A 57671-nucleotide genomic window follows, 5' to 3' on the forward strand; every position below is an offset into this window, starting at 1 on the left:
TCGGAGGAATTTGCTCAGCTGCAACAAGCTTCTGAAGCGATAAATCATTCGCCGGAAGCCTATGCCATGATGAATTTCATTACAGCTTGCGGCACGAAGCCATTGACATAGCTGGGTTGAAACTAATTAGGGACGGAGAATGGGGATGAATATCGTTCATTCTTTTCAGGAATTAGTAGTTCGAGGCGATCATCAGGGTATGATTGAGTTACTGAAAAACTACGAACAATCCAGGAAATTGTCTGTCCATGAACGAGGCTGGGTCTACTGGAATGTTTCAGATGGTTATGCCTTGTTAAGAGAGCCGGAACCGCTTTATGCCAATCACCGGGAATTCTTCGAATGGGGGAAAGAAAACCTCGCTCCGGAGCAGTTACACTGGATTGTTTCGGATTCGACACAAGCGTTGTCGTTATCTCTGGGGAACTACTTTGATCATTGGATGGACTGGTACCAATATGCTTGCGATAATGCTCCGAAGTTGGATACCAACCGAGGTGTTCGATTCGAGAGCCATCGGGCTTTGGGTGGTTCGCTTTGGGTTTTGGAGAGATACAGTGAAATGGACAGTGTGCTTGAAAATATGAACCAGCTTATACAAGAAGATGAGACATGGTCCAATATTCTTTTTGCCCGGATTACATATAACAAACAGCGTCTGGCCTATCTGTATCATGTTGGGGAGGTTAGAGAAGTAAATCTGCTTCTGGATGAAACGCTGAATTTGATAAACAAGATCGACTGGTCAGCATTAGATCAAATAAAAAATCAGGAAGTTGTAGGTAGCTGGAGACAATTGAATTCATCCAGTAACTCACAGAGAGATGTTCACATCGCGATGAACAATCTGGCATGTATTTTGACAGATATTGAAAAGGTAGAGGAAAGTGTGGGGTTATTGAGACGGCTACAGGACAATGGATATGCTTTGAATGGGTATGCTTTTTCTAAATATGTCTGTTCGGTCTGGAAGTCAGAGGGGGTTGAAGCTGTTAGGGAAGTGTTAGGTGCCAATAAATCTTTTGAAATCGCTGAACTGATTAAACATAGCCCTATGCTTTCAGAGATCGAAGATTAGGTTTGAGGTTGTCTAAAAGAGGACTGAACTTCAAGGACTAAGAAAGAAGGAATGCATGAAGTGAACCATGACATCTTGTTAAACAGATTTCCGAATGTGAACATTGTTAAACTAACAGGTGGTTATACCAATACGACCCTTTTACTTGAGGGAACTGATCCGCAGATGATTGCTAAAATCTATCATGTAGAAAATACAGATGCAAGGACAGAAATAAGCGCGCTAAGGTTGTTAAATCATTCTGGCGTGACTCCGCGAGTGCATGATTGCTTTGAAAAAGAAAACTGGCTGTTTGTTATGATGGATTATGCTCCAGGAATAAATGCACAGAGGCTGCTGGATCAAGATGGACGTGACCAAGGCAGGAAAATTTATGAGCAACTTGGTATATATCTCGCCAGAGACGTGCACACAATCAAACGAGGTGACTGCGAAGCAGAGCTGCCAGTCATAACGAAGTCCGCTAATGATGTGGAGGAACTTAAGTTTGTACCCTCCGGAATCAAAAGCATGGTAAAAGAAGTGTTGGACATTTCCGATCATGGGGAGCAAACTCTGATTCACGGAGATTACGGACCACATAATGTCATGTTATCCAACGATTCAATGTTCATTTTGGACTGGGAGTGGGCAGGATGGGGCAATCCGTTGTTTGATATCGCATGGGTGGTCTGGTTTGTGCATCTTCATTACCCTCACATGGCAAAGGATCTGTCAGAAGTCTTCTTAAATGCATATACAGAACGTACAAATATTGATGTAACAAATGATCTAATTCGGGCATATTCCACATCCAAAGTAATACAGATCATGCACCGAATCAAGAATGCTCATCCAGATGTACATAGGGAATGGCTCCGCAGATTAGAATGGACACTGCAAGCGAGCTTTAACAAGTCTTAATCGTGAAATTTCGTTGAAACGCTGAGATATACGTGAGAGGAGTGATGTGATATGAGAAACAATACGAATCCGAGTAGAAGAAATGAAGTTGCAAGAGGTGTTTTTGTCTAGCGCAGGGACCCAAGGAAGAGTTCCGGGGGATTCCTCTGTGTAATTTTCACAAGGAGGAATTTCAAATAATGATTCATTTAAAACGTGTATCGGTGGATAATTGGTATGCATGTACTCAACTGAATGTAACGGAAGAACAGAAAAAAAGTTTTCCCGCGCCGGTTGTATATTGGATTGCTGAATCCAAGGTTGTGACCGATTTTCGACCCATGGCCATCTATTTTGATTCGGATCTGGTTGGTTTTGCCGTGTACTCAGATAAGGCGGATCATGAGGATAACTACTGGCTTCTTGCTCTAATGATAGATACAAAATATCAGGGCAGAGATTATGGAAGAGAAGCATTGAGGAAGTTAATTGATCTAATGAAAGAATCGCAGAATTGCAAACGCATCATGATTGGACACAGGCCGGAAAATGGTATCGCCGAAAATCTGTATGAATCACTTGGTTTTCACAGCGTAAGTGAAGGGCTGATTGATGGCGAAGTCGTTCGGCTTCTAAGATGCAAGTAGTGCCAAATCACAAGCGATTTGGATTGTAAAGGAGGTAATTTGTCTTTGAAGCGTGTACACATTATTTTCTCATTACTCTTTATCATGTTAGGAATTGTGATTATTACAATCTCGAAAATGATTGAAGAGGTAATTCCCAAGCTAGGGTATACAGCATTCCAGTCAGCAGCAGCTGGCAGTTATGATTCGAGTGCTTATCAAGTGAATTTTGCACTGAATTATTGGATAGGCGCGATATGTATTTTGGGTGGAGTTATCTGTTTAATTAGTACAATGAATGTTGTCAGAAACTACATTCGTGAAATGAATATAAGAAACAGAGCGTTTGATGAAACTCATAATCATGACGACACAAGAGAACTGAAATAGGATATGATATGACATAAAAAAGAAGGGGCGGATACACATGATTACATTCCAATACTTTGAACCGGAAGATTTTGATCAACTGATCGAATGGAGTGGGGATGAAGCATTTTTGCTCCAGTGGGCCGGCCCTCAGTTCCATTATCCACTTTCCAGAGAGCAGCTATCGGATTATTTGCATGGTGCCAATGATAAGAACACTTCAAATAAGTTCATTTATAAAGTGATGGATGAATCAACTCAGGAGATTGTAGGTCATATTGCTCTTGGTGGTATCGATCGATATAATCGTTCAGGGCGTATCGGTAAGGTGCTTCTTGGCAAGCCATATCAGGGTAAAGGTTATGGGAAGCAAATGATCGATGAGGCACTTCGAATTGGATTTGAAGAGGAGAAGTTACACCGGATCAGTCTGGGCGTATTTGATTTTAATGTCTCAGCCATCCGATGTTATGAAAAAGCGGGCTTTGTACAAGAAGGACTTATTCGTGATGCGAGAAGATACGAAGATACCTTCTGGAATCTAATCGAGATGAGCATATTAGAAAACGAATGGAAAAAATGACTTTTTAAAAAGGATCATCATACTTGAGAGTCATCTTTCTTGAGAAACACTTCGATGAACGGATGTAATAACTACGTGTACGAAAATTTAAATGGGGATGTCCTCCTGTCATCAGAATGACAGGAGGACATCCCTTTAATTAATTGCTTCCTTGTTTATTTCAATGATCCCCGTATCAATAAATTCCTCCACAGGCACACCGTCGCTAGAGAGTAACAGGGTCTCCATCATTTTGGCACCCCAGACTCCTTCATTCTGCGAAATAACGGCAGACAATTGACCGTTGAGCAACCCGTTTTCACTAGTCGGGCTATCACCGAACGCGATTAAATGCCGGTTAAGGCCTTTTGCTTTCCAGATCAGGGTAGAGGCAGAGACAGAAACAAAATCGAGCCCGATAATTGCATTGAAGTGAGGGTGAGCCTGAATCATGTTCTCCATATCGGACATGGCTTGATCTTCATTCCCTTGATGATAACGAACTTCCAAGATCTCGATGTCTGTTTCACTGCGGATGTAATCAATGAATCCATTAAGCCGCTGCTGCAAACCTTGCATCTCCTCCAAACCATTCTCGACAAGAATCATGCCTTGATTATGCAGAAGTCTTGTAGTCGTCATCGCGAACTGCTGGCCAGTGCGATAGTTATCGGCGCCCACATAAGCGATTCGATGACTGGATGGGACATCTGACTCAAATGTAATGACAGGAATACCCGCGGCTTGGGCTGCATCAATAACGGGTGTAAGTGCAGTAGCATCCACAGGAGATATAGCTATCCCGTCCACATGCTGTTTGATCATATTCTCCATGATACGGATCTGTTGTTCGGTATTGGCTTCATCAGGGGCGTTTACAATTAACGTGATATTGTGTTTCCCTGCATACTCCGTTGCATCCTTCGTGATCATCTCATATGTTGGATACGTCATTGGATAGATAATACCGAAAGTTTTGCTCGCTGCAGATTTCTCTACATGTGAAGTCGCAGGAAGTGCTGCAGCCATCTGTTGTGGGTGAATGTGTGCCGAACCGGATGAAATGATCATCGGGAACAGAAGTATTAGTGTAAGTAAAAGTGCAAATCTGGCTTTATTCATACATTGGCTCTTTTCTCATATCTGATGGTCTGGCCTGCGATGCCTCGGTTCCTTGAGTGCGGTATTCTCTTGGCGTAAAACCTGTTGTTTTCTTGAATATATTAGAAAAATAGTGAGAGTCATTGTAACCAACTTTGTAAGCAATCTCAAAGGTTTTGTTGTTGGTTGTTTTCAGCAGCTCCTTGGCTTTGCCGATTCGAATCTGGGTTAAATACTCCGTTATCGTTTGACCAGTTTCCTGACTGAAAATCTTGCTTAGATGACTTGGACTGATTCTGACGTGTGCAGAAATCATCTTCAACGAGACCTGTTCGTTATTGTATTCACGGGATACATAGGCTTTCACCTGATCAATGACATCACTGTATTTTCCAGAGCACGCTGCTCTTCTCTGCCATAACAGGTTAAGCAGGGAACACAGATATTGGGTACAATCCTCCCAGCACGTAATCTTCCGAATCGTCTGTTGCAGGGAAGTAATGTTCTCATCCGAATGGTCACTCATGCGGAACAACTGATTCGCGAGCCGGAACGACTCCAGCGTAAGATCATTCAACAGATAGAAGCCATACGAGGAGGACTTCCAGTCGAAGGACTGTAATGGAGCAGCAAACTCTTGCACAAAATGGTCACGCAGATTGGGGCTGCCGATTTTGAGAAATTCAAGAAACGAATTCCTGTCGAGAAAAAGAGTCGTTTGCTCATCCAGGTTAATTTCATGTAGAGAAGCTCTGTTCTGAAGGGTGAGTCGATTAATATATTTATCCTCCTCCGCTTCCAGATACGAGACATGAATTCCTTGCAGCCGCTCCTGTTGACTGCCAATGCCCAGAATAATATTACATTTGAACGTATGCTCAAGTTCCATACGAACCCGCCCGCGAAGCTGCTCCAGATATACGGATATGCTGTCATCGGAGTGATACTTGAGCAGAAGCACCAACTCGGTCCGGCTTCGAATATAAGGAAGAAGTTCAACGTGGGGATCACGAGTTTCCTCCAGTATGGGAAGCAGCTTCTTCATCAGGGATTCCGGGTCCCGGGAGTCATCTGTTAATCGAACGTCGATAATGACAATTGTATAATACCGGGCCGAGAGTGGAAGTGAGAGTTGTTTGGCTGATTCAATCGCATCGGTTGTACCGATGAGTCCTCCGCACAGATCGGCCAGCAGTTTTTCTTTGGTGATCGTTCGGTTTGTCATGCGTTGATGTTCTTCATCCATTTGTTTGCTGACCTTATGAAGCATTTGGATTAGCTCTGCTGCACTAATGGGCTTTAGACAGTACTCGGTCACACCAAGTCGGATAGCCTCCTGGGCATAGCTGAATTCATCATGACCGCTCATGATAATGATTTTGATATCAGGTTGTTGAGTACGAACGATGGAGGTCAGTTCCAATCCGTTCATAAATGGCATTTTAATATCCGTAATCAGAATATCCGGAGCCCATTCATGAATTAAAGGTAACGCAAGCTCGCCGTCGGGTGCATCCCCGCAATAGTGAAAACCTTCCTTTTCCCAATCAATGCAGCTCCGTATATTCTCCCGAATTCCAATTTCGTCATCCACAATCATCACCTTTTTCAACGGTTAACCTCCTTGCTTTTGGGGATACGAATCATAAATGTGCTGCCTTCCATATACGTACTTTCCATTTCAACGCCATAAGCTGGTCCGAAATAGAGTCGAATCCGGTGATGTACATTGAGCAGACCAAATCCGCCTTCCTGCTCGTCATCTTGGAGTGAACGGGAACCGGCCGGCTTCTCCAGCTCTTCACGTAATTGTGCCAATCGATCAGCAGACATGCCAATTCCGTTGTCCTGTACGGTGAGAATGATGCTATTGTCCTCTACATATCCGTGTATGGATATCAGCCCTTGACCGCGCTTGTTCTTGATCCCATGGTAGAGCGCGTTTTCAATCAGGGGCTGCAGCGTCATCTTCAAAATGGGATAATCCTGAAGCTCACGATCAACGCTGATCTCGTAGGTGAGAATATCGTGGTACCTCATCTGTTGAATAACCAAGTAACTTCGCGCATGTTCAAGCTCGGTTTGAATGGATACCCAGTCGAATCCTTTGTTCAGACTCAAACGAAAGAACTTCGAGAGGGCCTGCACAAGTTTGATTACATTTTCTTTTTTCTCTGCTTCAGCCATCCATAGGATGGATTCCAACGTGTTATACAGGAAATGAGGGTTGATCTGAGCTTGCAGCGTACGTAGTTCAGCTATTCTCACCTGTTCATTCTCTCGAATGCTCTTTTCGATTAGCATTTTGAGCTTATCCAGCATCACATTGAAACTTTTGCCCAGATCAGCAATTTCGTCCGAGCCGTGTGGTGTGACTTTGGCTTCCAAGTAACCGTTTGCAGCTTTACGCATCTTGTTCATCAGAATCCGGATGGGAAGAATCAGTCGGTTATTCAGGAAAAAATATAACGATATCGCAAAGAAAGCACTTAACAAAACCGTAATGATGATCAATTGGCGAATGCTATTGGCCTCTGCAATGATTTCCTGATAAGGAGCTACCCCGATCATTTTCCATCCGGTCTGTTTTGAGGTGCTGTATACAACAAACTGGGGTTTGGATCCTGCAGACAGGATAAAGCTGTCGTGCTGTAGATGTAAAGGGACCGATCGGATCTGATCCATCATGGTTATGGATGCCGGGGTGACATCCGGCCTGAAGAGTGTATTTCCGTATTGATCACTAATATAGAAAAAACCGGAATCCTTAATGGGGGTATTCGTCAAAAAATCATCAATGAACGAATCATTCAAATCAATTACTATGAACCCGATGACCTCATGCGTAATCCGCTCTTTGACCGTGGTTATAATTGAAAGCGCATTCTGTTTGGGGTAAGCAAACCCATCCAGCCTGTTATATTCGGCATAGGCTGCAGAATGAGGGATGCGCAGAATGGCATCCGGATACTGTATTAGATACTTGAAGTACGGGTTACGCAGCGGATTTCGTTCCAGCTTGAACACGCCTTTTCGTTCACTTATGCCTTTTCCATAGAAATTCACGAACGAGATATTAAGTACCTTGTCATACTTGTAGGTTTCCCGATAAAGATTGTATGTCTGAAGGATGGCTTTGGCTTCCGGGTAGGACTCCGATTGAGAATACAAGTATTGAAGCACTTGCGGGTTCTTGCCCAGTTCGAGCAGCCGTTCCGTATCCTCAAACAAGATGTCAATGTTCCTGGCAAGCTGGTCGGCAACCAGCTGTGTCGAGGCCTTGTTATGATTGGATACGACCGTATAGGATTTGTGGTAAGAAATCAATCCAACCACGATCAATGGCACTAAACTGAGGATAATAAACATGCTGAGTAATTTAAGCCTGAGGCTTGAAGCAATCCATTGAATGAGTTTCAACGTATTCCACTCCATCTGAAGGGATCAAAAATGTATCATTAGTATAACATGATTTTCTAATATGTAAGAGAATCGCTAAATACTACACAATTAAACAAAGAAATTACACTTTTTAAACTCCATTTTTTGAAATTACTAAATTATTACATAAATAAAGTATGAGACTCCATATAAGCTTGGAATGAAAGCGTTCTATAATGTGGTCACACCACAAGGTGAAACGAAAAAAGGGAGGATCACAACATGCGAACCAAAAAAAAGTGGGGACTTGCCATAACATTGGCTATGGTGATGCTGGTCAGCACGGCATGTAGCAGTACGAATGGAGGAGCAGGCTCCGATAATGAAACTTCAACGAGTGGGAATGGCAGTACACCTGCCAGCGCCAAAACAATTACGCTTGGTTTTTCGCAGGTTGGTGCGGAGAGTGGCTGGCGTTCGGCGAATACCAAGTCGATTCAGGATTCAGCCAAAGAAGCGGGTTATGATTTGAAATTCTCCGATGCGCAGCAGAAGCAGGAAAATCAAATTAAAGCTTTGCGATCCTTCATACAGCAGAAGGTGACGGTGATTGCTTTTTCCCCTGTTGTAGAATCCGGTTGGGATACCGTATTGAAGGAAGCGAAGGATGCAGGAATTCCCGTGATTTTGACGGACCGTGCTGTGGATTCCCCGGATAAAACCCTCTACAAAACCTTTATTGGTTCCGACTTTGTAGAAGAAGGACGCAAAGCAGGTCAGTGGCTTAGTGACCAATACAAGGACACACAAGACGAAATCAACATTGTTGAGCTGCAGGGTACAACAGGCTCCGCGCCAGCGAATGACCGTCAAGAGGGCTTTATGGAATTGATTGCTTCCAATTCGAAGCTTAAAGTGATTGCTTCACAATCGGGTGACTTTACACGTGCCAAAGGCAAAGAAGTCATGCAAGCTTTCCTCAAAGCACATAAAAAAATAGATGTTCTCTATGCACATAATGACGATATGGCACTTGGGGCAATCCAGGCCATTGAAGCGGCAGGATTGAAACCAGGCGTAGATATTACCATTATCTCTGTGGATGCCGTGAAGGATGGTATGCAGGCTGCTGCTGATGGCAAAATCAACTTTATCGTTGAATGTAATCCGTTGTTAGGACCTCAATTAATGGAAGCGGTTCAATCGGTAGTGGACGGGAAAGACATCGAACCCCGAATCGTTACGGATGAGACGACCTTCACATCGGAGCAAGCCAAAGAAGCATTGCCAACACGTGAATATTAAAAGCAGATTCGTATAACACCGAAAAGTCATTTTTCGACCAGGCTGTCGCTAAATGACTTTTTTCCATAACAAAGGAGAGGGTTATATGGCCGAGCAAGCACCCATTTTGCAAATGACAGGCATCACCAAACAATTTCCCGGGGTTAAAGCGCTATCCAGCGTCAGCTTTCGCTTGTTTCCGGGCGAGATTCATGCCTTGATGGGTGAGAATGGAGCGGGGAAGTCGACGCTTATTAAAGTTCTGACTGGCGTTTATTCCATTGATGAAGGAACGGTAACCATGGATAACCGGCATCTTTCGATCTCCGGTCCGCTTGAAGCGCAAAAGGCGGGAATCAGTACCGTTTATCAAGAGGTCAATCTTTGTCCGAACTTAACGGTCGCTGAGAATATTTTCATCGGGCGGGAGCCGATGCGATTTGGCAAAATCAATTGGAAGCAAATGAACAAAGATGCGGAGAACATTCTGCGAGACAGATTACATCTGTCCATAGACGTTAAGGCTCCTTTACAGACTTACTCGGTCGCGATGCAACAACTGATTGCAATTGCAAGAGCACTCAGCATCTCGGCAAAAGTGCTCATATTGGATGAACCCACATCCAGTCTGGACAAAAACGAGGTTCAGCAACTGTTTCGTATTATGCACAAATTAAAGAGTGAAGGTCTCGCAATTCTTTTTGTTACTCATTTTCTTGATCAGGTATACGAAATGTCGGATCGTCTAACGGTGCTCCGTAACGGGGAATTGGAAGGAGAGTACATAGCCGCAGAACTTCCACGCATGGAACTGGTTCTCAAGATGATCGGCAAGGAACTCGAGGTGCTTGAGGAGCTTCCGAAGGAAGCGGATGCTGCCCAGGCGGAGTCGGGAGAACTGTTAATTACCGCTAAGGCACTTGGACGCAAAGGAGCAATTGAGCCATTTGATCTGGACATTCGCAAAGGAGAAGTCGTGGGCTTGGCTGGGTTATTGGGGTCTGGTCGTACCGAGATCGCTCGCCTTTTCTTTGGTGCAGATCGTTCAGATGTAGGCAAGCTGCTCGTTGTAGATACAGGAAGTACGGTCAAGTCGCCGCGTCATGCAATTGATCAGAATATTGCTTTTTGCTCCGAGAACCGTAAAACCGAAGGCATAATCGATGATTTGACCATTCGGGAGAACATTATTCTGGCTTTACAAGCGACACGAGGCTGGTCCAAACCCATCTCACGCAAGAAACAGGATGAGATCGCCGAAAAGTACATCAACCTGTTAAATATCCATCCGAAAAACCCGGAGCATTTAATTAAAAATCTGAGCGGCGGTAATCAGCAAAAGGTGTTGCTTGCACGGTGGTTGCTGATGAACCCCGATCTGTTGATTCTCGATGAACCTACGCGTGGAATTGATATCGGTGCAAAGACTGAGATACAGAAGCTGGTGCTCTCTCTGTCGAAGCAGGGAATGGCCGTGCTGTTCATTTCGTCCGAGCTGGAAGAAGTGATTCGTGTCAGCCACCGGATTGCCGTAATCCGGGACCGCAAAAAAGTGCAAGAACTTAGCGGGGATCAGATCCATCAACAGCAAATCATGAAAGCAATGGCAGGAGGTTAAAGAGATGGCGGGCAAGATGCGTAAACATCATTTGTTTTGGCCGTTATGTATGCTTGGTTTACTTTTAATCTTTAATTTGCTGTACTCTCCGGATTTCTTCTCCCTCGTCATGCGTGAAGGGAATCTGTATGGCAGCTTGATTGATATTCTCAATTTTGGAGCGCCCTTAATTCTGGTATCGATCGGCATGACACTGGTGATTGCAACCGGAGGTATCGATTTGTCCGTGGGCTCTATTGTAGCGATCTCCGGTGCCGTGGCTTGTATGAGCATCAGCAGAGGAGTGGATCAGAGTTCGCTCTGGCTTGTGTTGGGTGCACTTGGATTATCTATAGGTCTCTCACTGATCTTGGGCATATGGAATGGGGCGCTGGTTTCGGTTGCCCGAATCCAGCCCATCATTGCAACGCTTATACTGATGGTAGCCGGACGTGGGATTGCGCAATTGATTACGAGTGGACAGATTATTACTGTATCCAACGCGAACTACGCCTATATCGGGGCAGGTTCGCTTGCAGCATTGCCTTTTTCCATCTTCATCGTATTAACTGTGCTGCTAGTTGCCTCATTGTTGACGAGAAAAACGGCACTGGGACTGTTTATCGAATCGGTTGGAAGTAACGCAAACGCGAGCCAACTGGCAGGCATTCGTTCAAAAACGGTTATTCTTACGGTATATGTCTTCTGTGGTCTGTGTGCCGGCATTGCCGGGCTTATTCTCAGCTCGAATGTATCCAGTGCGGATGGCAATAACGCAGGTCTGTGGTATGAACTTGATGCCATTCTTGCTGTAGTCATCGGGGGTACTTCGCTCAATGGTGGTCGTTTCTATCTAATGGGTACCGTCGTTGGAGCACTCATTATCCAAACCTTAACAACGACGATCTATATGATTGGAGTCCCGCCAGAAGTTACGCTGGTTGTCAAAGCCTTTGTTGTACTGGCCGTTTGTTTGATTCAATCCGATTCATTCCGCAATTCCATGGTGATCCGTTGGAAAAAACGGAAGTTTCCAGCCGAACAGGGGGTTAACCGCCATGTTTCTTAATCGTAAGTATCTCCCGGTCTTTGTCACCTTCGGTTTGCTGGCCGTGATGTTTGCCATAGGCTCTTTCCGGTATACGGGGTTCTTCTCCACTCAGGTACTGCTTAATCTTCTCATTGATAACGCATTTCTGATTATCACGGCAATTGGCATGACTTTTGTGATTGTATCGGGAGGAATCGACCTGTCGGTAGGATCTGTCATTGCGCTGACGACCATCATTAGCGCAAGTCTGGTCGAGAAGCAAGGATGGTCGCCTGCGATCGTTATACCTATGGTGCTTGTCATGGGTGCGTTGTTTGGCACAGTCATGGGGGCGATCATCCACTATTTTAAAATTCAGCCTTTCATCGTGACACTGGCAGGCATGTTTTTGGCGCGGGGGCTGTGTTATGTCATCAGTCTCGACACCATTACCATTACGAATCCATTTTACACACAGGTTGCGCAGGCGAAGATTTCCCTGCCAGGGGGCAGCTTTGTCTCCATTAATGTGATAATTGCTCTGGTCATTGTACTACTCGCGATCTACCTGGCACATTACACCCGGTTTGGGCGCAACGTTTACGCCATCGGCGGAAGCGAGCAATCCGCGTTGCTCATGGGACTGCCGGTTGCACGTACCAAAATCCTGGTGTACACGTTCAGCGGTTTGTGCTCCGCGCTTGCCGGTGTTGTCTTTACCTTCTATATGTTATCCGGTTATGGATTACACGCCATGGGTCTTGAACTCGATACCATCGCGGCTGTTGTGATAGGAGGCACCTTGTTAACCGGTGGTGTGGGGTATGTAGCGGGAACCTTTATTGGTGTATTGATCCAGGGGGCTATCCAAACTATAATTAGCTTCGAAGGTACGCTCAGCTCATGGTGGACCAAGATTGTGATTGGCCTGATGCTGTTTGTTTTTATTTTGTTCCAGCGACTTCTTAGCGGGCGGCGAGTATCCTCGAAATCACTGCATTAAGTTGATCGAATTAAATGATATTGAACACGGATACCGAAACAATGATATAACAATATGCGCTCTGCATTGGTGAATGCTGAGCGTAACATGGAGATGGGGGATACGTGAGTGAGAAGACATGTGAACTGGTTGTGTTTGTTCATTCTACTGCTGCTTGTCGGCTGCACAGCCCCTGAGTCTGAATCTGTTCCTTCTCCCATCTCGTCTAACAACTTAGAAACTCTTCCCTCCGTTGAGGAATGGATGGAATCAGCGGTAGCAAGGGATACCTCTACGAAACCGATTGTCTTGGGTTTTTCACAACTGGGCAGAGAGAGTGCCTGGCGTTTGGCAAACTCCACGTCTATTCGGAATGCTGCGGCTGAATCGGGAATCTCCCTTGTAATAAAAAATGCAGAACAGTCTCAGACGAAACAGTTCGAGGCTGTTCGGTCGTTCATCAGGCAAAAGGTAGATGTCATTGCCATTGCACCGGTCGTGGAATCGGGCTGGGATGGTATTCTTCAGGAGGTCAGGGATGCAGGTATACCTGTTATCATCGTAGACCGGTCAGTTGATGTCAAAGACACTTCACTTTTTGTGACAACGATTGGATCGGACTTTTATGAGGAAGGTGTGAAGGCTGGGAAGTACATTCAGGATCGGATGCGAAATCATCCGGGTTTGATACGGATTGCCGAACTGCAAGGCACGAGTGGTTCTACACCCTCTATCCAGCGTGGCGAGGGATTTAGAAGCATTTTCGAAACCAGAGCAGATATCATTTTCTCACAAAGTGCTCCTGCCGATTTTACGGAGGACAATGGGAAACAAGTGATGAAAGAATTCCTTCAGGTTCCGGAAGACGAACGGCCGCAGGTTCTTTTTGCCCATAATGATGAAATGGCTTTTGGCGCCATACAAGCGATAGAAGAAGTTGGGCTGAAGCCGGGAGAGGACATTATCATTGTCTCGGTGGACGGCTCCCGCAAAGCACTTGAAATTCTGGCGAGTGGGAAAATCAACGCTGTGGTGGAATGTAACCCGCTACTTGGTCCTCAGCTTATGCAGGCTACAAAAGAAATTATTGCAGGGCGTACACTCCCGAAGCGCATGGTGCCCCCGGAGGACATTTTTACAAAGGAGAGTGCTGGACGGGAGATGTACAACAGGCGATTCTAGAATTCGTGAAAAATTAGAACATTTTGGATAAAATTCAATTTACTTTAAATAGAGGTATCGTTTATACTGAACTCACCTTGAACTAAAAGCTCTTCTCTATGAGAAAGGACGTAGCGGATTACATACTTTTGAAAGCGCTCTTTTTCGAGGGGTGAGAGTTCGATAAAGAGAGGGAGTGTAAAAGGTAGTATGCTGTGAATATATTATGAGGAGGTAATTTTATGTTCAAAGTTAAGCTGGCAAAGGCGGTAATATCTCTCGCACTTTTCGGTACCTTGTTTTCTATTCCGGGGGTGCCTGATGCTCGTGCTGCAGATGCAAGTTGTCCGAATGGTTATGTAGGTCTGACGTTTGATGATGGCCCATCTGGAAATACAACAAACATGTTTAACGCGTTGAAGCAGGCTGGCTTACGGGCAACGATGTTCAATGTTGGACAAAATGCACAAAATAATAAATCTCTGGTTTCTGCACAAGTAGCAGCTGGTATGTGGATTGGCAATCATTCCTATACACATCCAAACATGACTACATTGAACAGTTCTCAGATGTCTTCAGAGATTACTCGGACACAACAGACGATCCAGTCTATTACCGGAAGTTCACCTAAACTGTTCAGACCTCCTTACGGTGCGACAAATGCGACCTTGAAATCCGTTGTGAGCCAAAACGGTCTGAAGGAAGTACTGTGGAACGTAGATTCCCAAGACTGGAATGGTGCCAGCGCAACCCAGATTGTAGCAGTTGTGAATACGATGAAAAGTGGTGACGTTATACTAATGCATGATCAGTACCAGACGACACTTCAGGCCATTCCGCAGATTGCACAAAATCTGAAGAATCGCGGCCTTTGCTCCGGGATGATCTCATCAACTACCGGTCGGGCAGTCGCACCCGATAATAGCACTACTAATCCCCCGAGTAACGGAACAAAAGTGGAAGCTGAGAACATGACCAAAGGTGGACAATACACCGGCAATATCAGTTCTCCTTTCAATGGTGTGGTCCTTTATGCCAACAATGATTTGGTTAAATACACTCAGAATTTTGCAACGAGCACTCATAATTTCTCGCTTCGTGGAGCTTCAAACAATGCCAACATGGCTAGAGTTGATTTGAAGATTGGCGGACAGACGAAGGGAACCTTTTACTTTGGCGGAAGAGCTCCAGCGGTTTATACCCTGAATAATATCAGCCATGGGACGGGAAATCAGGTCATTGAGTTGGTTGTAACAGCCGATGATGGGACATGGGATATTTATATCGATTACTTGGAAATACATTAACAAGCTAAGGTTGATTGAAAAATAATGCACTATAATGAAATCCCGTTGGGTTGACCCAATGGGATTTCATTATGTTTTTTGCCATTTTGTAACACAAAAGTGGAAGGAAAACATTTATAATGGATGAAATTGTATGTGAAGAATCTGGTTTCTATTGAAAAATTTCATTGAATGGGAGTGAAATCATCAAATGATCATCATGATTAATGGAGCGTTTGGTTCGGGAAAAACTTCTGCAGCAGAAGCACTTCAACCTTTGATTGCCAACAGTATGATCTACGATCCTGAAGAAATAGGTTATATGCTCAGAAAACTTCTCCCTGAGAATTGTAGAGAGGAAAGGGAACGTACGGATGATTTTCAAGATATCGATCTATGGAAAATTCTAACCGTAAAGACGGCAAAAGAAGTAAAGCAGAAATACAACAGACACTTAATTATCCCCATGACCATCTATAAAGAGGAAAACTTTAATTACATCTATAACGGGTTGAAAGAGATCGATCAGGACATTCATCATTTTTGCCTTACGGCTACAGAAGAGACGATTTATCATCGTTTGGCTAAACGTGGAGATGAATATGGAGGCTGGCAGTATCAACAAGCACCAAAGTGTGTTGAAGCTTTCAAAGATGAAAAATTTCAAACTCGCATTATTACCGATCATCTGGAGACTAGTGAAATCATAGAACTCATATTGAGGAAGGTCCTATCCAAATAATTATCATTTTTTTATTAAGGAGGATTTTAGGATGATGATTGTACATGTACTCTTAAGAAAAGAGTGGGAAGCCGCGTTGATTAATGGGATTCTAAAATAAAGTCAGAAACTATATGGGAAAATCTGTATAATGAAGTCAGGGAATATCCTCATATTTACGGTGAGTTAAATCTAGACGCGGTATTTCATACATATGATGAAGAAATAACAGAAGAGGATGGAACCTAATTGACGACTGTGACTTTTGAAGAGGTAACCGAACAACACCTCCCTGAAATTAGAGTGATTTATAACTATTATGTAATGAAAACAACGATTTCGTTTCATACGGAGGAATTAGATCTTGATCAGATTAAATCCTCTGTGATGAACAAGGATACGCGGTATAAAACTTATGTAATTCTTGAAAACAATCAAATGATGGGTTATGTTCTGATCACCCAATATAAGAGTAAACAGGCATATGACATTTGCGGTGAAGTCACCATATATTTGAAGCCCGATATTTTGGGAAAAGGCTTGGGGAAACAAGCACTACGTTTTATTGAGAAGATTGCGAAAGAACAAGGATTCCATACCTTAATTGCGACGATTTGCATGGAGAATACAAGAAGTAAATCATTATTTGAGAGAAATGGTTATGAACAGTGTGCTCTGTTTAAAGAGATTGGATATAAATTCGATAGAAAACTGGATATTGGAAGTTTCCAAAAGATATTGTAAGGAGAATACGAAATGAGTAGAAACCTATATATTATATCTGGACCCCCTGGAGTAGGGAAATCTACAACTTCCAAGCTGCTGGTTCAGACTTTAGATAAAAGTGCCTACATTTCTGGAGATACGGTTAGTCACTTTCCTGTCAAAGGGCGAGGTAAACCCTGGCTTGATCAGGATACAAACGACTTAACTTGGAAAAATATATCTAGTCTAGTGAAAAACTTGTTGGATTATAAATACGATGTAGTTCTGGACTATGTGGTCTTTCCCGAAGACATTGATGGATTAATGGCAGAATTGGCAGACTATCATGTTCGCATAATCTATGTTGTATTGATGGTTGATCGTCAAACCATTATTCGTAGAGACCGTCTAAGAGCAGAAGAATATCAAATGAAAGAAAGAAGTATAATTCTGCTGGATGAGTTTGAAAATCATCCAGACCTGAGAAGTGATAACAAGTTGTATACGAATCATTTTACAGAAGAACAACTACCTGAAATAGTAAGTGAAATTATAATTAATGAGAAGTATCGATTGAAATAACTGTACTGTTATTATGCTTCGAATTGAAAATGATAAGAGGGTGAACAGATGAACAGAGGAATACGTTTTGAAATACCAAATGCCTATGGTCGCTTTCTTGGGGAGATTTTAAAACCAATGGAAGTATCTAATTTCGATTGGTTTATTGGTGAGGAGGAGTCCTATTTCGTTGTTGATGATACGTTAGGGGATGATCTTTTTCCGGATGTGATTATGGGTATGAATGGAGAAGAATTACAGAAGATTATTGATGACAACGAGTATTATTTAATATTTGCGAATTTAAAAGCATTTCCAAAAGGCTCTCAAATAACAGATGTAATCACCTATGAAGATTATGTGGAGAGTGAGTGTCAGATGGTTCTTCTTGTGATCGATAGTATCTACGTCACGGTTTATTGTAAAGATCTAGAGAAAGTCGAGGAATTATATAATCATATAAATAGACAGGGATTTGAATCTCTCGCATATTTAACAGATGAGAATGATGCTAGGACAAAACTATCGGTCTGGTGATAAAGGAGCATGGGATTAACTGCTAAGGTTTGATAGAACTTCCCATGCTTTCGTTGTTATGCATTAGCATAGCGTTGAGTTTAGTGTTAGGGGTTAAATGCTAACGAACCTGACACGTCTTATTCGGGAATTTGAAACGCCCTCCGAAATCTAAGAAATCTGAGACACGCTATACCAGAAAAAATAGCCTTTTGTAGCGTTTTTGTAAGATGATTTTGAGAAATAAGATGTCCTGTGTTCCTTAGAAAATCGCCTGGCGATTCGCCAGCATCAGTCACTCTGAACTTCAGGAATTTTCGGACGGTAAGCTGGCACCCATCACCGTTTACTTGCCTGAGTTTGAAGACACACTCTAGTCCGTTTCCCCATGATATTTGAATGTTCATGAATACGATTACATCTTTATGAATGAAGAAGGAGTTGAGAGGAAGATGGAGACAGAACGACTTATATTTCGGAAATACACTAAAAATGATTTCGATTTACTTTTTGAGATGACACGTGAGCCAAATATGATGAAATTTATAAGACATGGAGGACCTTGGACCAAGGAAGAGACCATGCAAAGCCTGGAAAAGTTCATCAACTGGAATAAAGATGATAAAGGGCTGTTCCTCACATTTAATAAAGAGGATAACAAGTTAATTGGAACCTCTGGACTGATTCCTCAAATCATTGAAGGCACTGATGAGCTTGAAGTTGGTTACTGGGTTATAGAGCAATATTGGGGAATGGGTTACGGATATGAACAAGCAAAAGCGTGGAAAGAATATGGCTTGGATCACTTGAAACAGAAAAGATTAATATCGTTAATTCAACATGGCAATGTGGGTTCTATGAAAGTCGCGCAAAAGAATGGCATGAAACACGAGAAGGATGTAGACATAATAGGGAAAAATGTAGCAGTATACTCGATTGAGGTGAAGTGAATATGACTCCATTTCCTGAGCTAGAAACCAAAAGATTGCTGTTAAGAGAGATTAAACAGAGTGATTCCCAAGACATATTTCATATTTTTTCTTCAGATGAAGTTACAAGATTCTACGATGTAGAAAGTTTCACAACTATAAAACAAGCAGAAGTATTTATACAAAGGTGGAAAGAACGATTCGAAAATGGTCAGGTGATCCGCTGGGGAATTGCTTTGAAATCGGACAACAGAATTATTGGAACATGCGGATTTCATGGTTGGATGAAACAACATCATAAAGCTGTGTTGGGATATGAGTTAGCACCAGAGTTCTGGCGGCAGGGTTACATGACCGAGGTAACTCAGAAAATCGTTGAATATGGATTCAAGAATCTTGAATTAAACAGAATTGAAGCATTTGTCGAGCCAGAGAACGCGGGATCAAGGAAGTTACTTGAGAAAATTGGGTTCAGTGAAGAAGGCATATTGAAAGAACATTATTATTGGAAAAATCGATTTGTTGATAATGTCATCTATGCATTTTTGAAGAAAGAATATGTATGAGAATACGAATTATTGGATCTTGCGGTAGTGGGAAATCAACATTAGCCAAAGAATTGTCGGATAAATACGGTATTCCTTGCTATGAATTAGACAATCTCATCTGGGACAGAAGTGCCGAAAATCTGAGATATCCTGAACATGTTAGGGATGAATCAGTCCAGTCTATTGTCAGTTCAGAAGCTTGGATCATAGAAGGAGTACATTGCAAAGATTGGACAATAGCGTCCATCCAGGAAGCGGATTTGATTTTTGTATTAGCTCCAAATGTTCTCATTAGAGATTATCGAATTATAAAGAGGTTTGTATTGTCCAGAATGGGCTTGCAACCGTGGAATTACAAGCAGTCATTTAAGAACTTATGCAAGATGATTGTGAAATGGAACCATCAATATAATATAGAAGAAGTTATATGTACAATTAACAAAAACCATAAGACTGCAACAATCACGAAGAATAAAAAACAAGTGATACAGTTGATTGAACATCATTTGGAAGTGGTTGTAAGTGAGAGTGAAAAGAACCTTAGAGGTAATCAAAGATTATCGAAAGAGGAGATACAGTGGTGAATATAAAGATACAACCAGTCACACGGGAGAATTGGGAAGAGGCGCTGAAGATCTCTTTGTATGAACACCAAGTCTCATTAGTTCCATCTGTTATTGAGGGGATCGCTTACGCCTATATAAAACCGTGGGATGAAGCATTTGATCCTTACGTACTTGAGATTGATGGGAAGGTATTTGGTTTCTTTTATCTAAGTTATACGCCAGATAGTACAGATAATTACTGGATTGGTGGTTTTCAAATCGATCAATCCTATCAAGGCAAAGGAATGGGAAAGCGCGCTATAAGAGCCATTCTAGATTACATTACAAAACAGCATCCGGAATGCAAGGTTTTTTCATTAACGGTTGAACGGGATAACGAAATAGCACAGAATTTGTATAAGAGCATGTCCTTCATTAGTGAGAACAGAACCAATTCAGATGATGAAGTGATCTACAGGTTGGAAATAAAATAAGAAATTTGAATAGTGTAAAGATTACATGTGATGACTTTCTAAATGAGGGGACTTAAACAATGAATCGTATGAATCATGAAGAAGAATTACAAATCGCATTTGATGATCATGAAGAAGACTACAAAAACGTTTGTAATAACTTATATAACTATAACGTCTCTGAAACAAATGGGTTATTAAAGAAGCCTGGAAAGACAATAAATCTTTTTTTACGGAACAAGACAGGTAAGGCAGTTGGTGGGATCTTCTGTGCTACATATTGTGAAACATTATATATTGATAATTTTTGGATAGATGAGGAACACAGAAAGAAAGGATATGGGAAGTCTTTAATCATGCAAGCAGAAAGCATGGCTTCTGAATTAGGATGTAAGCTTGCACACACAAGCACATTTTCATATCAATCACCGAAATTCTATCAAAAAATGGGCTATGAAGTGTTTGGATTAATTGATGAGTATCCTAATGGAATCATTCAATATTTTATGAAAAAAAGATTATAAGACGAAAGATGAATTTTAGAGAAACAAAAGGATGGCGGAAAGTATGCGAGCCACAAGGGAGTTTTATATATCACTGAATTTAATGATCTCGAAAGAGAGATAAAACGAAATAAAGAGGAGAGCTGCATGATATGCCGAGAAAACTCAATTCAATATGAATATTATCGGAATCGAAAAACGAAAGAAAAACAACATAAAGTGAATTCAATTACAAAAAGTGTGGTATCCGCATTGGTGGGAATAGCTATAGAACAGGGCTACATTGAGAATGAGGATATTCCAATTGTGAATTATTTTAACGATCTGGATGATATGCAAAAAGGGGATTACGATTAAGCATCTGTTAACGATGTCCTCGGGCCTACACTATCCGGGGAATGAAGCGATGATTCCATCTAGGAATTGGACGGAATTTGTTCTTGAGCAGCCTGTTGAATTCGAACCTGGAGTTCAAATGAAATATAGTTGCGGGAGTTCGCATATACTTAGCGCCATATTGCAGAAGGCGACTGGTATGAACACTTTGGAATTTGCAAAAAAGTACTTGTTTGCACCTCAAGGCATTAGCGATTTCCATTGGTATCAGGATACACAAGGGATTGCCATAGGTGGTTTTGGTTTGCGAATGAAGATTGAAGATATGTTGAATTTTGGGGTGATACGCTCAGAATGGAGCGTGGAATTCGAAACAACTCATCTCTGCTGACTGGATTGCTAGAAGTGTAAGTCTTTCTCTTACTTCCGAAACCTTATATAGCTACCACTGGCGCATAATGAAAAGTAACAAGGAAGAATGCGCTGAAAATAAAACGTTTTATGCTATGGGTATGGGCGGAGGAAGAGAGCAATATATCTTTGTTAACCAAAAGCGAGGATTGGTTGCGGTATTCACAACGATTATATCCGAAGATAGCTTGTTACCACTTCAATGGTTTAACAATTATATATTGAAAGAATAGTTGTTTATGGGAGAGATAACATGAGCCACTGGTTTGATCTAGATGAACTTGATCCGGAGTTAATCAAATTTGCAGTTATGATCGCTAAATACAATAATAAATTCATCATTATAAAAAATAGGAAAAGAGGAGGTTGGGAGATCCCAGGAGGCAACAAAGAAATAGGGGAAACCATTTTACACACGGCAAGTCGAGAACTCTATGAAGAGACAGGGGCAGTACACTTCGAATTAATACCTTATGGTGTATATGAATGGAATGGGAGCTTTGGTATGGTTTCTTATGCTGAGGTTAAATTGCTGGAGAGCTTACCGGAGTCTGAAATCGATGAAATAAAGCTTGTGGATGTATTACCTGAAGGGATGAACTTCGGAGATATGTTTTATCGTTTCTCAGACAGATGGGATGGACTTGAGAACCATAAGCTTAAGAAATACACTATCGAAATAAATCATTTGAATGAGTTACCTGAAATTAAAATAAGCTAGTTTTAGTTGGAGGAACTCTGTTTTGAAACTAAAGGAGATGAAAAGAACTAGTGAATAAGAATAAGGGACTCATCATGTCACTATTACTTTTATTGCTTTTAATTTTGTTATGGAATTCCTTTCGAACTTCAATTTTTGAAGCAGTTACTGTTCAAAAGATTAGTGAAAATGAAATGACTGTAATTAATTTTAATAATCTTGAAAGAACAATAGCCGTTCCAATGGATATGTCAAAACTAATTGAAGAGAACAAGGAATACACTATTTTGTACGATAAAAGGGTCTTTGATAAATACAGACTTCGATCAATAAAGCCATAGGATCTTAGAAATAACATGGGGAAGGAGAGATGGCAACAATCATGATAACGTATAGAACGTTGACCCTTGATGATGTGAATCAGCTGCAGGAAATAGATCGCTCGGAACATATTGATCTCATTTATGAAATGAGAGAGAACCGATTGGTTGAACTTGAACAAAATCATGAATGCTCAAACTGGGATGAGATGCTTTTGAAAGAGATTCAAAATCGATATGTGTACGAATTAGAACAAGGTGGCATGGCATATGGCGCGTTTGCTGAGGATCAATTAATCGGATTTGGTGTGCTGGCACATCAATATAGAGGAAAAGAACGAAATCGATTACAAGTTGACTTGATGTATGTCTCACGCTGGTACAGAAGACAAGGTATTGGAAAACGTATTCTAAACGAGTTAGGTGAAGAGGCTAAGAAACGTGGCGCACAGTATCTGTATATCTCCTCCACAGAGACGAAATCAGCGGTATCCTTTTATAAAAGTCAGGGCAGTCAGATTGCAAGCGAGATTGATCAAGAACTTTATGACAAAGAGCCGAAAGATATACACATGATAAAGGAGCTGGGCACATGACAACGGTTGGGATACTCGGAACCATTCATAATCCAGAACTCAGAGAGCGATATCATTGTTCTCTTTCCCTTTACAAGAATGTGATAACTGAGTTTAAACCAGATCTCATTTGTGGTGAAGTTCATCCGCAGAGTTGGTTGAGGTATCTGAAGGACAAACATGATAGAGGATACTGGGGAGAACCAGCCAGTGAGTATTGGGAATTGGTCTTCCCTTTATGCGAGGAGCATAACATCCCATTTGTCCCTATTGACTGGTTTGAATTGGATGTCTGGAATGCTTTTGATCCATTCAACGGTTATTCGGACGTGGAACGCAAAGAACTTGAACAACGGGATGATCATTGGTTTGCAGAGCAAATGGAGACGTATCAGTTTGGCGAGATTCCTTTTAATTCAAAGGAGTTCGATCGTGTAACCAGACAAAAATATGAATGGTTGCATCAGGTAAACGCGAAGGCACAGAACTTTCGCTGGGTGGTCCGTAATCAGATTATGATTCAAAGAGTCAAAAATACAATTGAAGCTCATCCAGGAAAACGAATCCTCTGTATCGTTGGAGCCGATCACAATTACATCTTCCAAGAAGAGCTGATGATAGAACCCGTTGAATTGTTGTATCCGTTACGATAAAGGAACCGTTGGTAGAATTACAAATGAAACTTATTATTTAAGGAGCATTACATGCGCAAAAAAATACGTAAAACACTCAAGTACAGCATATTCAGTATTATTTTAATAGTTATAGTAGCTCTGATATTTCCCACATGGACACCCAAAATTAAAGGTGAAAACAGCATCAGCATGTTAGAACAGGTCGAAATTAACGGTACAGGACATGAAGTCATGATCAGGGGTGTTGATCGGACTAACCCTATCCTGATTTTTGTGCATGGTGGGCCAGGATGCTCGGAGATTCCATACGTAAGGAAGTATCAGAAAGAGCTTGAGCAACACTTCACGGTGGTGCATTACGATCAACGTGGGAGTGGGAAGTCCTATCACTTTTTTGAAGATTACTCGAATCTCACAACAGATGTATTAGTAGATGATTTGTTAGCGTTAAGGGATTATGTATCTAAGGAGTTAGGTCAAGAGAAGGTTATATTAATCGGTCATTCATTTGGTACATACATCGGGATGAAAGCTGCGGCTAAAGCACCTACTCAGTTTCACGCTTATATAGGGATTGGACAGATGGCGAATACACTTCAGAGCGAACTGGAAAGTTTGGAGTACACGTACGAGCAAGCGAAACAAGCCGGTAATGAAGATGATGTTAAAAAACTGGAGCTAATCCGCAGCTCGATCGAGCAAGGAAAGGAACTTACGCCTAGAATTTTGTTGCAAAAGTACGGTGGTGCAGCCAGACTCATCAACGAGAATAGAGATTATATTTCAGGATTCCTTTTAAATCCCGAATATAATGGGCTGGATATGATTCGCTTTTATTCAGGGATGTTCAGTTCACAAGACATCTTACTGAGGGAAGCATTTGATCAAAATTTACCTGATATTGTTGATCATCTGGAGATTCCTACCTATTTTGTAACGGGTAAATATGATTATATGACCACTGCAAATGCAGCACGTGATTATTTTGACGTATTGGATGCACCGATCAAAGACTTCATTGTATTCAACGAGTCGGCGCATTACCCACAGTTTGAAGAGAAAGAAAAATTCGTAAAGTGGTTAAATGAGCTATTTTAATATGCATTGAGAGGAGCAAGATCATATTGTTAAATGAATTCATTGAGCTTGAAGAAGAGAGTGATGAGAGTTACCGGTGTTACACTCTGCAAAATACTGTGCAAATATTTAAACACTGCATACAGGATGAGGATTTAAATGACGTTCGAATATATGTGTCTACTAATACACCGTTAGATTCAGTTGTTCATAATATAGAAGACTACATTAAGTGGTTTTCAACGTGTGAGACTGTCTTTCGAGAATATTATGAGAATGAACTTCATGAAAAGGTACATCAGAATTGGTTTAATGAGATTGAAGTCTATCGTGTGGATATCACATTTAACAGTGTAACCGACTACGGCGCAACAATATCTTGCGGAGATCATATTTTGCGCGATCACATTATGATTATTGATTTTGATAGAGAACAAATCCAAGCAATCCACTTAAACGGATAGATGGATTATTTTGTAGTAAATAGTCACAAAAAACAATAAAGATATCGCTTTATTTTCCATAAATGTGTTATTATGTTGTTGTTGGACGAAGAATTCATTTGTTTGATCGATTAGAGAGAGGAGGCACGTATTCTCGATCATTCAATCTGTATGCATAGATTAACTGCACTGCTTGTTAAAAATAATAGAATAAGCGGAGGTATGGTTATGTTCAAAAAATGGAAGAAATTTGGCATCAGCGGCTTGGCACTGGTATTAGTGGCTGCGGTAGCCTTTACGGGATGGAGCGCTAAAGCATCAGCAGCGGACGCTTCGCAAATAGTGTCTGAGATGGGTGCAGGATGGAATCTTGGCAATCAGCTGGAAGCAGCGGTGAACGGTACACCGAATGAGACAGCTTGGGGCAATCCTACGGTAACTCCAGAGTTAATCAAAAAGGTAAAAGCGGCAGGCTTCAAATCCATTCGTATTCCCGTTTCCTATTTGAGTAACATTGGAAGCGCTCCCAATTATACAATCAATGCGGCATGGCTGAATCGAATTCAGCAAGTCGTGGATTATGCGTACAATGAAGGTCTGTATGTGATCATCAATATTCATGGTGATGGGTTTAATTCCGTACAGGGTGGATGGCTACTCGTGAATGGTGGCAATCAGACTGCCATTAAGGAAAAATATAAGAAGGTGTGGCAGCAGGTTGCCACCAAGTTTAGCAACTACAATGATCGTCTTATTTTTGAATCCATGAACGAAGTATTCGATGGTACCTATGGCAATCCAAACTCGGCCTATTACGCCAATCTGAACGCATACAATCAAATCTTCGTGGATACGGTTCGTCAGACTGGAGGTAACAACAATGCCAGATGGTTGCTGATTCCAGGCTGGAATACCAATATTGACTACACTGTTGGTAATTATGGCTTTGCTCTTCCAACAGATAATTACAGATCCTCAGCTATTCCTAGTTCGCAGAAGAGAATCATGATCTCAGCACACTATTACTCTCCGTGGGATTTTGCAGGTGAGGAAAACGGCAATATCACACAGTGGGGTGCAACTTCTACGAACCCTGCCAAAAAGTCTACTTGGGGCCAAGAGGATTATCTTGAATCGCAGTTTAAGTCCATGTACGACAAATTTGTGACTCAGGGCTATCCCGTAGTGATTGGTGAGTTCGGTTCCATTGATAAAACGTCCTATGATTCCAGCAACAATGTCTATCGTGCTGCTTACGCCAAAGCAGTTACAGCAAAAGCCAAGAAATACAAAATGGTTCCTGTTTATTGGGATAACGGGCATAACGGTCAACATGGATTCGCCTTGTTTAACCGTTCAAACAAAACCGTGACGCAGCAAAATATCATTAATGCCATCATGCAAGGTATGCAATAAATTACTGTCTGGCTGTATCCGTGTAAACGGCGTGTTCCTGTAAAAGGGACATGCCGTTTTTTTGTGCTACTGGAGATGAAGATGAACAACATTTACCAATGCATTTTACATAAGCCACATACAGAATTCATTAAATCCCACAATAGCTTTTATATACTTAATTTGCTTGATATAGCGAACTAAAAGGACTAGGTGGTAGACAGAATGTTAAAAAAACGTGATTTGCAGGAATGCCTTTCACTGTACAGCTTAATGATGGACCCCGCAGTCTCTCCTTACGTTCGTTATCAATGCCAATCGTATGAAGAATATCTATTCCTGACCAAACAATTGATGGTCGAAGAAGAGCAAAAGACAGTGATTTCCCGAACGATTTTGAATGAAACAGGGCAGCCTATTGGAACCATTGATCTATATCATATTGAGCATCAAAGCGGTTTTTTAGCCACTTGGATTGGTTCACCGTTTTTTGGAAACGGGTATAGCCAAAGAGCCAAATCAGCCTTTTTTGTTGAATTGTTTCTGGAACATGGGATTGAAACGGTATTTATGAAGATACGCAAGCAGAATATAAGATCCAGAAAAGCGGTACAAAAACTGCCTTATGTGAAGTTAGCCAATGATGTGTATCCAGATGTATATCAACGGATTAATTTGAATGAACAGATGTATGATCTGTATTATGTTGAACGGTCAGCCTTTTTCGAAAATAGTATGGATCTGCACCAAGTGGTAGCTACGTAACTTATTCAGAGAGCGTCAACAGCGGCGTCAGTGATGACGCCGCTATTTGATATGATGATATAGGAACGGACCGTTAATATAACATGCAGGAATATGGACTAGAGAATCGAAAGACATTAAGTAGATAACCTCATAAAAAGTGGACGGTTAATCAAGGAGGCATGAAATGAATAATATTAACAAGATTTTGGGTGTAGTCCTCATGCTTGGCAGTGTGTTTATTTCAACGATGGACAGAATTTCAATCCGAGTCTCTGTCGCTATAGTAGAAGCAGGATATGCGTCAGGAGGGACGAACGTACCCCAGTTTGCTCAGATGAACGAGCATCCAACAGGTTTACTCGTATACTTCATGTTTTTTGTTGGATTCATACTATTGGTGGCGGGATTCCCGGGGAGTTATAAGAAAAATCGTAATCATGGGTATAACAAGGAAGTTTAGCTTGAGGAGGGATGAAAGTGGCCCAACAGGAGGAAGTGTTATCAGGAGGTAATGTGAATCAGGTCGTCAGAATAGGTGAGACGGTTCGCCGGCATGTGAAGCCAAATCCATATGTGGTTGAACTGCTTTTACATCTCGAAAAAGTTGGTTATGATCATGCCCCTCGATTTCTGGGAATAGATGAACAGGGGAGAGAAACGCTCTCTTACCTCGAAGGCATCGTTCCAGGCAATGACTACCCTGATCTAGAAGAGTATATGTGGTCAGACGAATCTTTGATTGAAGTCGCAAAACTGTTGAGAAGTTACCATGATGCGACCATTGGATTTACAACAACATCAGTATCAACGAACAGATATCCAGGCATAACAGAAGATGAAGTTGTATGTCATAACGATTTTGCGCCGTATAATGTGGTGTACAAGGATGGCCGTCCTCAAGGCATTATTGATTTTGATATGGCGGGTCCGGGTCCGCGAATGTGGGATATCGCCTATGTCTTGTATACGTCCGTTCCACTCGCAAATTTCTCACCAGAGATGGACGGAAAGGGTGTAATGCCATACGTCAGCCAGGCACACGGAACTGTACGAAAAGAACGGATTGCCTTATTCATGGCTACGTACGGGCTGAGTGTTCCAGCAGATTTGAAGGATTGGGTCATATCACGTATCCGTTTCATGTGTAAAACACTGACTGATCGTGCGGCTGATGGAGATGTCGCTTTTATGAAGATGGTCGAAGAGGGGCATCTGGCCCACTATGAGAAAGAAGTCATTTTTCTTGAAAACCATTGGGATGAATGGGTTTGAAAGGTAATGCTAATGGACCGCGTGATAGCCTACGGGCTGGACAGCGGTTTTTTTGTTTTCATCTTTCAAATCCCTATAAATTCCTTTCTAATCATTTTCAACAATTGTGATCAACAATACAGCAATATAGTTCAGATTAGATCGAAATAACTGTGATACAATTCATTGTAAAGCGCTATCATTGTAAATTATTAAACTATATTGCTTTTTATATTCTGGGAAGGGAGATCTTACTGATGCTAACCATACACACCCCGACGAATATTGCTTTGCAGGAAAATGAAGTTTATGTGCGATCAGAAGCAGATAATTTTCAGGATGAATGGCCTGTTCATACGCATAATGGGTATGAGATACATTATTTTATTCAAGGAGATGCAACCTTTTTAATCGGTGACCGAATATATAAGCCGCTGCCTGGAGATATGTTTATATTCAGAGGCGGTGTGCCCCACCGAATCAATCCTTCAAGAGAAATGGTGTACAAGCGAAGTTTTGTCAATTTCACGGAATTATTGCTTTTGGACATGCTTGCTGTCAGTCAGTTGGAGAATCTGATGTCCATATTCCGTCATCCCAATGGGTTATTGGTGCATTGGCCTCCGGAGGAGCGTGAGTATATCACAGCTATATTTAAGGGAATCAAGGAGGAGATGGGGGCAGGAAATACAGGGTACAAAACAATGGTCAAATTAAGTCTTACCCAATTGCTACTGCGGATTTACCGGAAAACAACTAGTGAGCAATCCGCCAATCCTATCTTATGTTCTTCCCAGAAGCAGACAAGCGTAAGCCGGGTTCTTCATTATTTAAACCAGAACTATACGGAGAATGTTTCATTGGATGAACTGTCCAAAACACTCCATTTGAATAAATACTACATTTGTCATTCTTTCAAAGAGACGACGGGATATACCATAAGCAACTATGTTATACGGAAAAGAGTTGCAGAGGCCAAAAAATTGTTGCTGTCTACGGATGCACCGATTTTGTCCATATCTGAGACGCTAGGTTTTAACACACCTGTATATTTTAGCAGGGCCTTTAAACAATATGTGGGTGTATCACCACAGTTATTCCGTAAAAGTGAATTGCTCAACGAAGCCAAAATTCATTAGAACCTTCCAAGGAGATGTTGATATGACAAGAAGAACAACGTTTAAGCTCATCACTAGCATGGTATTGGTCATGTTACTCATCGTATTGACTGCTTGCGGAAAATCAGGTACCAATGCTAATCCAAAACAAACAACCCTGGATTTCCTGTGGTTCTCTGACGGAAAAGAAGGAGAAGTCATCAAGGAAATCATTAAAGATTATGAGCAGACCAATACCAAGGTTAAAATCAACCTGATTGAAGTTGGCTTCAAGGATATCCAAACCAAATTAAAAACAATGTTATCCGGTGGAAAGCCACCTGCTCTGAGCCGGGTCACGGATACCGGATCATTTGCTAATCAGGCGGTTGATCTGACACCTTACGTGGACAATGCGGACCAATTCGAGGATCAATTTATTGACTCACTTAAACCTTATTATGTTATTAATGACAAGCTGGTAGCGGCGCCTATGGATGTTACAGCGAATGGGCTTATTTATAACAAAACCTTATTTGATAAAGCGGGCGTCAAAGTACCGACCTCTCCTGACCAGGTATGGACGTGGGATGAATACACAGCTGCGTTAAAAGAGGTTATGGACAAAGGCGGAGCACGTTATGGCATGGTATGGGATGTCACACCGCATAGATGGTCCACTCTTTTGTATCAGAATGGCGGAAGCATCTTAACAGAGGATGGCACTGCAGCAGCGATTAACAGTGAAGCCGGAATCCGTAGCATGGAGCAGTTCAAGCAGCTTCATCAAGAAGGTATCATGCCCGAATCCGTATGGCTCGGAGGGGAAAATCCGAACAACCTGTTCCGTTCCGGGACGGTGGCTACCCACTGGGCTGGCAACTGGATGATCAGCAATTACAAGGATATCACCGATTTTGAATGGGGAGTCACCTATATGCCAAAAGGAACACAACGTTCTTCAGTGCCAGGCGGGAAGTTTCTGATGGCATTCAAAGGCAGCGGATATGAGCAGGAGGCGGCAGAATTTATTGAATACTTAACGTCCAAAGAAGTGAATTCAAAATATAACCAAGAATCATTGTTTATGAGTCCGCGGAAGGACAGCTCTGTATTGAATTATGAATTCGGCAAGGAGATGTTTGAAATTTTCGCAGATGAACTGAAGAACAGTTCGCCTCTTGCAGCTAATGACTGGTCCAGACAGACCATTATATCCAAAATTTCAACGGACCTAAAAAATAATATTGTTGAGGTTTTATCCGATAAGGCAACTCCGCAGGAGGCATTGGATCGAACAGCCAAGCTGATTAACGAGGCTATTGGCAGTCAATAAACGTAAAGCCATGTGGTTAATTCGTATACGGGGGCTTAGCGATTCCTGTAAAGCCTCCCTTTCGAATAACGCATAAGGAAGGGGCAAGCAGATGAGTGAAGGACAACGATTAAACAAAAATACGCTGGCAAAACAGAACAGGAAGCTCATTATTGCTCCTTATCTGTTTATACTACCCAACCTCCTGATCTTTGGAACTTTTATCGTATTTCCCTCTTTATTGGGCCTCTATTATTCCTTTCATGTCTATGATGGATTGAACCCAATGAAGTTCAACGGGCTGGATAATTATATCAAAATTATAGGGGATCGGGAATTTTGGTCGACCATCGGACGAACGGGGATTTATGCAGCGATTGTTGTCCCGCTAATATATGCAGCAGCGTTAGGCATTGCTTTGCTGCTTGCGCGCGAGATTAGAATGCGCGGGTTCTTCAGGGCCGTATTTTACTGGCCGACCATGATTTCTTACATTATCGTTGGATTGACCTGGAAGTGGATTTTCGGAGATTCATTTGGCATTTTGAATCATCTGTTAACCGTGGTTGGTGTGGAACCTGTCGGCTTTTTAACCTCTTCCTTTTGGGCAAATACGGCTGTAATCATCGCGACAGTATGGTCACGTGCAGGCTTTTTCATGGTCATTTTTATCGCGGGTTTGCAGGCTATACCTACGGATTATTATGAGGCTGCCCGCTTGGATGGGGCAACGGGAATGAAGGTGTTCCGCTATATCACGCTCCCGCTTTTGAAGCCGACAAGCTTGCTTGTTGTTATGCTGACTCTGATTGACGCGTTCAAAGCATTTCCACTTATGTTTGCGCTTACAGGTGGTGGTCCGGGCAAAGATACTACCTATATTGTTCAATATATTTATGAGATTGGCTTTAACAGACAGGAGCTCGGTCTGGCCAGTGCGATGTCGGTGATACTGTTTATCCTTATTGGTGGATTCTCGGCTCTGCAATTCCGTCTATCGAAAGGAGGGGCTACGTAATGGTAATGAAGCCTATGGTCAAAATCTTCATCTACAGTCTGTTAAGTGTTGCCGCAGTGGTGTGGCTCCTGCCTGTCCTGTGGGTCGTGATTTCTTCTCTAAAAACGAATAGCGATCTGTACAGCTTCCCTCCCAAGTTATGGCCGCAGCCAATCACCTTCGAGCATTTCAAGGAGGCATTCAGTAAAGGCGATTTTGGCTTGTATTTTATGAATAGTACAATCGTAACTGTAAGCTCAACGCTGCTACTGTTATTGATTAACTCCATGGCAGGTTTTGCATTGGCGAAATATCGCTTCCGCGGAAGCGCGATCATATTAATTGCTTTTGTCTCAACACTCATGATTCCGATTGAGGTAATTATGATCCCTATATTCAAAGTGCTGAGTGCACTGGGGTTGTATAATAGCCTACTCGCGATTATTATCCCGCCAGCAGCAACCCCAACAGGTGTGTTCCTTATGCGGCAGTATTTGTTGTCCGTACCGGACGAGCTGTTGGAAGCTGCCCGGATGGATGGAGCGGGCGAATGGAAAATTTACTGGAGCATTATTCTTCCGATAGCGAAGCCGATTCTTGCGGTGCTTGCAATCTTCTCCTTCATGTGGAGATGGGATGATTTTGTATGGCCGTTAATTGCGATTAGTGATCCATCGAAATATACGATTCAGCTTGCGCTCTCTAATTTTATTGGTGAATACAACGTGGATTGGGGAAGTTTGCTTGCGATGTCCGTCATCACGATGCTTCCGGTACTGATTGTTTTTATGGTTTTCCAGCGGTATTTTGTCAGCGGTATGATTACTTCAGGAATGAAAGGATGAGTTGAATGTCAGATACCACCCGGAGTGGGATGGATACCTTGAATTATAAACCTATGAAATTAGGTCACAATCAGGTCATTAATCATTGGATGATCAGCGGCATATATACAAAGCCTGTTGCCTTTGTTCCAACAACGATGGAGGGAGATATTAATGATTGGCTTATTGATGGTTTTGCCATTCATGAGAATCCATGCAGAAAGGAATTTGTAGAACATAGGAGAACGCAGCCTGTGAACCGATTTTTTGATCAATGGAGCGAGTTTCCTAGCCCGGGAGACGATTTCGTTGGAGAAGAGAACGGAATGCCTTGGGCACTGTATTCTCCTTGGAATAATCCACGGGTGGAGCAATCAGGATTTTGGTTTGTACCGACACATCTGCGCAGTTACGCGGCTACAAGACTCATTTCTCCGACTGCTCATACCGCTTCTTTGCGGATTAAGACCTATGGCAGTCTGACGTTGTGGGTGAATGGGGAAATGGTAACGGATTTTGCGCCACTCATGCGTAACAAGGAGCAGGAAATCGTAATTAAAGCTGAACTTTTAGCTGGAATTAATGAGATCTATGCCTGCTGGGAGGATCTGGCTGAGCGGGATACCATGTATGCTTTTGCGGTGGAATATTTGGGAGACGAGGAATTGGTGATTTCCCTGCCTATTGCTTCTCATTTGGCGGAGTCTGTAAAATCCGCAGAGGAAGCTCTCGAACAGGCTTATTTTCCTTCGGATCTCTTCAGAGGTGAGCAGATTAAGCTCAAGCTGCCGCTTCCCTTGCCGGATATCGTTAGAGAGGTTGATATCCAGTATGGCAATTTTTTTGACGGTACCGAAAATAAGACAATACACATCGCCGAAAAGGAAACGGACCTGGTCCTGGCACATACGAATCAACTCGGTCATCATTACGTATATTTCACGCTGGCTATTTCAGTTTCAAATGTTGTACTAACCAAGAAGTTTGGCTGCCAATCCTATGATACGAGCTATGATGAGGCTGCTCAGCAAGCTGCGGATATTGAAGCTCGCAAATCCCTGGCTCTGCGATGCATTGCCGAGAAGGGCAGTCCCAATATTCATAAGGCCATCGCCATGCTCAAAACAGGAGGCAATCTGAAAGAAGCGGAGAACATTTTGCTTGAGGGTGTGGAAGGGATCGAGCAACGGAAGGATTGCAGTGACTTCTATCTGGTGGGACTGTTCCGTCTTTGGAGAGATGAGCGAAATAGCGGTCTGTTCAGTGAATCGTTCTGGGATCGGGTAAAAGCAAGCATTCTGGGCTATCGATATTGGATTGATGAACCTGGCGATGATGTGATGTGGTTCTTCAGTGAGAATCATGCCTTGTTGTTCCATACCAATGAACTGTTAGCCGGACAGCTGTTTGGGGATGAAATGTTCAGCAACAGTGGTGAATCCGGTGAAGTACACCGTCAAAAAGCAGAGCAGAGGCTTGCATTATGGTTTGAGCGCTTTTTGGATGAAGGATTGGCAGAATGGAATTCAAGTGCATACATTCCGATTGATGCGGTTGGGTTGTTGCATATCTATGAATTTTCCCATAATGAACAGCTCAGACAGCAAGCCAAAAAGGCAATGGACCTGTTATTCTATTATATTACCGTTCAAATGCATCAAGGAGTCTTGTCCACAACGTTTGGGCGCAGCTATGAGAAGGAACTGCTGGGTGGTTATGCAGCGGGAACCACTTCAATGTGCTGGATCGCTTACGGCGTTGGCAATGTAAACAATTATTCAATAAGCAATGTTGCCTTGAGTTTATCGGATTACAGTCCTCCAGCAGCATATCAGGAGCATCTGTTGCTTGGAGAGAATCAGCAGTTGGTGTTCGCCAATCAGCAGGGTAAGGGAGGTTACGCCAAGCTCTATCATTGTCGGACCAGGGAATACTCCTTATCCTCAATCATTCGCTTTCGTCCAGGCAAGCCAGGTTATCAGGAGCATGTCCAGCATTTATCCCTGTCACCTGAGGCGCTGATCTGGGTGAATCATCCGGCAGAAATATACAAGCATGGGGATGGTCGACCTTGCTTCTGGGCTGGGAATGGGATATTGCCCGATGTTGTTCAGCATGAGGGGATCGCTTTGATGATGTTTGATATTCCTGCGGATCACAATTCTGACTGGACACATGCTTATTTTCCTACTCACTCCTTCACGGAATGGGTAAGGCATGAGAACTGGCACTTTGCCCGTTTGGATAAGGGTTATGCAGCTATATATGCGGCCAACGGGACGAGTATGGAGAGCAGCGGGGTGACAAGAGAACGTGAGCTTATTTCACCTGGCTTGCGTAACGCCTGGATTATAAGAGCAGGAAGCGAACAGCAATTCGGGTCATTTGACGCTTTTATCAACCAAGTTCGTTCTGCAAGCCCGCAATTCGATAATCAAGCTTTAACTCTCACTCTAACAGACCCGGTATATGGTCCAATTCAATGGGGAATGAACAAGCCTTTTCTTATTAAAGAAGAGGAAATTATACACGAAGGTTATGGAGTGAAGGGACAACTGAAGTTACTGGACATGGAGCGCTGAATCGTGTGTAAGAAACCAAGGGAGTGATAACCAACATGCTGAATCAAATGGTGCTGCAGGAGAGAATAAGCAAGGTATCCCAAGCGATGGAGTCTATGAAAAACACAAGCATCAATGAACAGTTTCCCATCGGACTAATCGACATACATCTATGGGAATGGCCGCAAGGTGTCGGTCTGTATGGCTTGCTTCAGCTCCATGAGGCAACGAAAGATCCCAAAGTGCTAGAATTTCTGGAATCATGGTATAATGCAAGGCTGATGGAAGGGGTACCGGAAAAAAATGTGAACACCTGCGCTCCGCTCCTTACTTTGATCTCATTATGCGAGCTGACCGGAAACAAGGAGTACGAACAGGTCTGTGAGGAGTGGAGCAGTTGGATCATGGATGGACTGCTGCGAACCGGAGATGGTGCGTTTCAACATATGATCACGGGAGATGCCAATGATGGTCAAATTCTGATTGATACCCTGTTTATGACGGTGCTATTTTTGGCCAAGGCAGGGGTATACTTCAAGAAACCCGACATGGTGGAAGAAGCCAAACGACAGTTCCTTGTGCATATCAAATATCTATATAACAAGAAAACCGGATTGTTCTATCATGGCTGGGATTTCAATGAAAATCATAACTATGGTGCTGTTCATTGGGGAAGAGGCAATGCATGGTATACGGCGGGAGTTATGGATTTCCTGAATATCATTCCGATCGAAGACGGGCTAAAGGCATATCTGTTGGATACAGCAACCGCTCAAGTCAGAGCACTGAGCAAGCTTCAAGGTGAGGATGGCATGTGGCACACTGTGCTGGATGATCCAACCTCTTACAAAGAAACCTCGGCAACGGCAGCGATTGGATACGGCATTCTCAAGGGAATCCGGTATGGATACCTGGATGAATCCTATCGCCAGAATGGCTTGAGTGCGCTTGAAGCGGTGTTGAAACAAATTGATGATAACGGAGTTGTACAGCAGGTGTCCTATGGTACACCTGTGGGGCAGGATGCTCAGTTTTATAAAGATATAGCGATCAGTCCGATGGGATATGGACAAGCACTTACGTTGTTTATCCTGATTGAGGGCTTGCGGGCTCCAACCGCCGAATAGAAAAAGGTGGACTTTGTGTGGAGGATAGGGGATACAGTTTCCTGTATCCTCCTTTTTGTTTTAGTAAGCTCGAATCTCGATTAATTCCGCATATCTGCTGCCATTTGTGGCATCAATTATGATTCTCAGAGCCTGAGCTGATACAGGGACATCCAGGGAATGAATAACTTTTCTTTTGTGATTTTCTTGCACACTTGCGACTTGTGTCCATTCGCCAGCCGGAGTCAGTACCTCCACGTGATAATCACGCACCAGCTCAGGCATCACACGGAATGTTGTGTGATGGTGATGTAAATTAACCAGATCCTCGTTCACATCATCATTAAACGTCAAGTGCAATTCAGCCAAGGTTTGTGGCTCTTCCCATGTCAGTTGTACCCATTCCGGCTTGCCAGACTGCATCGGCTGCGACATCCACTGCTGCGGTCCACCGAAGGGGCGATGGTAACCGTTGATCGTGTTGTCCGCTGAATAGGCCGTGGTCTCAGAGAGGGTACGACAGCAGAAGGGCTGACGCGCCAACCCCTGCATGGACCATAATACGACTGGCTGATCCGTGGCATGATCCTCCAGATTTTTGGACACGTGGTTTTCTTCTGTTTTGAAGAAGATCAGCACCCCGCTGTGTGCTTCTGTCGAATGGTAGAGTGAGACGGCTTTATTGGAGCGGATGATTATAAAAGCATTCTGCGGTTCTTCCGGTCGCCATTCGAGCGGCAGCTTCACCCACTGCGCAGTTCCTGTTGTAACGTTAACAGTCACCGTAACTTGTAACAAATGCGGGACGTAGTTCTCCTTACGCCCCGTATCCCACAGCTCTACCGTCAGTGCGGTATCGCTGGATGCATCCAGCAACAGCTCCAGGCCGCTGAGCACTGGATGCACAGGCAGCAGCAGGGCGACATCTGTACCCAGCGGGTACGTCTCGCCAGGCTGCTCAAGGGCGATGCCCGTCAGCGTGCTGGAGGCTGTAACCTGGGCACGCCGGGCCAGATCCAGCTCATCGTGGCTGCGCACCCCGATGATGGAAGCGTCCTGCCGCAGCAACGTCTGCTGCAGTACCGCCAGATGCCTCGCGTGCAGCTCGCGCGGCGATACCCCCATGGCCGCGCAGAGCGCTGCGCCCGTACCCGCGGCTTCGCCGATGACCGCGCATGTTGCCATGACGCGCGTTGTGCCGAAGGCGACATGTGATGCACTGATGTCGCGTCCGGCCATGAGCATATTCCGCACATTTGCGGAATACAGCGAGCGGAACGGCACGTGATATACGCCATCGGCATGCATATGCTTCGAGCCACTCGCTTCGGCGTACATGCCCTGCGGGGGATGCAGGTCAATGGACCATCCGCCAAAGGCAACGGCATCCGGGAACTCCCGCTGGCTGATAATATCGTTCTGGGTGAGTACATAGTCACCCGTGAAGCGGCGGTACTCCCTTTTGCCAGGTAGAGAACCAATCCACTCCAGCGTCATATGATCTGCATCAAACTTGCCGGAGTTCTTGATATAGTCCCAGATCCCGTAGATCACGGACCACAGTTCATCACGTATCAGCTCATTGTCATGAACGGTGTCATGTTCACCGCCCCATTCAATCCACCAATAATGACAACCGGAATCGCCGCTGCGAATGACCCGGCGAATCGGAATGCTGGTCTGTGTAATATCCTTGGCAAAAGAGGGCGGGATATAGCGGACAGGCGCACCAGCATCTTTGGTATAAAAGAGAAGTGTACTGCCCAGCGTGATCTGATCAGCCACCTCAGGTGCCCACTCTTCGCCATATTCGCTGCGGGCTTCCCGGCCGAGTGCAAACTTGGCTCCAGCCAGAAAGCCGACCAATCCATCACCCGTACAGTCCAGATAGATCTGGCTTTCGAATCGGATTTTGCGCTCAGAACCCATCATCCACCCGGTAACAGAGGTGATCATGCGTTCATCTCCATCCCCAGTGGCCTCGACTTCATGTACATCCGTGTTCAGGCACAGGCTGATGTTGGGTTCAGCTCGAACGGCTTCCAGAATGATCAAGTCCCAGAGATACGGGTTGCCTTCCGGGTTGCGGTACTGGTTCTCTACAAACAATTCCCCCATGATACCCGTCTCGCGGGCATAGCGGTTAATCCCGTGGGCGGTAGCGCCGCAGACCCATACGCGTACTTCACTGCTGGAATTGCCGCCAAGCACGGGGCGGTTCTGCACCAGCGCAACCTGCTGCCCCATGCGGGCAGCGGCTACCGCGGCGCATACACCAGCAAGTCCTCCGCCGATGACGGTGATGTCGTATTGTACATGCTCTTGTTTCATATCTGTGACCTCCTTAACTGAAGTTAGATCCACCTTGACTCCAACTACATATCTATAATTTCATCTTAGATTTATATATTCACTTTTTAAATGCACTATACTATCATCAAACATATACTTTATTTCACAGAAAGGGTGGTCAAGTCATGGAGCTGCTTAACCACATCTACTGGAAGCAAAAAGGGGAATTTGCTCTTACGGAAGATATCTATACGACTTGGGTGGCTTTTGCCGTCGAAGAGGGAATATTCCATTATGAGATTGGAGGTCAGATCGGAGAAGCGAGTTTTGGCGATCTGGTGCTGTGCCCCCCGGCGGTTCCTTTTCGGCGGACAGTCATTACCCCGCTGACATTTCACTATTTACAGTTTAGCAGTAGCCCGGAGGAGGAGGAGTTTCTGCCACCAGCCGGAAAATCGCTGATTAATGACACGAAGCGGTTAGCCTCGACGTACGCTTATTTACGCCAGGACAGTGAGGAGAATAAGGGGGAAGTTGCCCGTTGGAAGACACATTTTATGATGGATTTGTGGCAGTTGTATCAGGTGGAACGCAGACAGAATCGCTTAAAGGAGCGGAGATTTACCGAAGACGCACGAATGGCTGAAGCGGCAGCGCTGCTGGAGGAACGGGCGGAAGAGGAGATCAGCCTTCAGGAATTGGCGCAGCGACTGGCCTTGAGTCCGGTGCAGTTGACAAGGCGTTTCCGGGAAGCTTTTCAGGAGACGCCATCAGGCTATCTCAAACGGGTCCGTCTGAAAAAAGCGCAGAACCTCTTGGCTGACAGCAGCCTGACCCTTAACCAAATTGCCGAGCGATGCGGATATGAGAACGGTTTTTATCTAAGTAGAGTGTTCTCCAAAACGTTGGGCATAAGTCCATCTGAGTATCGCAGGAGACACAGGGTGTAGGCTGAAAGAAGTAAGCAGAAAGCTTGAAGACAACTTTAAAGACAACTTTTGAAGCCAGCGGAGCACCAGGTATACACTTCGTTACGGGTTGCCCAGATTATGGAGGAGCTGGTGCGAATGAGTGCAGAAGCAACGGATACTGCATTTCTAACCGAAATTAGAGGGGAAGTACATTTCAGTTGTAGATCATGGACGATTTATACTATAATTTACCATATGGAGTCCTTATCCGAACGTATGCCCCCCGTATCCGTTTGAATGAGGACTCTGATTTTATAACTAAAACCAAGGAGGTGGATATGGCCTTAGCCTTTGGAATAAGGAATTCATCCTAATATTCGATAAAGGAGAATGGAAGCGATGAGAAAAATGATATTTTTGAAAGCGCTTAAATTTGTTTTGATGATAACTTTGTTAGTTCCTTCGTATTGGGCAGCTCAGTCTGTTCATGCGGCAGAAGGGGAGAATACCTTGATTCTGAGTCATGATTTTGAAGATGGCACGGTCCAGAGCTGGAGCGGACGCGGTGAAGTAGAAACGCTTCATGCAAGCGCCGTTGCAGCTCGTACCGGAGATTATGGACTGGAAGTGAGCGGGCGTGCTATGACATGGCATGGGCCAGCGCTGGATGTGACAGAACTTTTGGAGGTGGGACAGACGTATGTGTTCACCGGCTGGGTGAAGCTTCCGGCGGGAGCGTCCAGCACAAACCTCAATATGTCTTTACAGCGTACCCTGCCAGATACAACACATTATGAAAATTTAACATTCGGTACCGCATCCGCAGGCGGATGGACCAAGCTTACTGCACAGTTTAAAATGCTGGAACCAGCGAATCAGTTATCGGTTTATTTTGAAGTGCCAGACCGTGCCACAGCTTCTTTTTATGTGGATGATTTCCGATTGGAGAAGTTGCCGGATCTCGGACCCATTGTGATCGAAGAAGACATTCCTTCCCTACAGGATGCTTTTGCGGGCAAGTTTCGAATTGGGACGGCCTTCACGAACAATGAACTGCTGACCGAACCTGACAAGCAGCTGCTTACGAAGCATTTTGATAGTCTGACACCAGGCAATGTTCTGAAATGGGACAGTACCGAGCCGCAAGAGGGTATGTATAATTTCAGCGGGTCGGATGCCGCAGTCGCTTTTGCAGCAGCGAACGGACAAGAGATACGTGGGCATACCCTCGTTTGGCATACACAAACTCCGGATTGGGTATTCCACGATGCCAACGGCAATCTGGTGAGCAAAACGGTGCTGTATGAACGGATGCAGCAGCATATTGAGACGGTAATGGAGCGTTATCAAGGCCAGATCTACGCTTGGGACGTTGTGAATGAAGTCATTGATGCCTCCGAGCCGGATGGCCTGCGGCGCAGTCTGTGGTACCAGATTGCCGGGGAAGAATATATTGAGAAAGCATTTGAATTCGCCCATGCAGCCGACCCGGATGCCAAGTTGTTCATTAATGATTACAATACCCATGAGCCGGCCAAAAGCCAGGCCCTCTACAATTTGATCACTCGCCTTCAAGCCAAGGGTGTGCCTATTGACGGAGTCGGCCATCAAACACACATCAGCCTCTTTTATCCAACCCTTTCGGAAATTGAGAGTTCCATTGTCAAATTTAAGGCGCTGGGCCTCGAAACACATATTACTGAGCTTGATGTAAGTGTATATTCCAATGATTCGCAATCTTATGATATCTTCCCGGAAGAACTGAAGACACAGCAGGCGGCGCTGTACAAGTCCCTGTTCCAGATCTTCCTGAGGCATACGGATACAGTCAAAAATGTTACCTTGTGGGGCAAGGATGATGCCAATACCTGGCTACGAACCTTCCCGGTCGCCCGCAACAACTGGCCGCTGCTTTTCGACGAGCGACTCCAGTCCAAGCCAGCCTATTGGTCCGTATTAGAGACGGTCCAGGTCGAGGCAGTACCTGCCGCTCCGCAGAATCTGACCGCCACTGCGGTTAGCGACAACAGCATCAATCTAAGCTGGAGTGCATCTGCAAGTGCGACCTCCTATACGGTAAACAGGTCGCTGACAGCAGCCGGACCGTATACATCTGTGGCCGCTGTATCGGGAACAAGCTATAAGGATATGGCGGTATCTGCTGGAACCACCTACTACTATGTGGTGAATGCGGTTAACAGCGTTGGGAAGAGTGTGAACTCCGTTCAAGCTTCCGCAAAGGTCCAGGGTGGAGGGCCGCCAGAGCCTGCTGGTAATCTGACTCTAGCCTATCGTGCAGGGGATACAAATCTGCTCGATAACCAAATGAAACCGCAGTTTGTTATTTACAATAACGGTACCTCCACAGTTAGCCTGAATGAACTGACAATTCGTTACTGGTATACAGTGGACGGGGAGAAACAACAATCCTTTTTCTGTGATTATGCACAGCTTGGAGGCAGTCAGATCAGCGGCAGCATAGTGAAACTGCCTGCACCTGTTCCTGGAGCGGACCATTATCTGGAACTGAAGTTCGGTACCGGAGCAGGCGTGATCCCGGTCGGAGGAACCTCTGGGGAGATACATACCCGGTTGCACAAAGCAGACTGGTCCAATTACAGCGAAGGGGATGATTATTCCTTTAACCCGCTGCAGACCTCTTTTGCCGATTGGACCAAGGTAACTCTTTACCGGAACGGCGAGCTTGTCTGGGGAGTGGAGCCTATATCCTAATTTGCTAAGTCGTTATATCTAGCCTAGCCGGAGATCCCAGATCTCCGGTTTTTTTAATGCAATAGAACAAATCTGTGTATCCGTATCCCGTCCCTGGCAACTGGTATCACATATCCATGCGAATGAGCCCGGCCCCGGCCGAAGCGGGGGAACTGATGGTATAATGATCTCAATAATTGCAGGGGGAGCGCTGAGGGGATGACAAAGCCCGACTGGAAGACCTTTTTGCCGCATAAGCTCAGGTATCGGCTGTTTGGTGCGTTTGTGGTGTTGATTCTGCTACCATTCAGCGTACTTAATGTCTACAACTATGGACAGATCGAATCTCTGGTTGAGCAAAAAATCAGCGAACAGAGCCACGAGCAACTGGTGCAGATGTATGGTTCTCTGGAGGACCAGATGAGTATTGCATTTAAAACCCTGATTTTTCTGGAACAGGATTCAGCCGTAAGAAACGCCCTGACTTCTCCAGACAATCGTTCTCCGCTTGAGAATAAGTCGTTGGTGGAAGAGAAGTTCAAGATGATCAACAACAGCTTTTTTCTATATAATCCTTCCGTGTACTTCACGCTGTTAGATTTTCATGATAACGTTTACACTTCGTATTTGCCCAAAAAAGCTCTGGCCTATGGCCCTTATCGGGAACAATTTCGCAAGCATCTTGGAGAAATGACCTTCATCAAGGGCAACACTGATTCAAACTCGTTTCCATCAGAAGAGTTACTCTACCGCTGGGATGCCCGGGATACCAACCATGTCCTGCGGGAGCTATCCTCCAGCCCGTATCTGTTGTCCCTCTATGCGTATATGAAGGACAGTGGCGGCAAAAGGTACGGAATGGCACGGATCAGCATCGATTATTCGTACTGGTTTCAGTCTATGCTGAAGGATTCGCAGAGCAATCAGGAGTATTTCCTGATTACTGGCAATGGGGAAACGATTGCCCGCTCGTCCGAAAAAGCGGTACTTTCCCCAGACGTGACCCGGGAAATTGCACTTCATCCGGCAGAGGCCTATCTGACGGATAATGATTCAGATACGCTGATTAACTACGTATACATCGAGTCACTGGACTGGTACATGGTAAATCGTATTCCACTAGCTGTGTTGTTTACGGAGATATCGGGGCTTAAGCAGCGCTATTTTTTAACGTTTTTTGGCTTCACAGCAGCATTTGTGCTCATGGCCTTTATGATCTCGGCGACGTTCACTCGGCCTTTATCACATCTGCAGAACCAGATGAAGGAGGTAGTACGCAAAAACCTCAAGGTCCGTATCCCTGAAGGCCGCAGCCGCGGAGAAGTGCTGGAACTGACCCGTACGTTCAATACGATGCTGGATGATGCCAATCAGATGATCAACAGACTCAAGGCGGAGGAACGCCAGAAGGAAGCGGTACATTTTCATATGCTCCTGGCCCAGATGAATCCGCACTTTCTCCTGAATACATTGAATACAATGAAATGGAGTGCGATCCGCAGCGGGAATGAAGAGATCTCCGAGATGTGTGTTTCCTTGGGCAAATTACTGGAGGTCAGCCTGAATTCACAGGTCGAATTGGTATACCTGAAGGACGAGATTGAGTTAGTTCAAGCCTACCTTCATATCCAGCGGATTCGTTACCGCGATAGCTTTGAGGTGACTTGTGAATTTGACGAAAAACTGGAGTATGCGCTCGTGCCCAAGCTGAGCTTGCAGCCACTGGTGGAGAATGCCATTCACCACGGTGTCGGGCCACTGGAGCAGCTTGGTCAGATCCGTATCAGCATTTACAGGCAAGACACAGGAAAACTGATGCTGGAGGTGGCCGACAACGGAATTGGCATGGAGGAATCCCGACGTCAGCAGATGACCCGCACACGTCCGGGGATCGGCCTGTCTAACCTTAAGGAACGATTGCGATTATTGTTCAAAGGCCAAAGTGAACTTGAAGTGATTGATACCAAGCCGGGGACATTAGTGAGGTTCAGCATTCCTTTTTTATTGTCGACGCCTTACTTACAGAAGCGGTCAGACTAGGGCGTGTCTGAAAACTCCGAAGGAAGCAGATTTTGCTGAATTTTCGTTCCAAGCAAGGAAGTTTTCCGCAGGCGTGCCGGGGCACGTCAAGGGGAAGTGACGCAGCATGGGGCGAAAAGGCGGTAAAAGATGCACTTCGCGAGTTTTGAGACACGTCCTACACGACTGGAGAGGGGAATCTGGCATGTGGAAAGTATTACTTGTAGAGGATGAGGTATTCGTACGAGAGTCGGTGCGAGAGATTATTTCCTGGGAAGAGCTGGGTTTCACGGTCATCGGAGAATCCGGTAACGGGACCGAAGCGCTGGCGATGATTATAGAGGATACACCGGATCTGGTACTGACCGATATTGTCATGCCAGGTATGGATGGTCTGGAATTACTCAAACAGACCCGTCAGGCCGGGTTGAAAACCAAATTTGTCATGCTCACCTGTATGGGGGAGTTCGAATATGTACGCCGTGCAATGGAATACGGGGCTTCCAATTATATTCTGAAACTATCCATGAGTGTGAATTCACTGCGTGATACACTCCGTAAAGTAAGTGCAGAACTGGGAGCTTCGACTGAAGCCCGGACAGAGACAGATCCTCATCAAGTGCCACCTTCCACATCGGTTCTCACATCAACGCCTGTTTCGCCTGATTCTCTTACGGTCCCTTCTGCGCCCCCGTCTGATACGGATCTTCCATTTACACCTGTTCGTGAGCCGATTGTGAAACATCCGGAGATTAGCAAAATAATTCAGTATATCGGACAGCATTACGACCAGGACATTACCGTCAAATCCATGTCACGATATGTGATGATGGGCGAGAATTATGTGAGTGCTTTGTTTAAAAAGAAAACCGGTCATACCCTGATTCATTACTTGCATGGGGTACGGATGGAGAAAGCGGCTGAATACTTGCGCGAGACGGACCTTCCTGTACAGGAGATTGGTTACCGGGTAGGGTTCGGAAGTGATAATTATTTCATTAAAATATTCAAGCGTTGGACCGGTTGCACGCCCAGCCAGTATCGCCATCGTTCGTGACTCACAGGATGAGTAGAAGGAATATGTGTACCGAGTGCTCAAGCAAGCACAAGTAAATCCGTATTTTTGTTCAATCCGAATCATGGATATGTATCTTATGAACCCAGCAAGGTCCCTGCTACGATGTAACGGAAGGTACACTTCAATTCAGGGAGGTCATGTGACCAGATGAGAATCAAAAAAGGATTAACGGGATTAATCGTAGGTGCGCTGATGCTGGGCTTGCTTGCCGGCTGTGTAGGTAAAAATGAGACGAACGGTGGAGATAACGGAGGTGGAGCGGCAGGGGGAAAAGTGAAGCTCACCATGTGGGGCGCGGTGCCGCCCGAGAATGGTCCACAGGAAGTGGTGGATACCTGGAATGCGGAACATCCTGATATTCAGGTGGAATATGTGCGGTTTGTGAATGACGATGATGGCAACCTGAAGCTGGATACGGCGCTGTCCACCGGGCAAAACGTTGACCTGTATGTCAACTATACCCTCACGAATCTGGATAAACGCATCAAGGGCGGTACAGCACTGGATCTGGGCGAGTTCACCGACTACAACATTGATGAGAAAATGGGTGAAGATGCGGCTTCCTGGAAAGTGGACGGAAAATATTACGGGATGCCAACCAAGAAAAACGCTGCCTTCTTCGCTTTAAATATGAAAGCGCTTGATCAGGCCGGACTGAGTGTACCTACAGCCTGGACATGGGATGAAGCTCGTGAATATGCACTCAAACTGAAGGCTGCTGGCTTCAAATACGGATTGGTGCAGCATACTGCTTCCTATGTAGACCCGCTCGATTCTGTTCTGGTGAAGAACGGCTATGTTAAGGCAGACGGTTCTTCCAATCTTGATGATCCACTCGTTACCAAATGGCTGGAGACGTTGAACGGAATGATGAAGGAGGATGCAACCACTCCTCCGCTCGGAGAGCAGCTGACTTCTAAAATGCCGGTGGAAAACATGTTCCTTGGCGGTGAGTCTGCCATGATTAATATCGGCGAATGGCTGATCCGCACATCAAACAATATGACCGAATTCCCGCGGGATTGGAAAATCGCCTTTGCCCCTGTACCGAGACTGGCTGCACAAGAAGCAGATATGGTGAAGAGTGGAGGACTTGGTGACTTTATTGCGATTAATTCCAAGTCAAAAAATAAAGAAGCCGCATGGGAGTTCCTGAAATGGTACGCCGATGGGGGAATGATGCCGATGGCTGCGGGTGGGCGTTTACCTTCCTCGAATGCGGTCGATCAGCAGACTGCCATTGATCATTTGCTTGGCGATTATGCCGATTCTTATGATAAAGAGTCACTGGAATTTGTGTTGTACGGTGACGAGACACCTACGTTTGTCCGCAGCATTGCGCAGGAAGTGGTTGATCTGCGTGCACAGGAGTATGAAAAGTTCTTCCTCGGTAACCAGACTGCCGAAGTTACGGTACAGAACATGGTCAAACGCCATAATGACTGGCTGAAGCAGAATCAATAGGTTGCAAAAGCAATGAGTCCAAAGGCCGTCCCAATGGGGCGGTTTTTTCTATATAAGCAATAGAACAATTCCATGTTGTTTCTCTCCCGAAAGGCACTGCCGAAATACATATATCTGTGATATCAGGTACAGGGTTATGTTCCTTAAATGTTAGAGGACATCTTGTTATGCTTAATTCCAGAACAGATGTTAAGGAGTGGGGAGCATATGCATAAATCCTGGATGAAACGGCAGAGCAGACTCGGGTATCTGTTTATTGGGCCCAATATGATTGGCGTGCTGTTGTTTTTTATTATACCGGCTGTTTATTCGTTCTATCTCATGTTCACTGATTACAAATTCATGAGCCCGGAGACGAATTTCGTAGGGCTGGACAATATCCGTCGGATGTTGAATGATGATCTGTTTGGCGTGGCGCTGCGAAATACATTTGTATTTCTGTTAGCGGTTCCGGTATCGATGGGGTTGGCTTTTATCGTGGCGGTGGCGCTGAACAAGTCGGTGTATTGGCAAAAAACGCTGCGTGCTCTCTATTTCATGCCCTATATCACCAGCGGTGTTGCCATCGCTTTTGTCTGGATGCTGCTGTTCCAGCCAACATCGGGGCCCATTAATGGCTTCTTGCGGGGGATCGGTATTACGAATCCACCCGGATGGTTATCAACAACCGAATGGTCCATGTATGCGATTGATATCATCTGGATCTGGTTCATGCTGGGTTACAACATGATTATTTATCTGGCCGCTTTGCAGGAAATTCCGGAGGAATTGATTGAGGCTGCAAGGATAGATGGAGCCCGCCCTTGGCAGACGATACGCCAAGTGATTTGGCCGCTTGTGAGTCCAACTACCTTTTTGCTGCTGATTACCGGATTGATTATGACCATCAAAAACTTTGGTATCATTCAGGCGATCACCCAGGGTGGTCCGGGGAACAGTACAACCGTACTGTCGCTGTTTATCTACCAGAATGCCTTCCGCTACTACGAGATGGGATACGCTGCTGCCATTAGCTGGGCACTCTTTGCCATCATTATGGTCTTCACTGTATTGCAGTGGCTTGGTCAGAAACGTTGGGTTCACTACTAAGGAGGGGAGGAGTCGTTATGGAGAAACAAATTGCCGCGAATGCGAAGCCCACAGCTCCGCATTCACCTAAAGTTAGAGTCCGCATGGAGTCCTTGACGCAGATTCGAAAAATCATACTGACACTTCTGATGTCCGGGTTTGCCCTGCTGATGATTATGCCGTTCATCTGGATGATCAGCACGTCGTTCAAATCTCCTGCGGACGTATTCACCTATCCCATCCAGTGGATACCCTCCAGCCTGAACTGGGAGCATCATATTAAGGTTTGGAGTGGAGCGGATACCTTTGCGACGTATTATCTGAACTCGTTGAAAATATCGCTAATTAGCACGGTCGGAGCTGTATTTCTCTCGGCTTTTGCAGCCTATGGCTTCGCACGGATTCAATTCAAAGGCCGGGAGACACTGTTCCTGATCTATCTCTCGATGATGATGGTGCCACCGCAGGTACTCTTTGTACCGAAGTTCCTGATGTTTGAATGGGTAGGCATATATAATACGCATTGGGCATTGATCCTGCCCGGAATGTTCACGATCTTTGGGGTGTTTATGCTGCGGCAATTCTTCCTGTCCGTGCCTTCAGAGATCTCGGAAGCGGCGTTCATCGACGGTGCCGGTCACCTGCGCATATTCTTCAGGCTGATTCTGCCCTTGGCGAAGCCAGCGCTGGCTACACTGGCCATTATTGATTTCTCCTGGCACTGGAATGACTATGAGAATGCGCTTGTGTTCCTGATCGACAAAGACTTGTACACCGTTCCGCTCGGACTGCAGAACTTTATTCTGGAGAATAATGTGGACTACAACGGCATGATGGCCGCTGCCACGGCAGGCATTATTCCGATGATCATCGTTTTCCTCGTGGGTCAGCATTATATCATTCAGGGCGTGGCCGGAAGTGCCGTTAAGGGCTGAAGATGCTGTCACTGTGATCCCATATAATAACCCTTTTGCTGAACGAAGAGATTTTCGCGGCAGAAGGGTTTTCTGTTGAAAGGGAGAGTAACTTATCTTGCGCGATACAATAGTTCAAACTTCGTATATAATTAACAATGACATATGATGCTGTATGACTACATAACTATCGCGAGGTGCACTAGACTTATGCCAACCATCTACGACTTTACCGTAACCAGAACCAGTGGAGAGCGTTTCCCACTCTATCAATATGAAGGAAAACCTGTGCTCATCGTAAACACGGCAAGTAAATGTAAATATACGCACCAGTTCGATGACATGCAGAAGCTGTATGACCAGTACAAGGATCAAGGACTTCAGATTATTGGTTTCCCGTGTAACCAGTTTGCAGAGCAAGAGCCTGGAAGCAGTTCGGAAGCGGAATCGTTTTGCCAGATTAACTATGGTGTGAAATTTCCGATGTTCTCCAAACTGGATGTGAATGGAGAAGCGGCGCACCCGCTCTACGACTTTTTGAAAAGATCAGGGCCTTTTGCAGGCTTTGATGAAACAGATATACAGGCCAAATTATTGAAATTAATGGTGGCTGAGAAGGCACCAGAATGGTTACACGGCGATGCAATCAAATGGAATTTCACAAAATTCCTGATTGATGCAGAGGGTCGTGTGGTCAGACGCTTCGAACCTATCGACTCCATCGACGAGATTCAAGAGAGTATTAAACAGCTTCTATAATTTCACTTTCATATATCCTACAGGGGCATGATACAAATCGTTTCCCTCTTCCGAACAGGAGGTGCATGAATGTGCCGAGCATGATGCAATTTAGCGCTTCACTGGAGTATAGTTACCGATCCACCAGCATATTTAACCCAGGCAAGTCAGATGGATTCCATTCACATCCACATTATGAGATTTATTATTTTCATGATGGAGAATGTACCTATATCATAGGAGACCGGGTATATAACCTGGAGCCGGGTGATCTGGTGTTAATGCATGGCCTGACTCTTCATCGACCACATCCGAAGCCAGGCAGTGCTTATGAGCGAAGCACACTGCATTTTGATCCGTCTGCAATCCGCAGCAGCCTGCATCCGGACCGTATGGCTGAGGTCCTTAGACCATTTGAAGAACTCAGAAATTGCCGGGTCAATCTGAAGGGAGATAACCGCTCTGAATTCGAAGCTCTATTGCATGATCTTCATCGTCTGTCTCAAAGTCAGAGCAATTTCAGGCAAGAGCGAATGAATGTCAGACTGTGTGATCTGTTGTATTTTGTAGCAGAGATCTGCCAGGGTGATGTCCAGGAACAACTTCCCTCATCGGAGAGGGAGCGGCATGTCCAACACATTATTCGTTATGTGGATACCCATTATATGAAGGACATTGGTCTGGATGATCTGGCACTGGAATTACATCTGTCCAAGCCATATCTGGCAGGCATGTTTAAGGAAATGACAGGTTTGACGATATTTAAATACCTGTATGACCGCCGTATCAATCAGGCGAAGCTTTTGTTTCAGTTTCAGCCTGAGATCACCGTGACAGAAGCAAGTCGATTGTCCGGTTTCAAACGCCTTTCGCATTTTAGTCGGATGTTCAAACAAAGTGTGGGATGTTCGCCTGATCTGTACCGTACCCAATTGCATCGCCAATCATAGAAGTCGTCTTTGAGCTGACCAGCTTGTCTGGTTGGCTTTTTTTGTTGGTTTTTGTTTGAGGAATGCATCCGACTGTGTTTAGAGGACACGCAGAACAGGTAAAGAAAGGTAATGAACCCAGAGGAGGCGAATATGAATGAAACAGCGCACACCGGATCAGAATAACAACGATACCCAACAGGAACAATCCCGTGACAATCCTGAACAATATAAGACAGAGCACGAAAGTCTGCTTGACCGACATGAAGAAGAACAGACCGTAGATCCAATTCCGATGGAAGATCTGAATATGGAAGCTCAGGAAGAGAAGAATAAAGATCAGACAAAAAGTAACTCGTCTACGGAAGAGAAATACCGGGCGGATTATCGTAAAAAGACGGGCGAAGGATAATTTCAATTGCTGTATTGGGCAAACTTGTTGAAATGTTTTCAGTGAATGTATATTTAGTGAAAATAAATTAGTTTGTTGACTAATGTATGTTACTATATTATAGTTACTGTGTTGGCAACTGAAAAAAAATTTTGGGAGGCGAATAAGAATGACAACTTTTTTTGATGCGTTGAAAAACAGAAGATCTTATTATGGAATCAGCAAGGAATCTACAATTTCGGATGCTAAAATCCAGGAAATCGTAGAAGAAGCGGTGAAATATACACCAACTTCCTTTAACTCACAAACATCCCGTGCCGTTGTATTGCTCGGTGAACAACATGATAAATTGTGGAATCACACAGAAGAAATTTTGCGTGAAGTGGTAGGTAATGAAGAAGCCTTCAAATCCACAGCAGAGAAAATGACTGGATTCCGCAGCGGATATGGTACGGTTCTCTTCTTCGAAGATAACAATGCGATCGCACAGCTTCAACAAAATTTTGCAGCTTATGCAGATAACTTCCCAATCTGGGCTAACCAATCCAACGGTATGTTGCAACTGGTAATCTGGACTGCTCTGGAACAAGAAGGTCTGGGTGCATCTTTGCAGCACTACAACCCGTTGATTGACGAGAAAGTGAAGCAAGAATGGAGCATTCCTGAGAACTGGAGATTGATCGCTCAGATGCCATTTGGTAAACCAACGGCAGCACCGGGTGAGAAAGAATTCCAACCCATTGAAGAGCGCGTAAAAGTACACAAGTAAGCTTCGCATTTCCCAACATTTAACCACATACGGCCTCGCTTCAATTTGATACGATGATAGTTGATCGTAATCCAATGAAGCGAGGCTTTTTGATGTGAATAATAGATTAAAAGACATAACGAACCAACGGATATGGAAAATGGCTTTATGCGGGTTATTAACACTTGGATCGCTGGCTGGATATGGCTCTACTGTTCAGGCTGCAACCGTGCAGCAACAGTTTCAGGATACGCAGACCAGTTACGCCAAGGATGCCATTACACATCTGGTGGCAAAAGGCATTGCTGCCGGTACGTCAGAGACTACGTTTGAACCGAAGAAAGCCGTTACTCGTGCAGAATTTGCGACGTTTGCGGTGAGATTACTAGGTTTGAAGCCCGTTAAAAATAATATTAATCCCTATCAGGATATAAGCATGAATGCTTGGTATTACGGCAATGTTGCCGCCATGACGAATCTTTTTATTCTGGAGGGTAAGGGTCAGGGAACGTTCCAGCCTAATGCTTCTATTACGCGCGAAGAAGCGGCTGCCCTTCTTGTTCGAATGTTAAAACAACAACCCGTAGAGACATCACTCTTATCTTCAACGTATTTTGACGCAGCGGATATCTCGGACTGGGCACGTCCTTATGTTCAGACGGTATATCAACTTGGACTAATGCGGGGAAGCGGAGGCGTGTTTCGACCACATGACCAGGTAACGCGAGAAGAAGCAGCCGTAATGCTCGATGCCATTTTACAAAAGAAAACATGGTCTGAGCAGTTACAACGTGGGGATGAACTTGGCGTTCAGCTGGGCTGGCAATATAACTCCACTACAACTGAATTCAAGAAACAAGTGGAACAGTCTGAGGTCAACACACTTGTCCCACGCTGGTTTTTCCTGAACAGCAGTATGAAAGTAACAGATCACGCGGACCCTGCATTGATCTCCTGGGCATCCGCCACCGACAGGCAGCTATGGCCATTGCTCGGTAATCGTTCGGATTCGGCACTTACGCATCAGATGTTATCCAGTTCGGCCAACCGAGCTGCAGTGATCTCACAGGTAGCCGCTTATGTCAAAACCTATAAATTGGACGGCATTAATGTGGACTTTGAGAATGTTGATCCTGCGGATCGTGAAGGGCTGACGGCATTTGTGACCTCTTTGACGGCTACGTTGCACGCACTCGGTGCTGTGGTGTCCGTGGACGTTTCGCCCGACCTGGGTACTGATTGGACGGATGCATTTGATTATGCCAAACTGGGCGCTGTATCGGATTATATGGTGCTGATGGGATACGAGGAACACTGGAACGGTGATCCGAAAGCAGGATCAGTGGCGTCTCTTCCATGGGTAGAAAAGGCTTTGGATACCATGCTCTCCGAGGTGGTACGTGCCAAAACAATTTTGGCCCTTCCGTTATATACACGAGACTGGTCTTCCGTGAATCCGGCAACCAGTTCTTGGGACATTACACTGGCAGACCAGGGAATGCGTGCGCATGCTACGGGATCTGTAAGACGATGGGATGCAAGTCTGGTTCAATATATTATCGGGTACAACAGTAATGGTAAGCCAAGATATATATGGGCAGAGGACAGTCGTTCGTTATCAGCCAAAGTGTTAATGAGTGAGCAACGGCAAATTGCTGGACTGGCTTACTGGTATATGGGCGGCGAAACAGCGGATGTATGGAACGCCATCTCGAATGCATCGCGATTTGAATCGTATAACTTCTAAGCAATCATAAATCTTATAGGCCCAAACTCACCGTGATTCCTACGGATGGTTTGGGCCTGTTTATTTTGGTATAAGATAAGCAATATGAGGAAACGTTTAAGCTTGGCTGAACGGTTTAATGTATATAAGGACAAACTGTTTAATTAAATTAGATAAATGGAAGTTCAGGAGGAGAAGGAGCATGCGAGAGGTTGATTGCATAATTGTAGGTGGAGGGCTCGCAGGGCTTCAGGCAGCCATTCAGCTTGGACGTTATTCAGCTCATCAGGTGTTGGTAATCGACGCGGGAGAAGGCAGATCGACGTTATGCCGGACTTATCATAATATCCTCGGTTTCCCCGATGGGGTATCCGGTGAAGAGCTTAGAGAACGAGGCAGGATGCAGGCAGAGCGGACTGGTGTATCTTTTGAGAAAGACCGTATCATTAAAGCGGAACGTAAGGGAGAACATATTCAATTATTCGGTACTTCCGGATCTGAATATAGGAGCAAAACCGTGTTATTGGCAACGGGGCTCACGGATAGAGTTCCGGACATTCCGGGACTAACCCCTACGCTGGGCCGAACGGTGTATGTCTGCCCTGATTGCGATGGTTATGAGATTCAGGATCAACGTACGGTACTATTGGGATCTGGCGAACCAGGTGCCAATATGGCGATGATTTTAATTCAGCGTACGAATGATCTGTTATATATCAATCATGAGCAGGCTCCCATATCTGCAGAGTTGCATCGGAGCATGAAAGAGGCGGGAGTTCGTTATCTGGAAGCGGCTGTTCAGGAAGTACAACAGATTGAGGATGGCCATATCACCGGTGTTCTGACCGAAGATGGACAGATCTTTGAGTCGGAGCGTGGTTTTATCGCTTTTGGAGGCAATCGGGTGCACTATGAATTGGCAGAGCAGCTGGGAGCTGTAATCGCAGATAATAAACATGTAGAAGCCGATCCGCGCAGCTTACAGGCAGCGACGAATGTATGGATTGCCGGGGATCTGGGTTTACATGCAGAGCAAGCAACGGTTGCGATGGGTGAAGGTTCCATTGCCGCGATCTGGATTCATAAGGCGTTACAGCAGATGACAAAAGATTCACGTTGAATTGCACCTCCAGATATGAGGTTGATTATTCAATCGTTCATTACCAAAAAGTCCTCCCAAGCCATGCATGTGGCAGGAGGACTTTTTGAGCTATCTTTTGCTAGGGAGAAAAGTTACGCTTATTTGTCTGATGAATCCGTTGACTTGGAAGAAGACGTCTTGTCCTTTGAGTCATGGGTGAAGTCTTTGCGAATGTTGTCCACGATATCACCAACCACGCCTTCGATCATATCGGTTGGTCCGGGATTATTTTTGTCTGGATGGATAACGGTATTCACTCCTGGTTCAAGTTCATCGTTTGTCTTCTCATGTTTGGTTTTATCACGCATGGGAAATCCCTCCTGGTTCGATATTGTATAAGGTGTTCATTAACATATCCAAACACCGTTACGTATATGTAAACGATTAACCGCTGTAGTTCTTTTGAAACGTGTACTTGCTCATATATAGAAGATATATACAGAATTGAACGTACTGATTAAACTTCAGCAATACGTTTATATTATAGATAACCTGAGTATTAAGTTTAAAGCTTGAAACCAATAAACAACTATTATGCAGGAGGTTATTCAAATGAATGAAGAAAATCATGTAATCCATAAAGATGGCCAAGTTTCAACTGACAAGGTGGACAATGCAATTGAGAAGATTGCGCCGGAAGAAAGAGAACAGATTTTACAGAACTTTGATGCATTCAAAGAATACCTAGGTAAGCGAATTGCCATGGGAGAATCGATTGGACTAAGTGAGGAGCAGATGGCCAAAATTGCCGAGAAAGTAGCGGATTATCTGGCAGCTCGGGAGGAACCCCGTAATCGTGAAGAAAAACTGCTTCAGGAGCTGTGGAATGTCGGCAAGGAAGATGAACGCCACATGCTGGCTCATATGCTCGTTCGTTTGGCACAAAGCTCCACACCCAATCATTAAGATTAGCATCTATGCGTAAGCATAGGAAATACTTTGAGCAGGTCTTCAAACCTGCCAAAAACCTGCCAAAAGCTGGAGCGTAACTCTGAGCATGTCTGGAGCAGGGCAGATAGAGGGGCGCTAACGAACCTGTGACGTCTTATTCAAGGGTTTGAAAGTCCCGCAGCAATCTAAGGAATCTGACACACGTTATATTGGTATAAACAGCCGTTATTAGCGTGTTTTCAGGGAATTCTGGCAAATAACGTGTCTCATGTTCCTTACAAAATAAAAGGGGCGCCAGATGGCCAAATAAGATGTCCTCGATTCCTTAGCTATCTGGACACAGACATCCTTCAACGTATCACTTGCCTGAGTTTAAAAGACACACCCCAGTAAATAACCTCTGAATGGCGATGCCTTCAGGGGTTATTGCCGTTTACGGAGACTACAGAAAGGAGTGATGACGCACATTGTAACTATTTTTAATCTGGCTGATACTTTTATAATCCCTGTTCCAAGTATGATAAGAAAAGAAAGAACGTTGGTATCGATAGTTCACATGAGCGTTTGAGAAGCAAGACTTCCGGTTAAGGAATAGTAACGTTCATATTAAGGAGAGATGTTACCTATGAAGAACGCGACAAAACAATGGAAACTAGGAATGATCGGTGCAGTTGTTGCTTTACTTGGTATGATTGTGCTGACTACATATTTACTTACCCCTGCGAATGCTCAAGGTAGTACGGACGCTCAACAACCTTCTGCGAAAGAAGCTCAAGTTGCAAACTCCGAGATGTTTACAGCCTATGTTGAAGGTATGCATATAGAAGACGGCAAATTGTTTATGACAGTGGACAAGATTGGCTGGTATCAGGGTGAAGAAGCCGATGCGATTTTTGCACAGCGCAATCCGGAAGCAGGTATAGACGGTGCTCCAGATGGTTACTATATTGTCAATGACAGCAAAGAGCAGGAGCAGGTTGAGGTTAGTGCCAATGCTGAAGTATTGATGCAGTTGTATGATCGGGATGGTACGATGCAGGGCGCAGACATTCAGTGGAATGAACCTGTGACATTATCCAAGTTCGAATCGTTGTATGAGAATACCCGTATTCTTGATCTGTCCGTATTCCCGTATCACCTGACGGTGCAGGACGGAAAAGTGACTAAAATTGTGCAACAATACATCCCATAAAATAAGATGAAATTCATCATCAAGCATTCCTCCTGTTCATTGGAACGGTGAGGGATGCTTTTTGGTTATGACAAATTCATGAAAGCGATTGTAATTAATGGTAGGTACATGTATCATTATTGGAATGGCGTTTTTACATAGTTCAGGAGGAGCCTCATGCTTAAAGACATGATTGCATTAACTAAGCCCGGACTTCTAAGGTTAAATGTGTTTGCGGTGGCGGTAGGATTCTGGGTAGCTTCAAAATGGGATATCAACTGGTTATCTCTGCTCATGGTCGTGATTGGATCAACCTTGGTTATTGCTTCAGCTTGTGTAATCAACAATTATTGGGATCGTGAATTGGACCAAAAGATGGAGCGCACCAAAAAAAGGATGGATTACATTAACCATCTGAAGCCAGGGTTTGTACTTGGCTATGGCATTATCCTTGGTGTTGTGGGACTAGCAGTACTATTTTTCCTGGTGAATCCGTTATCAGGGTGGATGGCACTGCTTGGGTGGTTCGCTTACATCGTGATTTACACGATGTGGTTGAAACGCAGTTCGACGTGGAGCACGTCGCTGGGTGGAATTGCAGGAGCAATGCCGCCTGTCATCGGTTATACGTCTGTAACCAATGAGATTGATGCAGGTGCCTGGTTGCTATTTGCACTATTATTCTTGTGGCAACCACCACACTTCTGGTCATTGGGTATTCGCCGGGTAGAGGAGTATCGTGCTGCTGGCTTCCCGTTGTTGCCAGTGGTTAAAGGGGTGAAACGCACCAAGTTTCAGATGATTCCTTATGTTTTTCTGCTGCTTCCTGCTGTATTCCTGTTGTATTA

Annotated in this window: 59 protein-coding genes (2 of these 59 only partly in view); 54 read left to right on the top strand and 5 right to left on the bottom strand. The window is 44.4% G+C overall.

What is annotated here, in order from left to right:
* The 6 genes from MHI55_RS12820 to MHI55_RS12845 all read left to right on the top strand — a co-directional run.
* Positions 1-111, top strand: the 3' end of a protein-coding gene (locus MHI55_RS12820) for a methyltransferase domain-containing protein (RefSeq protein WP_076249738.1). It extends 717 nt beyond the left edge of the window; the window shows 111 of its 828 coding nt (coding positions 718-828); the start codon falls outside the window, past its left edge; it ends in the stop codon at positions 109-111.
* 34 nt (positions 112-145) lie between these two features.
* A complete protein-coding gene (locus MHI55_RS12825; protein WP_340390166.1) occupies positions 146-1078 on the top strand; it encodes a hypothetical protein in 933 nt (310 codons plus the stop codon).
* A 75-nt stretch (positions 1079-1153) separates the two neighbouring features.
* Positions 1154-1981, top strand: coding sequence for an aminoglycoside phosphotransferase family protein (locus MHI55_RS12830; protein ID WP_179087823.1), 828 nt, complete (start codon positions 1154-1156; stop codon positions 1979-1981).
* A gap of 179 nt (positions 1982-2160) precedes the next feature.
* Positions 2161-2607 carry a GNAT family N-acetyltransferase gene (locus tag MHI55_RS12835; RefSeq protein ID WP_083684234.1) on the top strand — a complete coding sequence of 149 codons (447 nt, stop codon included), beginning with the start codon at positions 2161-2163 and terminating at the stop codon, positions 2605-2607.
* Between the two features lie 45 nt (positions 2608-2652).
* Positions 2653-2976 (top strand): hypothetical protein, encoded by a 324-nt coding sequence (locus MHI55_RS12840; RefSeq protein ID WP_076249734.1) that lies wholly within the window; start codon positions 2653-2655, stop codon positions 2974-2976.
* Positions 2977-3013: 37 nt separating this feature from the next.
* Positions 3014-3538 (top strand): GNAT family protein, encoded by a 525-nt coding sequence (locus tag MHI55_RS12845; RefSeq protein WP_340390168.1) that lies wholly within the window; start codon positions 3014-3016, stop codon positions 3536-3538.
* Between the two features lie 135 nt (positions 3539-3673).
* Here the strand turns inward: MHI55_RS12845 and MHI55_RS12850 are convergent, their stop codons facing one another.
* From MHI55_RS12850 to MHI55_RS12860, 3 genes are read right to left on the bottom strand one after another with little or no spacing between them, the layout of a single operon-like run.
* The gene (locus MHI55_RS12850) at positions 3674-4639 is read right to left on the bottom strand and encodes a substrate-binding domain-containing protein (RefSeq protein ID WP_340390170.1); all 966 of its coding nucleotides are present in this window, start codon (positions 4637-4639) and stop codon (positions 3674-3676) included.
* Entirely contained in the window at positions 4632-6221 is a 1590-nt protein-coding gene (locus tag MHI55_RS12855; protein ID WP_340390595.1) for a response regulator, read from the bottom strand. Before MHI55_RS12855 ends, MHI55_RS12850 begins: the two co-directional genes overlap by 8 nt.
* Positions 6222-6226: 5 nt before the next feature.
* Complete coding sequence (locus MHI55_RS12860) at positions 6227-8038, bottom strand: sensor histidine kinase (protein WP_340390171.1); 1812 nt, start codon at positions 8036-8038, stop codon at positions 6227-6229.
* A 243-nt stretch (positions 8039-8281) separates the two neighbouring features.
* On the opposite strand from MHI55_RS12860, the gene MHI55_RS12865 reads away from it, so the two are divergent.
* The 32 genes from MHI55_RS12865 (at position 8282) to MHI55_RS13020 (ending at position 36651) form a co-directional block, all read left to right on the top strand.
* On the top strand, positions 8282-9304 hold the full coding sequence (locus MHI55_RS12865; RefSeq protein WP_017689009.1) for an ABC transporter substrate-binding protein: 1023 nt from the start codon (positions 8282-8284) through the stop codon (positions 9302-9304).
* Between the two features lie 85 nt (positions 9305-9389).
* Positions 9390-10901 (top strand): sugar ABC transporter ATP-binding protein, encoded by a 1512-nt coding sequence (locus tag MHI55_RS12870; RefSeq protein WP_036609094.1) that lies wholly within the window; start codon positions 9390-9392, stop codon positions 10899-10901.
* 4 nt (positions 10902-10905) lie between these two features.
* Positions 10906-11949: an ABC transporter permease gene (locus MHI55_RS12875; RefSeq protein WP_083657362.1), complete on the top strand. Its 1044-nt coding sequence runs from the start codon at positions 10906-10908 to the stop codon at positions 11947-11949.
* Positions 11939-12913 (top strand): galactofuranose ABC transporter, permease protein YjfF, encoded by a 975-nt coding sequence (gene yjfF, locus MHI55_RS12880; RefSeq protein ID WP_017689006.1) that lies wholly within the window; start codon positions 11939-11941, stop codon positions 12911-12913. The genes MHI55_RS12875 and yjfF overlap by 11 nt, the downstream gene beginning before the upstream one ends.
* A gap of 108 nt (positions 12914-13021) precedes the next feature.
* On the top strand, positions 13022-14074 hold the full coding sequence (locus MHI55_RS12885) for an ABC transporter substrate-binding protein (protein WP_340390173.1): 1053 nt from the start codon (positions 13022-13024) through the stop codon (positions 14072-14074).
* 221 nt (positions 14075-14295) lie between these two features.
* Positions 14296-15360: a polysaccharide deacetylase family protein gene (locus MHI55_RS12890; RefSeq protein ID WP_340390175.1), complete on the top strand. Its 1065-nt coding sequence runs from the start codon at positions 14296-14298 to the stop codon at positions 15358-15360.
* 190 nt (positions 15361-15550) lie between these two features.
* Complete coding sequence (locus tag MHI55_RS12895; protein WP_076249727.1) at positions 15551-16081, top strand: AAA family ATPase; 531 nt, start codon at positions 15551-15553, stop codon at positions 16079-16081.
* A gap of 237 nt (positions 16082-16318) precedes the next feature.
* The gene (locus tag MHI55_RS12900) at positions 16319-16804 is read left to right on the top strand and encodes an N-acetyltransferase family protein (protein ID WP_339191608.1); all 486 of its coding nucleotides are present in this window, start codon (positions 16319-16321) and stop codon (positions 16802-16804) included.
* A gap of 12 nt (positions 16805-16816) precedes the next feature.
* Positions 16817-17347: an AAA family ATPase gene (locus tag MHI55_RS12905; protein ID WP_339188099.1), complete on the top strand. Its 531-nt coding sequence runs from the start codon at positions 16817-16819 to the stop codon at positions 17345-17347.
* Positions 17348-17395: 48 nt separating this feature from the next.
* A complete protein-coding gene (locus MHI55_RS12910; RefSeq protein WP_339188098.1) occupies positions 17396-17863 on the top strand; it encodes a DUF2691 family protein in 468 nt (155 codons plus the stop codon).
* Between the two features lie 431 nt (positions 17864-18294).
* A complete protein-coding gene (locus tag MHI55_RS12915; RefSeq protein ID WP_340390177.1) occupies positions 18295-18792 on the top strand; it encodes a GNAT family N-acetyltransferase in 498 nt (165 codons plus the stop codon).
* A 2-nt stretch (positions 18793-18794) separates the two neighbouring features.
* Positions 18795-19337, top strand: a complete 543-nt coding sequence (locus MHI55_RS12920) for a GNAT family protein (protein ID WP_340390179.1) — start codon at positions 18795-18797, stop codon at positions 19335-19337.
* The gene (locus MHI55_RS12925) at positions 19334-19903 is read left to right on the top strand and encodes a hypothetical protein (RefSeq protein ID WP_339188091.1); all 570 of its coding nucleotides are present in this window, start codon (positions 19334-19336) and stop codon (positions 19901-19903) included. Before MHI55_RS12920 ends, MHI55_RS12925 begins: the two co-directional genes overlap by 4 nt.
* Complete coding sequence (locus MHI55_RS12930; protein WP_340390181.1) at positions 19900-20358, top strand: GNAT family N-acetyltransferase; 459 nt, start codon at positions 19900-19902, stop codon at positions 20356-20358. Before MHI55_RS12925 ends, MHI55_RS12930 begins: the two co-directional genes overlap by 4 nt.
* Before the next feature lie 59 nt (positions 20359-20417).
* Positions 20418-20861 (top strand): GNAT family N-acetyltransferase, encoded by a 444-nt coding sequence (locus MHI55_RS12935; RefSeq protein WP_076249718.1) that lies wholly within the window; start codon positions 20418-20420, stop codon positions 20859-20861.
* A 126-nt stretch (positions 20862-20987) separates the two neighbouring features.
* Complete coding sequence (locus MHI55_RS12940) at positions 20988-21197, top strand: hypothetical protein (protein ID WP_255319734.1); 210 nt, start codon at positions 20988-20990, stop codon at positions 21195-21197.
* 13 nt (positions 21198-21210) lie between these two features.
* Positions 21211-21567, top strand: a complete 357-nt coding sequence (locus MHI55_RS12945) for a serine hydrolase (protein WP_255319735.1) — start codon at positions 21211-21213, stop codon at positions 21565-21567.
* Between the two features lie 273 nt (positions 21568-21840).
* Positions 21841-22308 (top strand): NUDIX domain-containing protein, encoded by a 468-nt coding sequence (locus tag MHI55_RS12950; protein ID WP_076249717.1) that lies wholly within the window; start codon positions 21841-21843, stop codon positions 22306-22308.
* 349 nt (positions 22309-22657) lie between these two features.
* On the top strand, positions 22658-23203 hold the full coding sequence (locus tag MHI55_RS12955; RefSeq protein ID WP_179087822.1) for a GNAT family N-acetyltransferase: 546 nt from the start codon (positions 22658-22660) through the stop codon (positions 23201-23203).
* A gap of 137 nt (positions 23204-23340) precedes the next feature.
* On the top strand, positions 23341-23835 hold the full coding sequence (locus tag MHI55_RS12960; RefSeq protein ID WP_340390183.1) for a hypothetical protein: 495 nt from the start codon (positions 23341-23343) through the stop codon (positions 23833-23835).
* A 51-nt stretch (positions 23836-23886) separates the two neighbouring features.
* Positions 23887-24915, top strand: a complete 1029-nt coding sequence (locus MHI55_RS12965; RefSeq protein ID WP_076249716.1) for an alpha/beta hydrolase — start codon at positions 23887-23889, stop codon at positions 24913-24915.
* Between the two features lie 26 nt (positions 24916-24941).
* The gene (locus MHI55_RS12970; RefSeq protein WP_083684232.1) at positions 24942-25358 is read left to right on the top strand and encodes a hypothetical protein; all 417 of its coding nucleotides are present in this window, start codon (positions 24942-24944) and stop codon (positions 25356-25358) included.
* 207 nt (positions 25359-25565) lie between these two features.
* Entirely contained in the window at positions 25566-26753 is a 1188-nt protein-coding gene (locus tag MHI55_RS12975) for a glycoside hydrolase family 5 protein (protein ID WP_076249714.1), read from the top strand.
* Between the two features lie 204 nt (positions 26754-26957).
* A complete protein-coding gene (locus MHI55_RS12980; RefSeq protein ID WP_076249713.1) occupies positions 26958-27497 on the top strand; it encodes a GNAT family protein in 540 nt (179 codons plus the stop codon).
* Between the two features lie 166 nt (positions 27498-27663).
* Positions 27664-27939 (top strand): hypothetical protein, encoded by a 276-nt coding sequence (locus MHI55_RS12985; protein ID WP_076249712.1) that lies wholly within the window; start codon positions 27664-27666, stop codon positions 27937-27939.
* Positions 27940-27950: 11 nt separating this feature from the next.
* Entirely contained in the window at positions 27951-28751 is an 801-nt protein-coding gene (locus tag MHI55_RS12990; RefSeq protein ID WP_076249711.1) for a phosphotransferase, read from the top strand.
* 236 nt (positions 28752-28987) lie between these two features.
* Entirely contained in the window at positions 28988-29869 is an 882-nt protein-coding gene (locus MHI55_RS12995; protein ID WP_036609061.1) for an AraC family transcriptional regulator, read from the top strand.
* A 22-nt stretch (positions 29870-29891) separates the two neighbouring features.
* Positions 29892-31163, top strand: a complete 1272-nt coding sequence (locus MHI55_RS13000; RefSeq protein ID WP_076249710.1) for a sugar ABC transporter substrate-binding protein — start codon at positions 29892-29894, stop codon at positions 31161-31163.
* A gap of 91 nt (positions 31164-31254) precedes the next feature.
* Positions 31255-32160, top strand: a complete 906-nt coding sequence (locus MHI55_RS13005) for a sugar ABC transporter permease (protein WP_076249709.1) — start codon at positions 31255-31257, stop codon at positions 32158-32160.
* Positions 32160-32984 (top strand): carbohydrate ABC transporter permease, encoded by an 825-nt coding sequence (locus MHI55_RS13010; RefSeq protein WP_036609056.1) that lies wholly within the window; start codon positions 32160-32162, stop codon positions 32982-32984. The genes MHI55_RS13005 and MHI55_RS13010 overlap by 1 nt, the downstream gene beginning before the upstream one ends.
* A gap of 53 nt (positions 32985-33037) precedes the next feature.
* The gene (locus MHI55_RS13015; protein ID WP_256719967.1) at positions 33038-35545 is read left to right on the top strand and encodes a hypothetical protein; all 2508 of its coding nucleotides are present in this window, start codon (positions 33038-33040) and stop codon (positions 35543-35545) included.
* Positions 35546-35580: 35 nt separating this feature from the next.
* The gene (locus MHI55_RS13020) at positions 35581-36651 is read left to right on the top strand and encodes a glycoside hydrolase family 88 protein (protein WP_076249707.1); all 1071 of its coding nucleotides are present in this window, start codon (positions 35581-35583) and stop codon (positions 36649-36651) included.
* A 60-nt stretch (positions 36652-36711) separates the two neighbouring features.
* Here MHI55_RS13020 and MHI55_RS13025 read toward each other — a convergent pair whose 3' ends face one another.
* The gene (locus MHI55_RS13025) at positions 36712-38961 is read right to left on the bottom strand and encodes an FAD-dependent oxidoreductase (protein ID WP_340390185.1); all 2250 of its coding nucleotides are present in this window, start codon (positions 38959-38961) and stop codon (positions 36712-36714) included.
* A gap of 146 nt (positions 38962-39107) precedes the next feature.
* On the opposite strand from MHI55_RS13025, the gene MHI55_RS13030 reads away from it, so the two are divergent.
* The 13 genes from MHI55_RS13030 to MHI55_RS13090 all read left to right on the top strand — a co-directional run bounded on the left by MHI55_RS13030 (position 39108) and on the right by MHI55_RS13090 (position 54740).
* A complete protein-coding gene (locus tag MHI55_RS13030) occupies positions 39108-39872 on the top strand; it encodes an AraC family transcriptional regulator (RefSeq protein ID WP_047842603.1) in 765 nt (254 codons plus the stop codon).
* 360 nt (positions 39873-40232) lie between these two features.
* Entirely contained in the window at positions 40233-42566 is a 2334-nt protein-coding gene (locus tag MHI55_RS13035) for an endo-1,4-beta-xylanase (protein WP_076249705.1), read from the top strand.
* 198 nt (positions 42567-42764) lie between these two features.
* On the top strand, positions 42765-44585 hold the full coding sequence (locus tag MHI55_RS13040; protein WP_076249704.1) for a sensor histidine kinase: 1821 nt from the start codon (positions 42765-42767) through the stop codon (positions 44583-44585).
* Positions 44586-44769: 184 nt separating this feature from the next.
* Positions 44770-45621: a helix-turn-helix domain-containing protein gene (locus tag MHI55_RS13045; protein WP_076249703.1), complete on the top strand. Its 852-nt coding sequence runs from the start codon at positions 44770-44772 to the stop codon at positions 45619-45621.
* Positions 45622-45789: 168 nt separating this feature from the next.
* A complete protein-coding gene (locus MHI55_RS13050) occupies positions 45790-47106 on the top strand; it encodes an ABC transporter substrate-binding protein (RefSeq protein ID WP_017688971.1) in 1317 nt (438 codons plus the stop codon).
* Positions 47107-47313: 207 nt separating this feature from the next.
* The gene (locus MHI55_RS13055; protein ID WP_076249702.1) at positions 47314-48195 is read left to right on the top strand and encodes a sugar ABC transporter permease; all 882 of its coding nucleotides are present in this window, start codon (positions 47314-47316) and stop codon (positions 48193-48195) included.
* A 17-nt stretch (positions 48196-48212) separates the two neighbouring features.
* Entirely contained in the window at positions 48213-49109 is an 897-nt protein-coding gene (locus tag MHI55_RS13060) for a carbohydrate ABC transporter permease (RefSeq protein WP_256719966.1), read from the top strand.
* 189 nt (positions 49110-49298) lie between these two features.
* Complete coding sequence (locus tag MHI55_RS13065) at positions 49299-49847, top strand: glutathione peroxidase (RefSeq protein WP_076216217.1); 549 nt, start codon at positions 49299-49301, stop codon at positions 49845-49847.
* A 65-nt stretch (positions 49848-49912) separates the two neighbouring features.
* The gene (locus MHI55_RS13070; protein WP_047842609.1) at positions 49913-50776 is read left to right on the top strand and encodes an AraC family transcriptional regulator; all 864 of its coding nucleotides are present in this window, start codon (positions 49913-49915) and stop codon (positions 50774-50776) included.
* A 136-nt stretch (positions 50777-50912) separates the two neighbouring features.
* On the top strand, positions 50913-51167 hold the full coding sequence (locus MHI55_RS13075; RefSeq protein ID WP_036609033.1) for a hypothetical protein: 255 nt from the start codon (positions 50913-50915) through the stop codon (positions 51165-51167).
* Between the two features lie 148 nt (positions 51168-51315).
* Entirely contained in the window at positions 51316-51915 is a 600-nt protein-coding gene (locus MHI55_RS13080) for a nitroreductase family protein (protein WP_074094703.1), read from the top strand.
* A gap of 94 nt (positions 51916-52009) precedes the next feature.
* Positions 52010-53641: an S-layer homology domain-containing protein gene (locus MHI55_RS13085; RefSeq protein ID WP_256719965.1), complete on the top strand. Its 1632-nt coding sequence runs from the start codon at positions 52010-52012 to the stop codon at positions 53639-53641.
* A gap of 181 nt (positions 53642-53822) precedes the next feature.
* Entirely contained in the window at positions 53823-54740 is a 918-nt protein-coding gene (locus MHI55_RS13090) for an NAD(P)/FAD-dependent oxidoreductase (protein ID WP_076249700.1), read from the top strand.
* A gap of 119 nt (positions 54741-54859) precedes the next feature.
* On the opposite strand, the gene MHI55_RS13095 is transcribed toward MHI55_RS13090, so the two are convergent.
* Positions 54860-55069, bottom strand: a complete 210-nt coding sequence (locus MHI55_RS13095) for a hypothetical protein (protein ID WP_076249699.1) — start codon at positions 55067-55069, stop codon at positions 54860-54862.
* A gap of 244 nt (positions 55070-55313) precedes the next feature.
* On the opposite strand from MHI55_RS13095, the gene MHI55_RS13100 reads away from it, so the two are divergent.
* The 3 genes from MHI55_RS13100 to cyoE all read left to right on the top strand — a co-directional run.
* A complete protein-coding gene (locus MHI55_RS13100) occupies positions 55314-55667 on the top strand; it encodes a DUF3243 domain-containing protein (protein WP_036609024.1) in 354 nt (117 codons plus the stop codon).
* 610 nt (positions 55668-56277) lie between these two features.
* Positions 56278-56844 (top strand): hypothetical protein, encoded by a 567-nt coding sequence (locus MHI55_RS13105; protein ID WP_036609022.1) that lies wholly within the window; start codon positions 56278-56280, stop codon positions 56842-56844.
* A 156-nt stretch (positions 56845-57000) separates the two neighbouring features.
* A protein-coding gene (gene cyoE / locus MHI55_RS13110; RefSeq protein WP_076318604.1) for a heme o synthase crosses the window boundary here: on the top strand, positions 57001-57671 show its 5' portion. The gene runs 187 nt beyond the window's last position; only the first 671 of its 858 coding nucleotides appear in the window; the start codon lies at positions 57001-57003; its stop codon lies off the right edge, out of view.

The sequence above is a fragment of the Paenibacillus sp. FSL E2-0151 genome, assembly GCF_037993015.1.
Classification (GTDB): domain Bacteria; phylum Bacillota; class Bacilli; order Paenibacillales; family Paenibacillaceae; genus Paenibacillus; species Paenibacillus amylolyticus.

Excerpts from the sequence above, each read along its gene's own strand:
- MHI55_RS12825 (WP_340390166.1), top strand. The coding sequence starts at position 146 with ATGAATATCGTTCATTCTTTTCAGGAATTAGTAGTTCGAGGCGATCAT.
- MHI55_RS12835 (WP_083684234.1), top strand. The coding sequence starts at position 2,161 with ATGATTCATTTAAAACGTGTATCGGTGGATAATTGGTATGCATGTACT.
- MHI55_RS12845 (WP_340390168.1), top strand. The coding sequence starts at position 3,014 with ATGATTACATTCCAATACTTTGAACCGGAAGATTTTGATCAACTGATC.
- MHI55_RS12850 (WP_340390170.1), bottom strand. The coding sequence starts at position 4,639 with ATGAATAAAGCCAGATTTGCACTTTTACTTACACTAATACTTCTGTTC.
- MHI55_RS12865 (WP_017689009.1), top strand. The coding sequence starts at position 8,282 with ATGCGAACCAAAAAAAAGTGGGGACTTGCCATAACATTGGCTATGGTG.
- MHI55_RS12870 (WP_036609094.1), top strand. The coding sequence starts at position 9,390 with ATGGCCGAGCAAGCACCCATTTTGCAAATGACAGGCATCACCAAACAA.
- MHI55_RS12875 (WP_083657362.1), top strand. The coding sequence starts at position 10,906 with ATGGCGGGCAAGATGCGTAAACATCATTTGTTTTGGCCGTTATGTATG.
- yjfF (WP_017689006.1), top strand. The coding sequence starts at position 11,939 with ATGTTTCTTAATCGTAAGTATCTCCCGGTCTTTGTCACCTTCGGTTTG.
- MHI55_RS12890 (WP_340390175.1), top strand. The coding sequence starts at position 14,296 with ATGTTCAAAGTTAAGCTGGCAAAGGCGGTAATATCTCTCGCACTTTTC.
- MHI55_RS12895 (WP_076249727.1), top strand. The coding sequence starts at position 15,551 with ATGATCATCATGATTAATGGAGCGTTTGGTTCGGGAAAAACTTCTGCA.
- MHI55_RS12905 (WP_339188099.1), top strand. The coding sequence starts at position 16,817 with ATGAGTAGAAACCTATATATTATATCTGGACCCCCTGGAGTAGGGAAA.
- MHI55_RS12910 (WP_339188098.1), top strand. The coding sequence starts at position 17,396 with ATGAACAGAGGAATACGTTTTGAAATACCAAATGCCTATGGTCGCTTT.
- MHI55_RS12915 (WP_340390177.1), top strand. The coding sequence starts at position 18,295 with ATGGAGACAGAACGACTTATATTTCGGAAATACACTAAAAATGATTTC.
- MHI55_RS12920 (WP_340390179.1), top strand. The coding sequence starts at position 18,795 with ATGACTCCATTTCCTGAGCTAGAAACCAAAAGATTGCTGTTAAGAGAG.
- MHI55_RS12925 (WP_339188091.1), top strand. The coding sequence starts at position 19,334 with ATGAGAATACGAATTATTGGATCTTGCGGTAGTGGGAAATCAACATTA.
- MHI55_RS12935 (WP_076249718.1), top strand. The coding sequence starts at position 20,418 with ATGAATCGTATGAATCATGAAGAAGAATTACAAATCGCATTTGATGAT.
- MHI55_RS12940 (WP_255319734.1), top strand. The coding sequence starts at position 20,988 with ATGATATGCCGAGAAAACTCAATTCAATATGAATATTATCGGAATCGA.
- MHI55_RS12945 (WP_255319735.1), top strand. The coding sequence starts at position 21,211 with ATGTCCTCGGGCCTACACTATCCGGGGAATGAAGCGATGATTCCATCT.
- MHI55_RS12950 (WP_076249717.1), top strand. The coding sequence starts at position 21,841 with ATGAGCCACTGGTTTGATCTAGATGAACTTGATCCGGAGTTAATCAAA.
- MHI55_RS12955 (WP_179087822.1), top strand. The coding sequence starts at position 22,658 with ATGGCAACAATCATGATAACGTATAGAACGTTGACCCTTGATGATGTG.
- MHI55_RS12965 (WP_076249716.1), top strand. The coding sequence starts at position 23,887 with ATGCGCAAAAAAATACGTAAAACACTCAAGTACAGCATATTCAGTATT.
- MHI55_RS12975 (WP_076249714.1), top strand. The coding sequence starts at position 25,566 with ATGTTCAAAAAATGGAAGAAATTTGGCATCAGCGGCTTGGCACTGGTA.
- MHI55_RS12980 (WP_076249713.1), top strand. The coding sequence starts at position 26,958 with ATGTTAAAAAAACGTGATTTGCAGGAATGCCTTTCACTGTACAGCTTA.
- MHI55_RS12985 (WP_076249712.1), top strand. The coding sequence starts at position 27,664 with ATGAATAATATTAACAAGATTTTGGGTGTAGTCCTCATGCTTGGCAGT.
- MHI55_RS12990 (WP_076249711.1), top strand. The coding sequence starts at position 27,951 with ATGAAAGTGGCCCAACAGGAGGAAGTGTTATCAGGAGGTAATGTGAAT.
- MHI55_RS12995 (WP_036609061.1), top strand. The coding sequence starts at position 28,988 with ATGCTAACCATACACACCCCGACGAATATTGCTTTGCAGGAAAATGAA.
- MHI55_RS13000 (WP_076249710.1), top strand. The coding sequence starts at position 29,892 with ATGACAAGAAGAACAACGTTTAAGCTCATCACTAGCATGGTATTGGTC.
- MHI55_RS13005 (WP_076249709.1), top strand. The coding sequence starts at position 31,255 with ATGAGTGAAGGACAACGATTAAACAAAAATACGCTGGCAAAACAGAAC.
- MHI55_RS13010 (WP_036609056.1), top strand. The coding sequence starts at position 32,160 with ATGGTAATGAAGCCTATGGTCAAAATCTTCATCTACAGTCTGTTAAGT.
- MHI55_RS13015 (WP_256719967.1), top strand. The coding sequence starts at position 33,038 with ATGAAATTAGGTCACAATCAGGTCATTAATCATTGGATGATCAGCGGC.
- MHI55_RS13020 (WP_076249707.1), top strand. The coding sequence starts at position 35,581 with ATGCTGAATCAAATGGTGCTGCAGGAGAGAATAAGCAAGGTATCCCAA.
- MHI55_RS13025 (WP_340390185.1), bottom strand. The coding sequence starts at position 38,961 with ATGAAACAAGAGCATGTACAATACGACATCACCGTCATCGGCGGAGGA.
- MHI55_RS13030 (WP_047842603.1), top strand. The coding sequence starts at position 39,108 with ATGGAGCTGCTTAACCACATCTACTGGAAGCAAAAAGGGGAATTTGCT.
- MHI55_RS13035 (WP_076249705.1), top strand. The coding sequence starts at position 40,233 with ATGAGAAAAATGATATTTTTGAAAGCGCTTAAATTTGTTTTGATGATA.
- MHI55_RS13040 (WP_076249704.1), top strand. The coding sequence starts at position 42,765 with ATGACAAAGCCCGACTGGAAGACCTTTTTGCCGCATAAGCTCAGGTAT.
- MHI55_RS13045 (WP_076249703.1), top strand. The coding sequence starts at position 44,770 with ATGTGGAAAGTATTACTTGTAGAGGATGAGGTATTCGTACGAGAGTCG.
- MHI55_RS13050 (WP_017688971.1), top strand. The coding sequence starts at position 45,790 with ATGAGAATCAAAAAAGGATTAACGGGATTAATCGTAGGTGCGCTGATG.
- MHI55_RS13055 (WP_076249702.1), top strand. The coding sequence starts at position 47,314 with ATGCATAAATCCTGGATGAAACGGCAGAGCAGACTCGGGTATCTGTTT.
- MHI55_RS13060 (WP_256719966.1), top strand. The coding sequence starts at position 48,213 with ATGGAGAAACAAATTGCCGCGAATGCGAAGCCCACAGCTCCGCATTCA.
- MHI55_RS13065 (WP_076216217.1), top strand. The coding sequence starts at position 49,299 with ATGCCAACCATCTACGACTTTACCGTAACCAGAACCAGTGGAGAGCGT.
- MHI55_RS13070 (WP_047842609.1), top strand. The coding sequence starts at position 49,913 with ATGAATGTGCCGAGCATGATGCAATTTAGCGCTTCACTGGAGTATAGT.
- MHI55_RS13075 (WP_036609033.1), top strand. The coding sequence starts at position 50,913 with ATGAAACAGCGCACACCGGATCAGAATAACAACGATACCCAACAGGAA.
- MHI55_RS13080 (WP_074094703.1), top strand. The coding sequence starts at position 51,316 with ATGACAACTTTTTTTGATGCGTTGAAAAACAGAAGATCTTATTATGGA.
- MHI55_RS13090 (WP_076249700.1), top strand. The coding sequence starts at position 53,823 with ATGCGAGAGGTTGATTGCATAATTGTAGGTGGAGGGCTCGCAGGGCTT.
- MHI55_RS13095 (WP_076249699.1), bottom strand. The coding sequence starts at position 55,069 with ATGCGTGATAAAACCAAACATGAGAAGACAAACGATGAACTTGAACCA.
- MHI55_RS13100 (WP_036609024.1), top strand. The coding sequence starts at position 55,314 with ATGAATGAAGAAAATCATGTAATCCATAAAGATGGCCAAGTTTCAACT.
- MHI55_RS13105 (WP_036609022.1), top strand. The coding sequence starts at position 56,278 with ATGAAGAACGCGACAAAACAATGGAAACTAGGAATGATCGGTGCAGTT.